This window comes from Sphingomonas sp. CCH9-E2 (assembly GCF_001557215.1).
Taxonomy (GTDB): Bacteria; Pseudomonadota; Alphaproteobacteria; order Sphingomonadales; family Sphingomonadaceae; genus Sphingomonas.
Genome location: NZ_LSJM01000132.1, coordinates 1 through 56,753, shown reverse-complemented (window position 1 = coordinate 56,753; position 56,753 = coordinate 1). Strand labels below are relative to the sequence as shown.

Here is a 56,753-nt window from a genome sequence, read left to right as displayed (position 1 = left end):
GATCCACCCGGCACCCCCGCCCGCCGCGCGGGGCTCCGCCTGCTCGATGCCGTGCTGCGTCGCGGCCTCGCAATCGAACAGGCGCTCGACGCCTCGACCCAGGGGCTCGCGCCCTCCGATCGCGGCCTCGCCCACGCCATCGCGGCAGAAGTGCTGCGCCGCCTCACCGATCTCGACGACCTGATCGACAGCGCCACGCGCAACCGCCTGCCCGATGACGCCAAGGCGCGCTTCGTGCTGCGCATCGCGCTGGTTCAGGCGTTGCGGCTCGACACCCCGCCGCACGCCGCGATCTCGACCGCGCTGCCCCTGGTCGATGGTGGCCCGCGCAAGCTGGTCCACGGCGTGTTCGGCACGCTGATGCGCCAGAATGCCGTGCTGACCGATCCGCCCGCGCTGCCGGGCGACGTCTATGCCCGGATTGCCGGTAATTGGGGCGAGCGTGTCGCCGACGCCGCCTGCGCCGCCATCGCCGCCCCGCCCCCGCTCGATCTCACGCTGCGCGGCGACGCACCTGTAGAGGGCGAGAGCCTGCTCCCCGGCCATATCCGCGTCCCCGCCGGCACCAGCATTCCCGAGCGAGAGGGCTTTGCCGAGGGTGAATGGTGGGTGCAGGACATCGCCGCCTCCCTCCCCGCCCGGCTGATCGGTGCCCGCAACGGCAGCGGATCGGGTCGCGCGCTCGACCTGTGCGCCGCTCCCGGCGGCAAGACGCTTCAGCTCGCCGCCGCCGGATGGGACGTCACCGCCGTCGACGCCTCGGAAAGTCGTCTGGCGCGACTTCACGAGAATCTGGAACGCACCGGCCTGTCCGCGACGGTGGTCACCGCCGATCTGCTCAACTGGGAACCGGGGTTCGAGGCCGACGCCGTACTGCTCGACGCGCCGTGCAGCGCCACCGGCATCTTCCGCCGCCATCCCGACGTGCTCCACCGCGTCCGCCCGCGCCTGATCGCGGAGATGGCCGAGCTGCAAGCCCAGCTCCTGCCTCGGGCCGCGCGCTGGGTCCGCCCCGGCGGCCTCATGATCTATGCCACCTGCTCGCTCGAGCCCGAGGAGGGCGAGCAGCAGATCGAGCGGTTCCGGGTCGACCACCCGGATTTCGCGATCGACCCGATCTTGCCCGACGAGCTGCCCGAAGGCGTCACCGCCCACCCGCGCGGCTGGCTGCGCACGCTGCCAGGCATGCTCGCGGAGCATGGCGGCATGGACGGATTTTTCATGGTGCGGCTCATGCGCGTTGCCGCCTGATTCTGAGGTGATAAAGGAAAGGCCATGAACACGGTCCGCATCGCCCCGTCCATCCTGTCCGCCGACTTCGCCAAATTGGGCGAGGAAGTGCGCGCGATCGACGCGGCCGGGGCCGACTGGATCCATATCGACGTGATGGACGGGCATTTCGTCCCCAACATCACGATCGGCCCCGCCGTCATCAAGGCGCTACGCCCGCACAGCGCCAAGCCGTTCGACGTCCATCTGATGATCGCCCCGGTCGATCCGATGCTGGAGGCCTTTGCCGAGGCCGGCGCCGACTGCCTCTCGGTTCATCCCGAAAGCGGCCCGCATCTCCACCGCACGCTCCAGACGATCAAGGCGCTCGGCAAGCGCGCCGGCGTCGTGCTCAACCCGGCAACCCCGGTCGATGTCGTCGATCATGTCATGGACCTCATTGACCTGATCCTAGTGATGAGCGTCAACCCCGGATTCGGCGGTCAGAAATTCATCGAGAGCCAGTTGGCCAAGATTTCCGCCCTGCGCGCCCGGATCGACACCAGCGGCCGCGCGATCGACCTTGAGGTCGATGGCGGAGTCGATCGCACCAATGCCGCGCGGGTCATCGCCGCCGGCGCGGACGCGCTCGTCGCGGGCACGGCGGCGTTCAAGGGCGGCCCATCGGCCTATGCCGACAATATCGCAGCATTGCGGGCGGGGTGAGCATTGGCGGGGATGAGCCCGCCGACGGGGCGGCCGATGACGGGATCGAGCAGGGCAAGCGGCTCATCCGGATCGGGGGCGATCGTGGCCTCTCGCTGGCCGACCGCATTTCCGAAACGCTGTTCCGCTTGAGCTGGCGCACCCCGATCCATGCCCTGCGGCTGAAGGGGCGCCACCCGCTCAAGCTGATCGCGGTGACCGACGACCCGTTCATGGGCGATCCCGCACGCGGCAACGCGCTGCTCGACGGCAAATTGACGTTTCGCGGCGAAAGCCATGACGTCGCCACGCTCGATTTTGCCCGACCGGGCTGGTCCGCACCCTTTGGCGAGTATCTGCACAGCTTCGCCTGGCTGCGCGACCTGTCCACCGTCGCCACAAGACACCAGGCAGCGCCGATTGCCGAAGCGTTGATGCGCGACTGGCTGGCGGCGCATGCCGGAAAGGTCGCCGATCCCGCATGGCGCGCCGATCTCTGGGGCCGCCGCCTGCAGTTCTGGACCGCACACGCACCGCTGATCCTGTCGAGCACCGATCTCGTCTATCGCTCGAACGTCCTCCACGCGCTCGCCCGCGGCGCCCGCCATCTCGACCGCGCCGCCGATCGCGCGCCGACCGGAGCGCCGCGCATCGCTGCGTGGTGCGGGGTGCTCACCGCCGGGCTGATGATCCCGGGCGGCGATCCGCGCCGCTCCTTCGGCGAAACCGGCCTGTCGCGCGCCATAGCGGGCGCGATCACCAAGGATGGCGGCATCACCGGCCGCTCGCCCGCCGCCTTGCTCGACGCGATCCAGCTGCTCACGCTGCTGCGCGAAACCTATGCCGCGCGCCGGCTCGACGCCCCCGGCTTTGTGACCAGCGCGATCGACCGCATGGTCTCCGCCCTGCTCGGCGTCAGCCATGGCGATGGCGGCCTCGCGAGCTGGCAGGGCGGTATCCCGATTTCCGGGGACGTGATCGAACAGACGGTTGCGGCAACCGGTGCGCGCGTCCGCCCGCTGCGTCAGGCGCATGAATGGGGCTATCAGCGCCTTGCCCAGCAGGGGACGGTGCTGATCATGGACGCGGCTCCGCCGCCGATCGCGCGGGTGATGGCGGGCGGCTGCGCCTCGACCCTCGCCTTCGAGTTTTCCGACGGGGCCGAGCGGATCGTCGTCAGCTGCGGCGGCGCGCGCGGTGCCGATCTGCGCCTGCCCGCCGCCTTGACCGAGGGGCTGCGGACCACCGCCGCCCATTCCACTTTGGTCGTGCGCGACAGCAACTCCACCGCGATCCACCCCGACGGCACGCTCGGCCGCGGCGTGGTCGAGATGGAGCTGAGCCGCAACGAGAGCGATACCGCCAGCCGGATCGAGGCCAGCCATGACGGCTATGCCCGTCGCCACGGCGTGATCCACCGCCGCACCATCGCGCTCGGCACCGACGGCCGCGACGTGCGCGGCGAGGACAGCCTGCTCCCCGCCGCCAGGCGCGGGGGCAAAAGCGGCGCGGTCCCCTTCACCGTGCGATTCCACCTCCACCCGGCGGTCGAGGCGACCCCCACAGCCGATGGTGCGGGCGCACTGCTGCGCACCCGCTCCGGCTCGGTCTGGCAGTTCCGCGCACGCGGCGCGGCGCTGGCGATCGAGGAAAGCGTGTGGATGGACGCAAAGGGAATTCCACGTGAAACACAACAACTTGTGCTGACCGGCGAGGCACTGACCGGCGGGTCGAGCCTCTCGTGGCTGTTCCATCGCGCGCGCAAGGGCGGCTGAAGCGTCGCTACGGCATTGCGATAAACTGGCCCGCATCCTAGAGGCCCCGGCCATGACCAGCATCACCATCCGCCGCGCCCTCCTCTCGGTTTCCGACAAGACCGGGATCGTCGAACTCGGTCAGGCGCTCGCCGCCAAGGGGGTCGAACTCGTCTCGACCGGCGGCACGTCAAAGGTACTGCGCGACGCCGGGCTGGAGGTACGCGACATCTCCGACCTCACCGGTTTCCCCGAAATGATGGACGGCCGCGTCAAGACGCTGCACCCGGTGGTGCACGGCGGCCTGCTCGCGGTGCGCGACGATGAATACCATATGGCGTCGGCCAGCGAACACGCGATCGGCATGATCGACCTGGTCGTGGTCAACCTCTACCCCTTCGCCCAGACGGTGGCGAAGGGCGCGAGTCGCGACGAGATTATCGAGAATATCGATATCGGCGGCCCCTCGATGGTCCGCTCCGCCGCCAAGAACCACGCCTTTGTCGCGATCGTCACCGATCCCGCCGACTATGCCGTGGTCGCAGCTGGCGAAACCACGCTGGAAGACCGCAAGCGCTTCGCCGCCAAGGCCTATGCGCTCACCGCGCAATATGATTCGACCATCGCCAGCTGGTTCGCCTTCGCCGATCAGGGCGAGCGTTTCCCCGAAACGCTGCCCCTGGTGTTCAAGCGCGGCGAGGAACTGCGCTATGGCGAAAACCCGCACCAATCCGCCGCGCTCTACCTCCCCGCCGGCCCCGCCACGCCGGGCATCGCCCAGGCCGAGCAGCTGCAGGGCAAGGAGCTGAGCTACAATAATTACAACGACGCCGACGCCGCGCTCGAACTGGTCAGCGAATTCCGCGACGGCCCCCCGACCGTGGTCATCGTCAAGCACGCCAACCCCTGCGGCGTCGCGACCGCCGACACCCTCGTCGACGCATACAAGGCCGCGCTCGCCTGCGACTCGGTCTCCGCATTTGGCGGCATCATCGCACTGAACCGCCCGCTCGACGCGGAGACGGCACAGGCGATCACCGACATCTTCACCGAAGTCGTGGTTGCGCCGGGCGCAAGTGACGAGGCCAAGGCAATCTTTGCCGCCAAGAAGAACCTGCGCCTGCTGATCTGCGGCGATCTGCCGAACCCCGCCCGCCCCGGCCTGATGCTCAAGACGATCGCAGGCGGCGCGCTGCTCCAGTCGCGCGACAATGGCCAGGTGACGCAGGACGCGCTCAAGGTCGTGACCAAGCGCGCACCGACCGATCAGGAACTCACCGACTGCCTGTTCGCCTGGACCGTTGCCAAGCACGTCAAATCCAACGCGATCGTCTATGCCAAGGGCGGCAGCACCGCCGGCATCGGCGCGGGCCAGATGAACCGCCTCGAATCCGCGCGCATCGCCGCGTGGAAAGCCAAGGACGCCGCCGACAAGGCCGGCTGGGCCGAGCCGCGCACGATCGGCAGCGCGGTCGCCTCCGATGCCTTCTTCCCCTTCGCCGACGGTCTGCTCGCGGCGGTCGAAGCAGGCGCCACCGCGGTGATCCAGCCCGGCGGATCGATCCGCGACGATGAAGTGATCGCGGCGGCCGACGAAGCCGGCCTCGCCATGGTCTTCACCGGGATGCGCCACTTCCGGCACTGATCCAAGGGGCCGCAACACCCCGTTTGCGCTGAGCGTGTCGAAGCGCGATGCGCAGCCTTTGTGGTTCGCGACCGGCTCTTCGACGGGTTCAGGGCAAACGGAGGCCCCTCAAACCTTCTCATCCGGCAGCGTCGGTTCGCTCTTCGGCATCTTCTTGAACAGCGCGCGGTCCTCCGGGCCGAACGCCCATTTCCCGATCACCGCGAAATAGGCGATGAAGATCGCCGGCACGCCGACCGACAGCTCGAGCCATTCCAGCTCGGGCGGTAGCCGCGTGAACGCCCAGCCGACCGCCCCCGCGACCAGGATCGCCGCGACGAAACCCGGGCGCAGGCTGAACACCGCTGCGCCCGTCATCCGCGCCAGCATCCAGCATTTGATCGTCGACCCAAGCGCCAGCGTCAGCACCAGCGCCACCGCCGGCCCAACCGCCTGGACATGCACGCCGAGCCCCAATGCGCGCATCTGGAATACCAGCGCGAAGCTCAACGCGGCCTGGAAGCCGAGCAGCAGGATCGACACCATCAGATTGCGATGCCGCGCCATATAGACCAGCCCCGCCTCCGCCACCGCGCCGGGCGTCGCCGCCACCTCCGCCGCGAGCAGGAAGCACAACGCCATCGCCCCGACGACGAATTGCGGCCCGACCACGCCCATCACCCCTTCCGCCGGGATTCCGCCCATCAGCAGCAGCGCCGCCTGCAGCGTGATGATCCAGAAACCGACCTGCTTGACCTGATTGGCGATAGCGATGCGGTTCCCCGCCGCCAGATTGCGCGCGATCACCGGCCCCAGCACCGGATCGAAGCTGGTCTTGAGCTTTTGCGGGATCGAGGAGACCTGTTGCGCCATGTAATAGATGCCGACGATCGCCGGCGGAAACAGCAGGCCCAAGATGAAGCGGTCGATGTTGCGCGACCCCCATTCCAGCGCATCCGCCCCCGCCAGCGGCATGTTGCGCCGGGCCAGCTGGAGCAGCGGGGTGACGCGCGGCGACCAGCCATGCGGCAGGCCATAGCTGCGGATGAACGGGATCAGACTGGCAACCAAAGCTGCTGCCATCGACAGGACATAGGCGATGATCAGCCCGTCGCGCGCCGAGACATAATAGAGCACCCAGGCCGCAATGCTGATCGTCCATGGCTCGACGATCGCGCGCGCGGTCACCGCCGCCTTCACATTGTGGCGATAGGCCAGCGCAGCGAGGCTGACATCGGACCAGGCAATCGCAAACACGATCACCGCGAGATAGCGGTCGAGCCCCGTCGTCCCGCTATTGGGGAACATCAGGTCCGGGTAGATGAACAGCACCGCGCTCGCCAGCATCGAGACGACGAACGCCACCACCATCCCGTCCCACACGACATGCGCATGCGGCCGGTCGGTCGACGCCAGCGCCTGCGCTAGCCCGCGCTTGAGGCCGAGGGTGGCGAGCAACGCCGCCAGCTCGACCACCACGACCGCGAGCGCAAACCGCCCCACCGTCTCCGCGCCATACAGCCGTCCCGCGATGAACAGGAACGGCAGCCGCGCGAGCAGCCGCAGGAAAAAGCCGAAGATATTGGTCCGCCCGCCCTTGGCGAGCGCGTTCAGATCGTCGTTCGGCTTCACGCCGCGCGCGCCCGACCGCGCTCAAGCAGACGCATTGCCGGGGTCGCGGTCGTCCCGTGCAGCAGAATCGAAATCAGGATCACCACGCCCAGCGCCCCCCACAGGCGCACAGGCTCCTCGAACTGGCCATGGTTGATCCCGTAAGCGAAATAAAAGACCGATCCCAGCCCGCGAATGCCGAAGAAGGCGATCACCGGCCGTTCGAACGGCGCGAGGCGGCACCCGGCCAGCGCGATCCAGCCCGCCAGCGGCCGAACGATGAAGATCGCGACCAGCGCGAAGCCAAGCTCGGCCCAGCCGATCATCGCGAACAATCCGCCTGCGCTCAGCATGCCGCCGAACAGGACCAGCAGCGCCATCATCAGCAGCCGTTCGGTCTCATCGGCGAAATCATGCATCCGCGCATTGAAATCGCTTCCCCCGGCCGCGCGGCGCAGCATCAGCCCGGCGACGAACACCGCCAGAAAGCCATAGCCATGCGCCAGCTCGGTCACGGCATAGATTGCCAGCGTCGCGCCCAGCGCGACGAAACCATCACCCGTCCGCGACAACTTGGTGTCGGCAGGCAGGCGATAGATGATCTTGCCCAGCGCCCAGCCCCCGGCCCAGCCGAGCGCGAGGCCAACGGCGAGGCGGATGACCACCGCGTCCAGCGCCCAGGACGCCAGGTTGGAGACCGCCCAGCCGCCCGCCGCGACGGCGATGGCCAGGTGCACGAACGGAAAGGCGAGCGCGTCGTTCAGTCCCGCCTCCGACGTCAGCGCGAACCGCGCCTCGTCGTCGCTCGCCGATCCCGGCTCCTCGATCTGCACATCCGATGCGAGCACCGGATCGGTCGGGGCAAGCGACGCGGCGAGCAGCAGCGCGGTCGCCACGCCGACGCCGAGCAGCGCCTGTCCGGCAAAGGTCAGGGCCAGGATGGTCAGCGGCATCGCGATCGCGAGCAGGCGCACGCACAACCGCCAGTTGGCCCAGTTCAGCGCACGATCGATCTTCAGCCCCGCCCCCATCAGCGAGACGATGACGATCAGCTCCGCCGCCTTCTCGACCAGAAACGGGCTCTCGATCGGGTGCAGCGCGAAGGGCGCGAAGCGATCGAACGAAAACACCAGCGCGCCGACCCCGACGCACAGGATCGGCAGCGACAAGGGCGCCTTTTCCAGCAGCAGCGGGACCCATGCGACCATCAGGATCAGCACGCCCGCTCCCAGCAACAGCGGGACATACAGGTCGATCAGCGGCGCAAGGCTGGCCCCCGCTGCGGTCAATGCGCCGCGCCCCAGCTCGGACCCGTGCCGATCTCGACGCCCAGCGGCACGGTCAGCGTGATCGCCGGCTCGGCCGCGGTCTCCATCACGCGGCGGATCACCGCCGATGCCGCCGCGACATCACCTTCGGGCAGTTCGAACACCAGTTCGTCATGCACCTGCAGCAGCATCCGCACGTTCGGCAGTCCCGCCTCGATCAGCGCCGGTCCCATCCGCGCCATCGCGCGCTTGATGATATCGGCGCTCGTCCCCTGGATCGGCGCGTTGATCGCCGCGCGCTCGCTGCCCGCGCGCTCATTCTGATTGGGCGCGTTGATCCGGGTAAAGTGCGTCTTCCGACCGAACAGCGTCGTGGTGTAGCCGCGCGCCTTCGCCTCGTTCAGCGTGTCGGCGATGTAGCGGCTGATCCCGGGGAAGCTCTGGAAATAGCGGTCGATCATCCCCTGCGCCTCGTCCGGCGTGACGTCGAGCCGTCCGGCCAGCCCCCAGCGGCTGATGCCGTAGAGGATTGCGAAGTTGATCGTCTTGGCCCGCCCGCGCGTGTCGCGGTTGACCTCGCCGAACAGCTCCATCGCGGTGCGGTTGTGAATGTCCTCGCCCTGCTCGAACGCCTCGCGCAGCGCGGGCACGTCGGCGATATGCGCCGCCAGCCGCAATTCGATCTGCGAATAGTCGGCCGACAGGATGACATTGCCCGGCTCGGCGACGAATGCGTCGCGGATCTGGCGCCCGACTTCGGTGCGGATCGGGATATTCTGCAAATTCGGGTCGGTCGACGACAGCCGCCCCGTCTGCGCGCCGGTCAGCGAATAGCTGGTATGCACCCGCCCGGTCGCAGGGTTGATCTGCGCCTGCAACGCGTCGGTATAGGTTGATTTGAGCTTCGACAGCTGGCGCCAGTCGAGCACCTTGAGCACCATCTCGCGTCCCGGCGAATCCTTGTCCGCCGCGATCCGCTCCAATTCGTTGACGTCGGTCGAATAGACGCCCGACTTGCCCTTGCGCCCGCCCTTGATCCCCATCTTGTCGAACAGCACGTCGCCCAATTGCTTGGGGCTACCGATGGTGAACTTGAACCCGGCGATGGCGTGGATCTCTTCCTCCAGCCGGGCGATCTGCTTGGAGAAATCGTCCGACAGCCGCGCCAGCACCCCGGCATCGACCTTAATCCCGGCCAGCTCCATCTCGGCGATCACGCGCACCAGCGGCCGGTCGACCATCTCGTAAACGCGCGTCGCGCCCTCATAGGCGAGCCGCGGCTTGAGGCGCCGCCACAGCCGCAGCGTCACATCGGCATCCTCGGCGGCGTAGCGCGTCGCGGCCTTCAGATCGACTTCGGCGAACCCGATCTGCTTCTTTCCGCTGCCGGTCACGTCCTTATAGGCGATGCAGCTATGCGCGAGATGCGTCGCCGCGAGCTCGTCCATGCCATGCCCGTGCAGCCCGGCATCGAGGTCGAAGCTCATCACGATCGTATCGTCGAACGGCGCGACATCGATCCCCAGCCGCGCCAGGATGATCAGGTCGTATTTGAGATTGTGCCCGATCTTGAGCACCGCCGGATCCTCCAGCAGCGGCTTGAGCTTCGCCAGCACCGTCGCGCGGTCGAGCTGCACCGGCTTCTCGGCGAACATGTCGGTCCCGCCATGGCCAACCGGGATGTAGCAGGCGAGATTGGGGTGCAGCGCCATGCTGACCCCGACCAGCTCGGCCCGCGTCGCATCCGTGCCGGTCGTCTCGGTGTCGATCGCGACCCAGCCCTGATGCCGCGCGACGGTGATCCAGCGGTCCAGCGCCGCCTCGTCCACCACCGTTTCATAGCCATCATGATTGCACGGCGGATCGGGCTCCAGCCCCGGCACCTCATGCGTCTCGACCGGCGCATCGGCGACCGAACTCGCCTCGCTGCCCAACCGCGCGAGCAAGGTCTTGAACCCGTGATGCTCGAGGAACGCGCGCAGCGGCGCGTCGGGGATCCCGTCGAGGACGAAGGCATCGAGCGGTTCGGGCAGCGGCACATCCTCGGCCAGCGCGACCAGCTTGCGCGACAGCCGCGCCATATCGGCATGTTCGATCAGATTGTCGCGCAGCTTGCCCGGCTTCATCGTCGGTGCGGCGGCCAGCACCGCCTCGACATCGCCATGCTCCAGGATCAGCTTGGCCGCGGTCTTCGGCCCCACCCCCGGCACGCCCGGCACATTGTCGACGCTGTCGCCCATCAGCGCCAGCACCTCGCCCAATTTGTCTGGCCCCACCCCGAACTTCTCGACCACCGCCTCCGGCCCCATGCGCCGGTCCTTCATCGTGTCGAGCATGTCGATGCCCGGCTCGGTCAGCAACTGCATCAGATCCTTGTCGGAACTGACGATCGTCACCTGCCACCCCTGCGCCAGCGCCGCCTTGGAATAGCTCGCGATCAGATCGTCCGCCTCCCAGCCCAGCTCCTCGATGCACGGCAGGCTGAAGGCGCGCGTCGCGTCGCGGATCATCGGGAATTGCGGGCGCAGGTCTTCCGGGGCGGGCGGACGATGCGCCTTATACTGATCGTAGAGTTCGTTGCGGAACGTCTGCTCGCTCTTGTCGAGGATCACCGCCAGATGCGTCGGCCCCTCGGCCTTGTGCAGCTCGCTCGCCAGCTTCCACAGCATCGAGACATAGCCATAGACCGCGCCTGCCGGCTCACCATGTTTGTTGGTCAGCTTGGGCAGCACATGATAGGCGCGAAAGATAAAGCTCGAGCCGTCGACGAGATAGAGATGGGGCATGGCGCGGGGATAGCCCATGCCGCCGGACGGACAAACTCTTTTAGCTCGATCTCAGCGGTGGTTGGCGACGACCGAAGCCACAACCGCCTGCATCAGCGCCTGCCGCTCGCGCACCGGGCGCGGCGTATCGCCGATCATCACCGCAACCGAATAGGCCTTGCCATCCGGCGCGGTCAGGATGCCGATATCGTTGAAGCCCGCCGTGCGCCCACCCAGGTCCTGCCCGGTGCCGGTCTTATGCGCCAGCGTCCAGCCCATCGGCACCGCGGCGCGCAGTCGCGCCTTGCCCGTGCGTGTCCCCGACATCACGGTCGTCAGGAAATTGGTCGAGGACGCCGACAGCAGCTCGCCCGCCTTCAACCGCGCCAGCGCCAGCGCGATGGCCGAGGGTGCCGCGCCGTCGACCGGATCGGCGACATAGGAGTCGAACGCCGCGCGCCGCACCGTCGGCGGCAACGCCGCCCGCGCGCGCTGAAACTCGCCCGCCATCGAATAGCGCTGGTCCCAGCGCAGCCCGGCCGTGCCCGCCTGCAACAACCGCTCACCCGGCCCGAAGCGGATTTCGCCAAGACCGCGATCGGCGATGAACGCGCGCACCGCCTGCGGCCCCCCGACCAGATTGAGCAATCGGTCATTGGCAGTATTGTCGCTCTGCTGCATCGCGCGCAGCAGCAACTCGCGCACCGTGGTGCGATACACGCCGTCGCGCACGACCAGCGTCGCGATCGGCTGGTGGAACAGCGTCAGATGCTCGCGCGTCAGCTCGACCGGATCGTCCAGCGTCAGCCGCCCCTTGTCGCGCGCGTCGAGCACGGTCATCGCGACCCATAATTTGCTCACGCTCTGCTGCGGCATGCGGCGGTCGCCATTGGCATCGACTTGCCACCCCCATTCGAGGCTGCGGACCGAGATGCCGACCACTCCGCCGAAATCGCGCGCGAGCGCGTCGATCGTGGTGGTCAATGCGGCGGGGGCGGGAAAGACCGGGAGCGGCTTGGGCGCCGCCGGGATCGGCATGGATACGCGATAGCTGGCCGGCGTCAGATCCTTGGGCAGGTCGTCGCGATGCACGCCCGCGCCGATCAGCAATACGGGCGCGAGTCCCGTCAATGTCATTGCCCGCTGAAGAATCGTAAACTCCTGCATCCCCAACACGATGGTCCGCCCCTTGCCCAAAGCGATCATGCTGCGTCGCGGCACCATGGCCAAGGGCAAATGGTACCGTCTGCGACGAATGCGCGGATTATGACGGCAAAGCGTGAAGATTCAGCCAAAAAATCACGGGACCAATACGGTGTCCTGCGCATTCTTGTCCGTTTCCGGGAAATCCAGCGTGTAATGCAGCCCGCGGCTTTCGCGCCGGTGCAGCGCCGATCGCACGATCAGCTCCGCCGATTGGAGCAGGTTGCGCAACTCGATCAGGTCGGGCGTCACGCGGAAATGGCCGTAATAATCGGCAACTTCCTCGTTCAGCATCTTGATGCGGTGCGCCGCGCGTTCCAGCCGCTTGGTCGTGCGCACGATGCCGACATAGTTCCACATGAAGCGGCGGATTTCGGTCCAGTTCTGCTTGATCACCACCTCTTCGTCCGAATCGGTGACGCGGCTTTCGTCCCACTGCCGGATCGGCGGCGGTGGGGGGAGGTCGTCCCAATTCGCCGCGATATGCCGCGCCGCCGCCTCGCCGAACACGAAACATTCGAGCAGCGAGTTGCTCGCAAGCCGGTTCGCGCCATGCAATCCGCTCTCGCTGCACTCGCCCGCGGCATACAGCCCGGGCAGGTCGGTGCGCCCGTCCAGGTCGATGACGATCCCGCCGCAGGTATAATGCTGCGCCGGCACCACCGGGATCGGCCCCGTGGTCATGTCGATGCCCAGGCCGATCAGCTTGTCGTAAATGTTGGGGAAATGCCCCTTCACGAAGTCTTCCGGCATATGGCTGATGTCGAGATGGACGTAATCCAGGCCGTCGCGCTTGATCTCCGCGTCGATCGCGCGCGCCACCACGTCGCGCGGCGCCAGCTCCATCCGCTCGGCATCATAATCCGCCATGAAGCGCTTGCCGGTCTGCGGATTGATCAGCCGCCCGCCCTCACCCCGCACCGCTTCGGTGATCAGGAAATTCTTGACGTCGAGATGATAGAGGCAGGTCGGGTGGAACTGCATCATCTCCATGTTCGAGATGCGACACCCCGCGCGCCACGCCATCGCGATCCCGTCCCCCGTCGCCCCCTTGGGCGCGGTCGAGAACAGGTACGTGCGCCCCGCCCCGCCGGTCGCCAGCACCGTCGCGTTGGCGGTGAACAGCTCGACCCGCCCGGTCGCGCGGTTGACGGCATAGACGCCCCACACCTTGCCCGCGCCTGAGTAGCGCAGCTCATGGCGACTGGTCGCCAGGTCGATCGCGACCATGTCGGGGACGAGGGTGATGTTGGGATGCGCCTGCGCCGCGCGAATCAGCGCGACCTGCACCGCCCAGCCGGTGGCGTCATCGACATGCACGATGCGCCGCGCACTATGCCCGCCCTCGCGCGTCAGATGCAGCGCGTTTCCGTCCATGTTGAACGGCACGCCCAGCTCGACCAGCCGCTGGATCGCGGCCGGCGCATTCTCGACCACCATCTCCACCGTCGCGCGGTCGTTCAGCCCCGCACCGGCGATCATCGTATCCTCGATATGCGCTTCGAACGTGTCGCCCGGCTCCAGGACTGCGGCGATCCCGCCCTGCGCCCAGGCGGTGGATCCCTCGTCCAGCCCGCCCTTGGCCAGCACGGTCACCTTGAACCGCTCGGCCAGATTGAGCGCGGCGGTCAGCCCGGCGGCGCCCGATCCGATGACAAGCACGTCGCACTGATGGGGGTCGTGGGCCACTCTCGTTCCTTCGCGCACCGATGGCGGAGGAGCCGCTATGCGACAAAGCGCGAGGAAATCAAACCGCGCGGAACTTCGCGGTGCCCCCACCCCTTATTGTCACCCCGGCCTTGTGCCGGGGTCCACTGCGCGGCAAGCGTGGGGCAAGAGGCTCCAGCTCCGGACGCGCGGCACCGTGGACCCCGGCACAAGGCCGGGGTGACGAGCGTTTTGAACCGCTGGAGCACCCAGTCTGGAGACCAAGTTTGCGCCTGATCCTCGCCGCCGCCGCTGCCCTGTTCGCCGCGGCGATGCCCGCCCTCGCCGCCCCGGGCTGCCCGGTCGCCCCCGGCACGACGGCGCGGGTCACGGTCGGCGATACCGGGCGCTCGATGCTCCTCCACGTCCCGGCGAACGCGCCGGCGGGTCGCCTGCCGCTCGTCTTCGCCCTGCATGGCAGCGGTGGCGACGGCGCCGCGATCCTCGCGCAATCGAAGCTGGAGGGGAGCAGCGACCGCCACGGCTTCCTCGTCGCGGCACCCGATGCGGGCATCCCGGTCGAGCGCGGCTTTGTCTGGAACATTCCCGGCGTTCCGACCGTCACCGGCAAGGTGCCGGGGCCGGGCGACGCCGATGACGTCGCCTTCCTCAAGAGCGCAATCGACTGGCTGGCGGCCAGCGGCTGCGCGGACACCAGGCGCGTCTATGCCACCGGCCTGTCGGGCGGCGGACGGATGACGTCATGGCTGGGCTGCGTCGCCTCTGACCGCTTCGCCGCGATCGCCCCGGTCGTGGGCCTGCGCGCGGGCAACCCGCTGGCCAGCGACAAGACCCGCCCCGACCCCGCGACCTGCACGCCCAAGCACCCGATGCCGGTGATCGCCTTTGCCGGGGATGCCGATGGCACCAACCCGGTGCAGGGCGGCGGTGCGGGCTATTGGCAGTACACGATGGAGGCCGCCGAAGCACGCTGGGCCGCGCTCAACGGCTGCTCTGCCGGCCCGCTGCGCCGCGACCTCGCTGCCAATCTCTACGAACGGCTCCACACCCGATGCCGCGCGCGGGCCGAGGTGGCGGCCCAGATCCTGCGCGGCGGCGGCCATGTCTGGACCGCCGACAATGACGCGATGTGGCGCTTTTTCGCGCGCTATCGGCGTTAGGCCGCGTTCGCCGCCCGCGTCAGGCTCAAGAACACGTCCTCCAGGTCCGCCTCGCGCGTGCTGACGTCAACGATGCCGAAGCCCGCCGCCTGCACCGCGCCGAGGACCTCGCCGGCATTGGCACGGTCCTTGCGATAGGTGATCACCAGCGTCCGCTCGCCCTTCGCCTCGATCTTGTGGAAACAGCCATTGGCGGGCAGGTCGACGATGTCGCGATCGACCACCACCTCGACCGCCTTTTCCTGGGTCTTGCCGACCAGCTCGCGGGTCGGTTCGTTGGCGATCAGCTTGCCGTGATTGATGATCGCGATGCGATCGCACAGCTCCTCGGCCTCCTCCAGATAGTGCGTGGTCAGCACCACCGTCACGCCCTGATCGTTGAGCGTGCGGACATAGGCCCAGAGCTGCTGGCGCAGTTCGATGTCCACGCCTGCGGTCGGCTCGTCGAGCACCAGCACCGGCGGCGAATGCACCATCGCCTTCGCCACCATCAACCGCCGCTTCATGCCGCCCGACAAGGTGCGCGAATAGGCGCGCGCCTTGTCCTCCAGATGCACCGCGCGCAGCAGCTCCATCGACCGCCGCTTGGCTTTCGGCACGCCGTACAGCCCGGCCTGAATCTCCAGCGTCTCGACCGGGGTGAAGAAGGGGTCGAACATGATCTCCTGATTGACGATCCCGATCGCGCGCTTGGCGTTGCGCGGGCTGGCGTCGATGTCGAACCCCCAGATGCGCGCCGTGCCGCCGGTCTTGTTGACCAGCCCCGCCAGGATGTTGATCAGCGTCGACTTCCCCGCGCCGTTCGGCCCCAACAGCCCGAAAATCTGCCCGCGCGGGACGCTGAAGGTGACGTTGTCGAGGGCCTGTTTGCCCCCGGAATAGACCTTGGAAAGGCCCTCGATCTCGATCGCCGCGTCGCTCATGCCGGGGAAGTGGGACGGTGCGCGCCGATTGGCAAGCGAATCCGCACCCGAGCAGCCCTCAACAAGTCATTGCCGCCCCTCCGCCGCTTTGCTAACCGCACTCCCATGATCGCGCCGCCCGAAGTCACCCGCGTCACCACCGCCCGCGTCGCCTGTGACGGCGCGCATGCCGGTATCCCCGCCGCGCTCGGCCATCCGCGCGTGTTTCTGCAGATCGACGAGCATGGCTATGTCGATTGCGGCTATTGCGACCGCCGCTTCGTCCTGATCGGCGGCCCGGCCGATGGCGCCGACCAGAGCGATTTGCCCGACATCGCGTCTGGCGCGAGCCTTTAAGCGCTCTATATTCCGGGGATGTACAGCGATCCCCGAGGTTTCCTCTACCGCGACGGCTTCGATGCCGACGCCGCGCAGCGCCTGACCGCATCGATCCTCGCAAAGGCCGAGGATGGCGAGCTTTACCTGCAATATCGCAAGACGGAGGCGTTCGGCTTCGACGACGGACGGCTCAAGACCGCGTCCTACAACACCGACTCGGGCTTCGGCCTGCGCGCGGTGAGCGGCGAGACCACCGCCTTTGCCCATGCCAATGAGATCAGCGACGCCGCGATCCGCCGCGCGGGTGAGACGATGGCGCTGATCGACCCGGCGACCGGCCCCAAAGCGGCACCCCCCGCAAGAACCAACCGCCACCTCTATACCGATGCCGATCCGCTCGATCTGGTCCCCTTCGCCGACAAGGTGAACCTGTGCCAGACGATCGACGCCGCCGCCCGCGCCCGCGACCCGCGTGTGGTGCAGGTATCGGTCAGCCTGCTCGGATCATGGAGCGTGGTCGAGATCGTCCGCCCCGATGGCTTCATCGCCACCGACATCCGCCCGCTGGTCCGCCTCAACGTCAGCATAGTGGTCGAATCCAACGGACGCCGCGAGACAGGTAGCTTCGGCACCGGCGGCCGCGCGCTCTATGACCGGCTGATGCAGCCCGAGACGTGGAACCGCGCGATCGACGAGGCGCTGGCGCAGGCGCTGGTCAATCTTGACGCGGTCGATGCACCGGCGGGGGAGATGACGGTGCTGCTCGGGCCCGGCTGGCCCGGCATCCTGCTGCATGAAGCGATCGGCCATGGCCTCGAGGGCGACTTCAACCGCAAGGGCACCAGCGCCTTTTCCGGCCGCATCGGCGAGCGCGTGGCCGCGCCCGGCGTCACCGTGGTCGATGACGGGTCGATTACCGATCGGCGCGGATCGCTGTCGATCGACGACGAAGGCACGCCGACGCGCGAGACGGTGCTGATCGAGGACGGCATCCTGCGCGGCTATATGCAGGACCGGATGAACGCGCGGCTGATGGGCGTCGAACCGACCGGCAATGGCCGCCGCGAGAGCTTCCAGCACGCCCCGATGCCGCGCATGACCAACACCTTCATGCGCGGGGGTCAGGACGATCCCGCCGAACTGCTCAGCCGGGTGAAGAAGGGCATCTTCGCCAAGAGCTTTGGCGGCGGTCAGGTCGACATCGTTTCGGGCAAGTTCGTCTTCAGCTGCACCGAAGCGTACAAGATCGAGAACGGCAAGCTCGGTGCCCCGATCAAGGGCGCGACGCTGATCGGCGACGGCCCGACCAGCCTGACCCGGGTGATCGGGATCGGCAATGATTTCGCGCTCGACGAGGGTATCGGCATGTGCGGCAAGGGCGGCCAGTCGGTGCCAGCGGGCGTCGGTCAGCCGACGCTGTTGCTCGACGGACTGACCGTGGGCGGAACCGCTTAGGCCAGCAGCCGCGCGACTTCGACAAAGTCGTGCGCGATGGCGTGGACGCCCAGCGCGCGCAGGCGGGCGCCGTGGTCCGGTCCGCAATGATTACCCGCGCACAGGCCGATGACATGCGCGCCCGACGCCACCGCCCCGGTCGCGCCCACCGGTGAATCCTCAAGGATCGCGCAGCGTTCGATCGGCACCCCAAGCTGGGCGGCGGCGTGGAGATAGATGTCCGGCGCGGGCTTGCCGCGCGTCACATGCTCACGCCCACTGAAGATCCGGCCATGAAAGACATCGCGGATGCCAAGATGGTCGAGATGCGTGGCGATCCAGTGGCTGTTGCTGGACGAGGCGATGGCCCGCGGCAGATCGTGCGGTAGCGCGCGCACGAACGCGATCGCGCCCGCGACTTCGGCCACCCCCTCCGCCAACGCCCGGCGATTTTCCGCCTCGCGCGCGTCGTGGAAGTCTTCAGGCAGGGTGCGTCCGATCCAGCGTTCGATGGCCTCGATGAACTCAGCCCCGGCAAGGCCCATGAAGTTCGCCATCGATTCCTCAGGGCTGGTCGGGTGCCCGATGGCGGTCAGATACTCGGCGATGTGCCGATTCCCCTCGAACTCGCTCTCGAGCAGCACGCCGTCGAAATCGAAGATCAGCGCATCGAACCGGACCGACAGGCTCACGCGCGCGTTCCGAACAGCGCCGTGCCAACACGGACATGGGTCGCGCCGATCGTCACCGCGACCTCGAAATCATGCGACATGCCGATGCTGAGTCCCTCCAGCCCCGCCTCGCGCGCCAGCTTGGCGAGCAAGGCGAAATAGGGCGCCGAATCGACTCCGACCGGCGGCACCGCCATCAATCCGGCGATCGGCAGGCCCGCCGCCCGCGCCTGCGCCAGCAGCGCGGGCAGCCCGTCAACGGCCACCCCGCCCTTTTGCGGCTCGTCGCCGATATTGACCTGGATGAAGCAATCGGGGCGCTTGCCGCTCTCCGCCATCGCCTTGGCCAGCGCGGCGACCAGCGACGGGCGATCGACCGAATGGATCGCATCGAACAGCGCCACCGCGTCGGCCGCCTTGTTTGACTGAAGCTGGCCGACCAGATGCAGGCGGATATCGGGGGTCGCAGCCTTGAGCGCGGGCCATTTCGCCGCAGTTTCCTGAACGCGATTTTCGCCGAACACGCGGTGTCCGGCATCGATCAAAGGCTGGATGGCCGCGGCATCGTGGGTCTTGGATACCGCGATCAGCGTGACGGCGTCGGCGCGGCGGCCGGCGATCTTGGCGGCATGGGCAATCCGCGAATGGATATCGGCGAGGCGGGTGGAGGCGGTTTCGGCGGACATGATCGGCGCTATAGGTGGCACGATGCCGCGCCGCCACCCCCGCTCTGCCCGACTTCCGCGCCGCTGGCTGATGACCGACGAGCGGCTCGGCGATGCACTATGGGCGGCGATCGACGCGCTGCCACGCGGGTCTGGCATCGTCTTTCGCCACTATTCCACCGCTCCCACCAAACGGCAGGCGCTCTACGCACGCGTGCGCAGCTGCGCGCGCCGACGGGGGCTGGTGCTGGTGGTGGCCGGGCCGCCGGTCGGTCGCGGAGCGGTGCTCCGCCATGGACGCCAGCGCGATGCACTCACCGCCCCGGTGCATTCGCGGGTCGAAGCCGTCGCGGCAATCCGGGCTGGCGCGGCGCTGCTGTTCGTTTCGCCAGTCCATCCGACCCGTTCGCACCCCGGGGCGCCGGCGCTCGGCGCAGTCCGATTCGGGCTGATGATTCGCGGACTCAAGCTACCGGTGATCGCGCTGGGCGGAATGAACGAACGCCGCTGGCGCGCGCTTCGCCGCGTTGGTGCCTATGGATGGGCCGGGATCGACGCTTGGGCTTGAGCCAGTTCAACGATCAGAAGCGGATCGCCGTCCCGACATAGACCGCCTGACTGTCGCGGCGATCATCCTTGAGCTGCGGCAGACGGTCCTTCTCGCTGGTGTAGCGGACGCCCGCCGTCACATCGAGATTGCGCGTGATCGAATAGGCCCCGCCAACGTCCAGCGAATAATTCGGATCGACCGTCAGCAGACGCGGACCGCGTTCGCTCGGCTTCTCGCTGGTCGCCTTGATCCGCCCCGATGCGCGCTTCCCGGTATAGGAAACGCCGAGATCCATCTTCTCGCTGCTGCCCGGCTGTCCGGCCAGGTCCATCTTGGCAAGGTCGCCCGAGATGGCAAAGCGCTTCCAGCCCACCGACACGCCCAGATTATAGGCGATTGGCTGCAGCGTCACCGACGCCGGTGCCGCAACACCGCGATCGGCGATGGCGGCAGACGGACGCGCAGTGCGCGCACGGACCGCGACGGTCACGCTGCGATTGCTGGTCCCGCGCGTGTCGGCGGGGGTGAAGCGGAAGCCGCTGCCCGACAGACCGCTGCGCGCCAATACCGCCGCGAGTCGGGGGTCGGCCGATGCCGGGGTGAAGGTGCCGATGCCTGCGATCTGGCTCGACCGCACCGGCGCAACACTTTGCGGTGCCCCGGTTTGTGCGAGCAGCGCCGGCGCGGCAACGAGCCCGGCGACGCCCAGCGCCCCCAGTCCCATACCCGCAATCATCCGACGAATACGCATCGCAACCCCTTATTCGTGCTAGCCACTACCATGATTCGACCGCGATGTTCCACAGGGGGAATCCGATTTTGGTGCAGGTGTTGCCCAAGACGCACAGCATGGCCCTGCAGCGGCTTGCGCTTGCGGCGCGCGCGCCAGCATCTATAGATGCACACCGACCCGATGAGATTTCCCATAGGATGATGCCGATGAACCGCCAGTTGCGCACCGCGATCCTGGGCAGCGTTGCCCTCACCCTCGCCGCATGCGGTGGCGGTGGCGATCGCCCGCGCGCCGACCTTGCCGCGTCGAAGGTGACGACGATCGGCGTCAACGCCTATCTGTGGCGCGCCGCGCTCGACACCGTGTCGTTCGCGCCGATCGCGCAGACCGATTCGAATGGCGGCGTGATCGTCACCGACTGGTATGTGAACCCCAGCCTTTCGACCGAGCGGATCAAGATCACGGTGGCGATCCTGGATCAGGATCTACGCGCCGATGCGCTGCGCGTCAGCGTCCAGCGCCAGCAGAATCGCGGTGGCCAGTGGGTCGACGCCCCGGTCGAAGCCGCAACGGTGCAGAAGCTGGAAGACATCATCCTGACCAAGGCCCGCGACCTGCGGCGCGCCGCAATCGTCGAGAAGTGATCCGGGCGGGCCGTGCGCCCGTCCGGTTGAAGACAAGGAAAGACATGTGTCGCGGTTCAACGCGCTGAACGCCGATTCCGCGTGGCAGAAGGTCTGGGAAGAACGCCGCACCTTCGCCGCGGACGATCACTCGCCCAAGCCCAAATCCTATGTGCTTGAGATGTTTCCCTATCCGTCGGGACGCATCCATATGGGGCATGTCCGTAACTACACGATGGGCGACGTACTGACGCGCTATCGGCGGATGAAGGGCATGGAAGTGCTCCACCCGATGGGGTGGGACGCATTCGGCATGCCGGCCGAAAATGCCGCGATGGAAAAGAAGGTCCATCCCGGCGGCTGGACGCGCGACAATATCGCGACGATGCGCGCGCAGCTGAAGCGCCTCGGCCTCGCGATCGACTGGGGTCGCGAGCTGGCGACGTGCGAGCCGGACTATTACGGGCACGAGCAGGCGCTGTTCCTCGATCTGTTCGCTAACGGATTGGTTTACCGCAAGGAATCGACGGTCAACTGGGACCCGGTCGACATGACCGTGCTCGCCAACGAGCAGGTGATCGACGGGCGCGGCTGGCGGTCAGGTGCGCCCGTCGAGAAGAAGAAGCTCAACCAGTGGTTCCTCAAGATCACCGACTTTGCCGACGAGCTGCTCGAGGGTCTCGAAACTCTCGACAAATGGCCCGACAAGGTCCGGCTGATGCAGGAAAACTGGATCGGCAAGTCGCAGGGCCTGCAGTTCCGCTTCAAGCTTTCGTCCAGCGATTTCAAAGAAGTAGAGGTGTTCACCACCCGCCCCGACACGATTTTCGGGTCGAGCTTCGTGGCGATCGCGGCGGATCACCCGATCGCGCAGGCGCTGGCGGCCAAGGATTCGGCGGCGGCGGAGTTCATCGCGCAGTGCAAGCTGGGCGGGACCACCGCGGCGGAGATCGAAACGCAGGAGAAGCTCGGCTTCGACACCGGCATCCGCGCGGCGCATCCCTTTGATTCCGCATGGGAATTGCCGGTCTATATCGCCAATTTCGTGCTGATGGATTACGGCACCGGCGCGGTGTTCGGGGTGCCGGCGCACGACCAGCGCGATTTCGAATTCGCGACCAAATATGGCCTGCCGATCCGTCGAGTCGTCTCGGATGGCGAAAAAACCCAAAGCGAATATGTCGAGGAAGAAAGCTTCACCGGCCCGGGTACGCTCGTCAATTCTCACTTCCTGAATGGCATGGATGTCGCCGACGCGAAGCGTGAGGTGATCCGGCGTGCCGAATCCGAAGGATGGGGCAAAGGAACGACTGTCTGGCGGCTGCGCGACTGGGGCGTTTCGCGCCAGCGTTACTGGGGGACGCCGATCCCGATCGTGCATTGCGAGATTTGCGGCGCGGTGCCGGTGCCCAAGAAGCAGCTGCCGGTGGTGCTGCCCGAAGATGTCAGCTTCGACATCCCCGGCAACCCGCTCGACCGCCATCCGACCTGGAAGCATGTCGATTGCCCGCAATGCGGCAAGCCGGCGCGGCGCGAGACCGATACGCTCGATACCTTCGTCGATTCGAGCTGGTATTTCATCCGCTTTGCCAGCCAGCCCGGCGACAAGCCGTTCGACCGTGCGGTGGCCGAGCAATGGCTGCCGGTGAATCAGTATATCGGCGGGGTCGAGCATGCGATCCTGCATTTGCTCTATGCCCGTTTCTGGACGCGCGCGCTCAAGCGGATCGGGATGATCGATATCGCCGAGCCGTTCGAGGGGCTGTTCACCCAGGGCATGGTGACGCACGAGACCTACAAGTCCGCCGATGGCCGCTGGTTGTCGCCGGGCGAGGTGGTGCGCAGCAACGACGCACTGGTCGAGGTCGAGGGCGGTGGCCCGGTCACCGTCGGCCGCATCGAGAAGATGTCCAAGTCCAAGAAGAACACGGTCGATCCCGAACCGATCGTGGACCAGTACGGCGCGGACGCGGTGCGGTGGTTCGTGCTGTCGGATTCGCCGCCCGAGCGCGATCTGGAGTGGACCGAGAACGGCATTGAGGGTGCGTGGCGCTTCGTCCAGCGGCTGTGGCGGCTGTTCGATGGCCTCAGCGACTGGACCGGCGAGGACAAGGGCCTCGACCGCGTGCTGCACCAGACCATCGCCGGAGTCGCCGCGGATATCGAGGGGCTGCAGTTCAACAAGGCGGTGGCCAAGCTTTATGGCCTGGTCAATGCGATCGAAAAGGCCGCGCCGAGCGCGTCGCGCGCGACCGCGATTCGCACCGCGATCCTGATCGCAGCACCGATGGTGCCGCATCTGGCCGAGGAAGCCTGGGCAGCGATGGGCAACAGCGGCCTGATCGCCGATGCTGAATGGCCGGCGGTCGACCCTGCCCTGCTGGTCGATGACGAGGTGACGATCGCGATCCAGGTTAATGGCAAGCTGCGCGATACCGTCACGGCGGCCAAGGGCGCGGACAAGGCCGATCTGGAAGCCATGGCCTTGGCAAATACCAATGTGCAGCGCATTCTGGACGGCGCTACACCGCGAAAGGTGATCGTCGTGCCCGACCGTCTGGTAAATATCGTCGCATGAAGCGCGCAGCACTCCTGATCGCGCTGGTCGCGGCGAGCACCACGCTGTCGGGCTGCGGGCTGCGGCCGCTCTATGGCGGCGGTGTGGGTGGCCCGGTGCAGACGATGCTGTCGGGCGTCGAGGTCGCGCCGATTCCGGGCGAGAATGGCTGGCTGGTCGCCAATGCCGTGCGCGACCGGATCGAGGCGACGCGCAGCGGCACGCCCACCTATCGGCTCGAGATCAAGCTGGACGACCGGATCGAGGGTCTGGGCGTGCGTAGCGATGACGTGGTGACGCGCGAACGGCGGACGCTGCGCGCACGCTACCAGCTGATCGACCTGGCCACAGGACAGACCGTGCTCGACGCCACCGCAGGTTCGGATGCCGGCATCGACGTTGCCGGTTCGGAATATGCGACGATCGCGGCCGAGCGGAGCGCGCTGGAGCGGCTGTCGGGCATCGTTGCGGACCAGATCGTCGCGCGGCTGGCCCGCTACGCGCGCAGCTCCAAAACGAAGTGAAGGCGAGCGAGGCGCAGATCCGGGCGCGGCTGGACAAGCCGGGCCCCGATATCCGCCTGTTTCTGCTCTACGGCCCCGATGAGGCGGGCGCCAACGACCTGGCCGCGCGGCTGGGCCGGGCGATGGGGCCGGATGCCGAGCGCATCGATATCGAGGGCAATGCGCTGAAGGACGATGCCGGGCTGCTCGCCGGCGAGGCAGCCTCGCTCTCGCTGTTCGGTGGCGCGCGCTACATCCGTGTGTCGGGCATCGACGATGGCGGCACCGACGCCGTGCGGATGCTGATCGAGGCGGAGACGGCGGGGAATCCGGTGGTTGCGGTCGGCGGCGGCCTCAAAGGCACCGGACGGCTGCTCAAGCTCGCGCTCGCCGCGCCCAATGTGATGGTCCATGCCTGTTATGTCCCCGATGCGCGCACCGCCGGGCAGCTGGCGACCGGAATCGCGCGCGAACATGGGTTGCGGCTGGTCGGCGGAGCGGCGGATCGACTGGCTGCGATGTCGGGCGGCGATCGCGCGGTGCTGGCGCGTGAGATCGAGAAATTGTCGCTGTTCCTCGACGCCGCGCCCGATCGGCCGCGTGAGGCCGGAATCGAGGCGCTGGATGCGATCGGCGCGGATCTGGGCGAGGCCGAGATGTCAGGCGCGATCGAGGCGGTGGTGGGCGGTCGCCCCGCGGAAATCGGCGTGGAGCTGGCGCGGCTCGATGCGGCGGGGGTGTCGACGATTCCGCTGCTGCGCGGTCTGGTCCGCCGCCTGATGGCGCTGGCCGAGATGCGCGCCGATATCGATCACGGGATGAGCCCCGCCGAGGTGGTCAAGAAGCACCGCGTGTTCTTCAAGGAGGAAGCCGCGACGATCCGCGCGCTGCAACGCTGGAACAGCCCGATGCTGGCGCGCGCCGTGGAACGCGCGCGTGAGGCGGAACGGGCGATGACGCGCGGCGGGGGCAATGCCGGGCAGGTGCTGGCGGATCATGAGCTGGCGGTGTTGGCGCGAGGTGCGGCGCGGGGGTGAGGCGGGCAGATTAGGGATGTTGGATCGGCTCCAGACGACTCAAGACCCGACCGTGCCTTTCGCTGTGCGTTTCCGCAAACCCGCGTTCACACAAGAACTTCTGGAGGCGTGGGTTCGGGTTGGCACAGGTGAGTGCGTGGACGTTCCACAAGACGCAATGATAGCCACGGTCCTTCGCGAACGCAGTGACGAGCTTCCATAGCGATACAAGCACGCCCTCCCCGCCACCGTCGATGTGCGCGAGATTGACGGTGAGGCAATCATCATCCTTGTTGAACTCGGCAAGCACGGTTGCCGATCCGATGCGGAACGTGATTGGTCGCCCGAATGCGAGCAGTGCATCGAGCTCATCGCTCGGTAGAGCCCGCAAGGCTGCGGGAGTAAGGCCTTCTATTTCCACGCTGACTATCTGGCGGCGGATTCCGCAGGCGACAAGTCGACTCTATCTGTTCGTCACCCCGGACTTGTTCCGGGGTCCAAGCATCCTCGCGTCCGGCGGCTTGAAGTTCAAGCTCCGCGCTTGCCTCCCGGTGGACCCCGGCACAGGGCCGGGGTGACGATTGGGGGTTAAGGCGACGCTGCGGAATCGAAGAAGAAGACCCTCCCCAACCCCTCCCGCAAGCGGGAGGGGCTAAGAAGATCAGAATGCGCGTCGGCCCGACCGCAATTCACTGATTTAACTAGATTTTCTCTCCGGTCAGCCGCTGGCAGATCATGTCGAGCTGGTCGAGCGTCGAATAGGCGAGCGTCAGCGCCCCGCCCTTTTCGCCGAAGCTGATCTTGACGTTGAGGCCCAGCACGTCGCCCAGCTGGCGCTCCAGCGCGGCGATGTCGGCGTTGCTGCCGCCGCTGGTCTTGTCGCCCCCGCCCTTCCCGGGCGCGCGCGGCTTGGCGTCGCGGGCGAGTTTTTCGGTGTCGCGGACGGAGAGGTCGCGTTCGACGACGATCTTCGCCAGCTTTTCGGGGTCGGGCGCGCCGATCAGCGCGCGGGCGTGGCCCATGGTCAGGGCACCCTCGACCACGCGTTGACGCACGCTTTGCGGCAGATCGAGCAGGCGGATCAGATTCGCGATATGGCTGCGCGATTTATGGACGATCTTGGCCAGCGCTTCCTGGCTGTGGCCGAACTCATTGATCAGCTTGGCATAGGCCTCAGCCTCTTCGATCGCGTTGAGATCCTCACGCTGGATATTCTCGACAATCGCGATTTCGACGGTCTGCGCCTCGTCCAGGTCGCGGACGATGACCGGGACTTCGTGCAGGCGGGCGCGCTGGGCGGCGCGCCAGCGGCGTTCGCCGGCGACGATCTGGTAATCCTTGCCATGCGGGCGCACGACGATCGGCTGAATGAGGCCACGCATCGCGATCGACTTGGCCAGCTCTTCCAGCGCATCCTCATCGAAATGGCGGCGCGGCTGATCCGGGTGCGGCGACAGCGAGCTGACCGGGAGCAGCCGGACGCCCATCGAGGGTTCGGTGCCGGGACGCACCGGCTCTTCGCGTTCGGCATCGCCCAACAGCGCGCTGAGGCCGCGGCCAAGACCGGGGCGTGGTTTGCGCGGTGCAGCGGCAGGAGCGGTAGTCGGGGTCGCTGGAGTCTCTTCGGTCATGCGGCCTTCTTCAGCTTGGGCAGGCGATCGATCACTTCGCGGGCAAGGGCGATATAGGCTTCGGAGCCGGCGCAGCGATAATCGTAGATCAGCGCGGGCAGGCCGTGGCTCGGCGCTTCGGACAGACGCACGTTGCGCGGGATGACGGTGTCGAACACGACTTTGCCCAGCACGGCGCGGACGTCATCGGCGACCTGATCGGTCAGGCGGTTGCGGCGGTCGTACATGGTCAGGGCCACGCCGAGGATCGACAGGCCGGGGTTGAAACGGCCGCGAATACGCTCGACCGTGTTGAGCAGCTGGCTGAGCCCTTCGAGCGCGAAGAACTCGCATTGCAGCGGGACGAGCAGCGCGTCGGAGGCGACCATCGCGTTGATGGTGAGCAGGCCGAGCGAGGGCGGGCAGTCCATCAACACCACGTCCCAGCGCTCTGCGCTGCGTTCGATCGCGGTGGCGAGGCGATGGGTGCGGGCTTCGAACTCGATCAGCTCGATCTCTGCACCCGACAGATCAACCGTCGCGGGGACGATATCGAGTCCCGGCACGCGGGTCGGCACCGCGACATCCTCCAGGCTCGTCTCGCCAATCAGCAGGTCATAGGTCGAGCGCTCGCGATCGGCGCGTCCGATGCCGAGGCCGGTCGAACAATTTCCCTGGGGATCGAGGTCGAGCAGCAACACGCGCATACCGGTCGCCGCGAGCGCGGTGCCGACATTGATCGCGGTCGTGGTCTTGCCCACGCCGCCCTTCTGATTTGCAATCGCGATGCAGATCATTTGGGGCGCACCTCGTTTGCGACGATGATGAGCGAGTCCGGTGCGGTCACGCTCGGTTCCACGTGGAACGAACCTTGCCACCATAGCTGCGCATCTTCCACCTCCGATTGCGCATTGCGCCCCTTTGGCAACACCCACAGGGTCGAGCGGTCGCTGCGATGGCGCGCGATGCGGAAGAGCGTGTCGAGCGACCCGACGGCACGCGCGGTGACGACGGCGGCGCGGCCCTTGGTCCGCTCCACCTTGGCGGTGTGGATCGTCACATTGGTGAGACCGAGCGTGTCGACGATATGCTGGAGAAACGCGGTGCGGAGTTTGCGCGGTTCAACCAGCTCGACCGGGCCGTCGCGGAGGATGGCCAGGACGATGCCGGGCAGCCCTGCCCCGCTGCCGATATCGAGCCATAGGCCACCGGGGTCGCCATGGTCGAGCAACTGGGCGGAGTCGACGATATGACGCGCCCAGATCGCGTCGAGGGTCGAGGGTGCAATCAGATTCTGCCGCGTTGCTTCATCGCGCAGCAGATCGACGAACTGGGCAAGCCGTGTTTCACGTGAAACATCGTAACGGCTACGTATCCATGCGCGGGCTTCGTCTTCGGTCATGCCGCGCGCTTCACATGGAGGAGGATCGCGGTCAACGCCGCAGGGGTCACGCCGCGCACGCGGGCTGCATCGCCAATTGTTGCGGGCCGGGCTGCGCCGAGACGTTCGACCATCTCGTTGGAGAGGCCCGGTATCGTCGCATAATCGAGCGCGGTTGGAATGCGGGTGCCGTCGGCACGGGTCATCGCTGCCGTCTCCGCAGCCTGGCGTTCGAGATAAGGGGCGTAGCGGGCGTCCTCGATCAGTTCGCCCAACACGGCGGGGTCGATATCGTCGGTGGGGATGGCGAGATGGTCCAGGCTCACCGCCGGGAAGCGCAGCCAGTCGAAGGCCGTGCGCCGGGCGCCATCCTGCGCGACGGCGGCGCCCTTCTGACCGAGGCTGTGCGCGGTGAGTGTGCGGCTAAAGCGGGTATCGAGTTCCTGCCGGGCGCGGCGGCGCTCGGCGATGAAGGCCGTACGGTCGGGACCGAGACAGCCTGCCGCGGCTCCCAAGGGCGCGAGCCGGGTCTGGGCGTTGTCGGCGCGGAGCGACAGGCGGTGCTCGGCGCGGGCGGTGAGCATGCGATAGGGTTCGGTGACGCCCTGCAGCGTCAGGTCGTCGATCATCACCCCGATATAGCTGAGCTCGCGCGGAAACAGCGTCGGCGCGCGGCCAAGTGCTGCCGCAGCGGCGTTGATGCCGGCGACGAGGCCCTGTGCAGCGGCCTCTTCATAGCCGGTCGTGCCGTTGATCTGGCCAGCGCAGAATAGGCCCGGGACGTCCCGGCTTTCGAGCTGATGCGACAGCGAGCGCGGGTCGACATGGTCATATTCGACCGCATAGCCGGGCGTGACGATGCGCGCGCGCTCCAGGCCGGGGATCGACGCGATCATCGCCGCCTGCACATCGGTGGGCAGCGAGGTCGATAGGCCGTTGGGGTAGACGAGATGGGTGGCTAGGCCCTCCGGCTCTAGGAAGATCTGATGCCCATCGCGGTCGCCGAAACGGAAGATCTTGTCCTCCATCGATGGGCAATAGCGTGGCCCCCCCGCCTCGATCGCACCGCTGAACAGGGGCGAGCGGTCGAGGCCACCCCGGATGATATCGTGGGTCGCGAGGGTGGTGCGGGTGATGGCGCAGGCGAGCTGGGGCAGGCGTTGGCCGCGCGTCATCGGCGACATGCGCCAGTCGTCAATGTCGCTGGGCTGCTCGTCCAGCGCCGCCCAATCGATAGTGCGACCGTCGATCCGGGGTGGAGTGCCGGTCTTGAGCCGGGTGATCGGCAGGCCGCAATCGCGCAGCTGCACGCCAAGCTCGGTCGCGGCGCGCTCCCCTACCCGGCCCCCGGTCTCACGCTCCTCGCCGCGAAAGATGCGGCCGCCGAGGAAGGTGCCGCTGGCGATGACGACCGTTGGCGCGCGGAGTTCGGTTCCGCCGCCCAGCCGGATGCCGGCGACGCGACCACCCTCGAGCAACAGCGCGACCGCCTCTCCCGCGACGATCTCAAGCCCGTCCTGCCCGGCGAGGATCGACTGGACCGCAGCGGCATAGCGCACGCGGTCGGCCTGAACCCGTGGCCCCTGCACCGCCGGTCCTTTCGAGCGGTTCAGCAGGCGATAATGGATCGCGGCGGCGTCGGCAGCGCGCGCGATCAGGCCATCCATTGCGTCGACTTCGCGCACCAGATGGCCCTTGCCCAGCCCGCCGATCGCGGGATTGCAGGACATCGCCCCGATCAGCGCAGGGTCAAAGGTAATCAGCGCGGTGCGCGCACCGCAGCGCGCAGCCGCAGCCGCCGCCTCGGTACCGGCATGGCCGCCCCCGATCACGATCACATCGCAATATTGCATAGCCGCGCCTTAGCGGGCGTGGGCGGTCAGGTCAAAAGCGTTCCACGTGGAACACTCACTTGCCAATGCAGAAACGCCCGAACAATGCGTCGAGCATCGCCTCGACATCCGCTGCACCGGTCACGCGGTGGAAGGCGCGCAATGCGGCTCGCAGCTCTTCCGCCAGCAACAGCATGTCGGTCTGCTCGGCGGCGCTCCGCAAACCCGACAGTGCCTGCCCCGCCAGTGCGCGCTGTCGCGCGTTGAGCGCGATCGTATCGGCGGGGGGGAGAAGCGTCGCGGCGATCCGCGCCACCTGGTCCCAAAGCTGGCCCAGCCCCTCCCCCGTATGCGCCGACACTGCCAGGCGCGCATCGCTGGCACCACGTCCGGCCGCATCGGCGCGCGGATGCAGCAACAAATGCGGGAGCGCTGCAAGCGCGTCGGGCAAGGGTGCATCGTCAAGCCAGAGGATGATGTCCGCCGCCGCGATCGCGTCCCGCGCACGTTCGATCCCGATCTTCTCGACCATATCGGTTGGCGCGGCGTGAAGCCCCGCAGTGTCGGTCAACAGATAGGCAATGCCGTCGCGCATTACCGGGACTTCGATCCGGTCGCGTGTCGTCCCGGCGAGCGGCGACACAATCGCCGCTTCCCGGCCGACCAACGCGTTGAGCAGGGTCGACTTGCCGGCATTGGGCGATCCGGCGAGGACCACGCGGATTCCGTCCCGGATCCGCTCCACCGGCGGCTGTGCGACAAGCGCCGCAATCTCATCGGCCAGTGACGCCGCATCGTGCTGCACGCTCGCGATCACATCGCCTTCGCGCGCGACATCCTCCTCATCGCCGTGATCCAGCATCGCTTCGACCAATGCCGACAGCTGCAGCGTCCGTGCCGCCCAGCTTTCGATCCGCGCGCGGACCCCGCCCTCCGCGGCGCGCAGGGCGGTGCGGCGCTGCATCTCGGTTTCGGCGGACAGCAGGTCGCCCAGCCCCTCGGCTTCGGTCAGGTCGATACGGCCATGCTCCAAAGCGCGGCGGGTGAACTCCCCCGGTTCGGCACCGCGCAGCCCGGGCATGGCGGCCAGCGCCGCTTCCACCGCCCGGATTACGGCCCGCCCGCCATGGAGATGCAGTTCGGCGAGATCTTCTCCAGTTGCCGTTGCCGGACCAGGGAAGACGAGGACGAGCGCACGATCGAGCGCCTCGCCGCCACGTCGCAGGGTCCGCAGCGATGCACGCCGCGGCGGCGGGAGGCTGCCCGCCAGCTGCGCCGCGGCGGCAAACGCGTCCGGCCCGGAAATGCGGATCACCGCGATCCCGGCCGGCGGTGCCCCGCTCGACAGGGCAAAGATCGTGTCAGTCACTCGCCCCCGCTGCGCTTGCCCATATCGAACATGCCGCGCCAGAAATTCATCCCGGCCTCTCCCATCGGAGTCCAGTTCTTCATCATATTCTCGATCAGCTCAGGGTTCACCCCGCCCTTTTCGATCGAATCGAGCATCAGCTGGATGTAGCGGTCGTGAACCGGGGTAAAGTCGGGGAGGCCCATCGCGCGGCGTGCCTCTTCAGGGGTGCAGTCGATCTCGACATTGATCTTCATTCGCTCTTCTCCGCTTGAGCCGACGGCATCCCCTGCCCTACGCTCATCCCATGTATGCGCGCGACCATGCCTTGATCGCAACGCCCATCGGCCCGGTGCGGATCGACGGGGATGAAAACAGCGTGCTGCGCGTGACCATGGGGGCGCAGGGGCAGCGCTATGCGGGTCGAAGCGCGCCGGTTCGCGCCGCGGCGGAGCAGCTGTTGGCGTATTTCGCGGGCGATCTCAAAGAGTTCGACCTCCCGCTCCCCCCGATGGCATCGCCGCGCGGGGGAGAGTTGCGCGACGGGCTGATCGCGCTGCGCTATGGCGAGACCGCGAGCTATGGCGAACTGGCCCGGCGGCTCCGGTCGGGGCCGCGCGCGATCGGGCAACTGTGTGCGCGCAACCCACTGCCCGTCATCATTCCATGTCACAGGGTGACCGCGGCCGGCGGCGCGCTGGGAAGCTATTCGGCGGGAGACGGCCCCGCGACCAAATCATGGCTGCTCGACCACGAGCAGCGTTACCGCTGAACAAGGAGCGTATCATGGCGAGTATCGAGATTGCGGCAATCGACGGCAGCGGCAGCTTTGCCGCCTATCGCGCCGACCCGGCGGGCACGCCGCGCGGTGCCATCGTGGTCATCCAGGAAATCTTCGGCGTGAATGAGGGCATCCGGCGCAAATGCGATCATTTCGCTTCGCTCGGCTATGTCGCGTTCGCGCCGGACCTGTTCTGGCGCCTGCAGCCCGGAATCGAGCTGGATCCCGATGTCGAGGCAGAGTTCAAGCAGGCGCTCGACTGGATGGGCAAGTTCGATCAGGACAAGGGCGTTGCCGATATCGAGGCGACGATCCGCGCGGCGCGGGACGCGAGTGGCGGCAAGGTCGGGGTCACCGGTTATTGCTTGGGCGGGCGCCTCGCTTTCATGACCGCGGCGCGGACCGACAGCGACGCCAGTGTCGGCTATTATGCGGTGGGCGTCGACGGCCTGTTGGGTGAGAAGCACGCCATCGCCAATCCGCTGATGCTGCACATTGCCGGAGAGGACGGGTTCGTGCCGGCTCCGGTTCAGGCGGCAATGCACGAAGGATTGGACGATCACCCCAAGGTAACGCTCCACGACTATCCCGGCGAGGATCACGGCTTTGCCACCGAGATGGGCAAGCGCCGGTCGGAGGCCGCGGCGCAGCTGGCCGACAGCCGGACCGAGGCCTTTTTCGCCGAACATATCGGCTGACAAAAAAAGGGGCGGCATTCCGGTGAATGCCGCCCCTTTTCTTTTTAGATCAGTTGCTTAGCGGAAGAGCTGAAGCAGACCGATTTCCTGGTCGGTGATCCCGGTGTAGATCATCGACCCCGCGACATAGACGATCACCAGCAGACCGATCCACGCGATCCAGCGGTAGCGCTCGATATATTTGGCGATGATGTTCGCCGCGACGCCCATCAGTGCGACCGCAATGACCAGGCCGACCATCAGGATGCCCGGATGATCGCGCGCCGCGCCGGCGACGGCGAGAACGTTGTCGAGGCTCATCGACACGTCGGCGACCGCAACGGCCCAGGCGGCGCTGGCGAAGCTCTTGGCGGGCTTCACGCCCGAATGCTCGTCGCCCTCGATCTCGGGCGAACCGGCGCTTTCGCCGCCATGGCCGATTTCGCGCCACATCTTCCATGCGACCCACAGCAGCAGGACACCGCCGGCAAAGACCAGACCGATCACCTGCAGCAGTTGGGTCACGACCAGCGCAAAGCCGATGCGCAGGATCAGCGCGGCGACGATGCCGATCAGGATGACCTTCTTGCGCTGATCCGCGGGCAGACCTGCGGCGAGTGCGCCGATGACGATCGCATTGTCGCCTGCCAGGACGATGTCGATCAGAATGACCTGGCCGAACGCCAGCCACGCCGATCCGCTGCCTGAGAACAGGCCGGCAAAGTCGGCGACGATATGGCCCCAAATTTCCTGCATATGCGGCTAAACCCCCTGGCCGATTATTGGTTCATCGAATCGAAGAAGTCTTCGTTGGTCTTCGAATCCTTCATCTTGTCGAGCAGGAACTCCATCGCATCGGTCGTGCCCATCTGCATGAGGATGCGGCGGAGCACCCACATTTTCGACAGCGTCGCCTTGTCGAGCAGCAGCTCTTCCTTGCGGGTACCGCTCTTGCCGACGTCGAGCGCCGGGAAGATGCGCTTGTCCGCCACCTTGCGGTCGAGCACGATTTCGGAGTTGCCGGTGCCCTTGAACTCTTCGAAGATGACTTCGTCCATGCGGCTGCCGGTGTCGATCAGCGCGGTGGCGATGATCGAGAGCGAGCCGCCCTCCTCGATATTACGCGCGGCGCCGAAGAAGCGCTTCGGACGCTGTAGCGCGTTGGCGTCGACACCACCGGTCAGCACCTTGCCCGAGCTGGGCACGACGGTGTTGTAGGCGCGGCCGAGGCGGGTGATCGAGTCGAGCAGGATGACGACATCCTTCTTGTGCTCGACCAGGCGCTTGGCCTTTTCGATCACCATTTCGGCGACCTGGACGTGGCGCGTGGCGGGTTCGTCGAAGGTCGAGCTGACCACTTCGCCCTTCACGCTGCGCTGCATGTCGGTGACTTCCTCGGGCCGTTCGTCGATCAGCAGGACGAGCAGGAACACCTCGGGATGGTTGTCGGTAATCGCCTTGGCGATGTTCTGAAGCATCACCGTCTTGCCGACGCGCGGCGGGGCGACGATCAGCGTGCGCTGGCCCTTGCCCTGCGGCGAGACGATGTCGATGACGCGTGCGCTCTTGTCCTTCTGCGTCGGATCGGCGGGATCGAGCTTGAGCTTCTGATCCGGGTAGAGCGGCGTCAAATTGTCGAAATTGACGCGGTGACGGACCGCTTCGGGATCGTCGAAATTGACGCTGACCAGCTTGGTCAGAGCGAAATAGCGCTCGCCATCCTTGGGGGCGCGGATCTCGCCTTCGACCGTGTCGCCGGTGCGCAGGCCGAATTTGCGGACCTGGTTGGGCGAGACATAGATGTCGTCGGGACCGGCGAGGTAGTTGGCTTGCGGGCTGCGCAGGAAGCCGAAGCCGTCCTGAAGCACTTCGATCGTGCCCTCACCCATGATCAGCTCGCCATTTTCGGCCTGAGCCTTGAGGATGGCGAACATCAGGTCCTGTTTGCGCAGCGTCGACGCGCTTTCGACACCGAGTTCCTCGGCCATCGACACCAGTTCGGCGGGCGCAGTTTTCTTCAAATCTTTCAAGTGCATGGGAGAAGTCCGTCTGGCGATCGCGGGGGGATTTCGGGCGTTGGGACGCGCGGGAGGCGATGGCTTGAGGAAAAAAGGAGGGATGCCGGGCCGCCGCCGGAACGTCGACGCGACCCGAGCGGATTAGGATTCGCCCTGTGGCAAGTCAAGCGGTCAGACTGCCGCGAAGCTGACAGACTGACAGAAATACGCGGGTTTGCGGCGAACTGGGCGGGTTCGCGCCCGGTTCCGGGCGGGGACGCAACTGCGACGCGACACCAGCGCGACACATGGGCGACATCGAGTCACCGCCTGCGCGACACTGACACGACCGCATCAGGCACTTTACGACGCGGAAGCGACGGTGAGGCGCCAATGTGACACCATCGACGCGTCATCGAATGACAGGGTTCAAACGGTCAAAGAGCGGCATCCAAGGATGCCGTCCGAGGACAACAAATAAAATCCAACATTACAAGTATGTTGGAAGCGTCAGAAGGGTTTCACGATCACCAGGATGACGATTAGTGCGACGAAGATCGCGGGGATTTCATTGGCCATGCGCAGCTGTTTCGAGGTCAGCGACCCCTGCCCTACCGCCAGCTTCTTCGCATAGCCCACGGCCCAGCCATGATAGCCGGAGAGCAGCACGACCAGCAGCAGCTTGGCATGGAGCCAGCCCAGACCCGCGCCGCCCTCCAACAGGCCGAGATTGATCGCCAGGGCAATGCCGAGCAGCCACACGATCACCAGCGAGGGGGTGAGGATCACGCGGCGCAGCTTGGTCTCGCGATCGGTCCATGCCTTGGCCTGCACCGGATCGGCCAGTGCTTCCTGATGGTGGACGAGATAGCGCGGCAGGATGAACAGGCCCGCCATCCAGAAGATCACGAAAATGACGTGCGCAGCCTTGGTCCACAGATACAGGCCGGCCAGAAATCCGCTCATGCTGCTGTCCCCCGGACGATGCCGATCAGCTGTTCGACATGGGCGATCGGCGTGTCCTGCTGAATGCCGTGGCCCAGGTTGAAGATATGGGGACGGTCGCGCAGGGCATCAACCACGCGCGTGGCCGCGGCTTGAAGCTCGGCACCGCCCGCGATCAGCGCGAGCGGATCGAGATTGCCCTGAACCGGCATGCCGGCGGGGAGTTCGCGATGGGCCCAGGCCGGATCGACCGTTTCATCGAGACCGATCGCGTCGACCCCGGTCTCGCGGGCATAGGCGGCGAGCTTGCCGCCCGCGCCCTTGGGGAAGCCGATGATCTTCGCCTGCGGACAGCGTTCGCGCAGCCCCGTGACGATCGCGGCATTGGGGGCGATCACCCAGCGTTCGAACTGTGCCGGCGAAAGCGATCCGGCCCAGCTGTCGAACAGCTGCACCGCCTCGACCCCCGCTGCGATCTGTTCGGCAAGATAGTCGATGGTCATGGCGACGATCGCGTCGATGATCGCCTGAAACGCCTGCGGGTCGCGATAGGCCATGCGGCGCGTCTCGCTCTGGTCGCGGCTGCCCTGCCCTGCCACCATGTAGGTGGCGTTGGTCCACGGACTTCCTGCAAAGCCCAGAAACGTCACCTCAGGCGGCAAGGCGGCGGCGACGCGGGTCACGGTGCCATAGACGGGGTCGAGCCGCTGTGGCGTCGCTGTGAGAGCTTCCAGCGCAGTATCGACGAGCTTGGGTGCCAGACGCGGCCCCTCCCCCGCTTCGAACCAGAGATCCTGGCCGAGCGCGTGGGGGACGACGAGAATGTCGGAGAAGAGGATCGCGCCGTCGAAGCCAAAGCGGCGGATCGGCTGGAGCGTCACCTCGGCCGCGGCGTCGCTGTCGTTGACCAGCTCGAGAAAGCCGCCCTTCTCCGCCCGGAGCGCACGATATTCCGGCAGATAGCGTCCCGCCTGACGCATGAGCCACATCGGCGGGGCATCGACCCGTTCCCCTGACAGCACTCGGAGCAGTTTTTTCGCAGTCACAGGGTCGCCCGTCTCTCAACAAAAATAAGAAGAAGAATCTTAGAAAGATGTAGTTGTGTGTTGGTGCGTGGATGCTGGGGCTTAAGCGTTCGTCCCCATTCTGCCAACAGATTGACGGCGCGGAGTCGCAGGATTCCGCCGCGATTCGATCCAGCTGTCCCCATTATCCACAGGCTGTGGAGCGGATCGCGCCGCTGTGGGCGCGGTTGTGGACGAATGACCCGGAGCGTGGACAGAGTCCCCCGCTTGGCGGGTCCGGCGCGTTGCGCTAGCGATTTCCCCCATGTTTTCCACAGAACTGTCCAGAAATCGGCCTCTTCTCCCCTCCCGCTTGCGGGAGGGGAATCGGTGAAACTGCACCTTCATCTCCTGTCGGATTCCACCGGCGAGACGCTGGAGAATATCGCCAAGGCGGCGCTCGCGCAGTTCGACGATGTCGAGGTGCTGCGGCACTTCTGGCCGATGGTGCGCAGCGAAACGCATCTCGAGCGGATTCTGGCGGAGATCGCGCAGAATCCCGGCCTCGTCATCTTCACGCTGGTGAACCCGGAGATCCGTCGCCAGCTCGAGACGCGGTGCCGCGCGATCGGCCTGCCTGCCGTGGCGCCGCTCGACCCGGTCAACCATGCGCTGTCCAATTTGTTGGGACAGGAGATGAAGGCGCGGCCGGGGCGGCAGCATATGCTCGACGCCGCCTATTTCGCGCGCGTCGATGCGATCCAGTTCACCATTGCGCATGACGATGGCGTCAATTGGGAGAATTGGGAGGAGGCGGACATCGTGCTCGCCGGGGTGTCGCGCACGTCGAAGACGCCGACATCGATCTACCTCGCCAATCGCGGGTTCAAGGTCGCCAACATCCCGATCGTGCCGCAATCGCCCCCGCCCGACCTGCTGTTCTCGCTCAAGAACCCGATGGTGGTCGGGCTGACCACCAGCCCCGAGCGGCTGATCCAGGTGCGGCGCAACCGGCTGCTCGCGCTCAACCAGCAGGACGAGACCAGCTATGTCGAGCAGGAAGCGGTGCAGAAGGAGGTCGCCTATGCCCGGCGCATGTTCGCCGATAATGGCTGGCCGGTGATCGACGTGACCCGGCGATCGATCGAGGAGACGGCGGCGGCGATCATCACCATGGCCAATGAGCGGGTGACGGCGGGAGGCCGCGCATGATCGTGCTCGCTTCGACCAGCGCGTCGCGGCGCGCGATGCTGACCGCCGCGGGCGTGGCGCACGAAGCGCTGCCGGCTTTGGTCGACGAAGAGGCGGTCAAGGCGAGCCTTGGCGAAGTTGCGCCGCGCGACTTGGCCGATGCGCTGGCCGAGATGAAGGCATTGAAGGTCAGCCAGCGGGTGCCCGGCACCTTGGTGCTGGGTGGAGATTCGGTGGTGGCGATCGAGGATGGAACCTTGCTCGACAAGCCGGTCGACCGCGCGGACGCCGAGCGCCATCTGAAGCTGTTGTCGGGCAAGCGCCACGATCTCTACAGCGCCGCGGTGATTGCGGAGAATGGCCAAGCGCTGTGGCGGCATGTCGATCGCGCGCGGCTGTGGGTGCGGCCGCTGTCGGACGCGTTCATCGCCGAATATCTCGACGCCGAATGGCCGGCGATTTCGGGCTGTGTCGGCTGCTATCGGGTCGAGGGGCCGGGGGTGCAGCTGTTCAGCCGGATCGAGGGCAGCCACTACACCATCCTGGGGATGCCGTTGCTCAACATCCTCGATTATCTGCGGACCAGAGGCCAGTTGACGTCATGACCATTCCCCATGCCCCCCCTCATGCAGAAGTGATCGGCGACCCGATTGCACAGTCCAAATCGCCGCTGATCCATGGCTTCTGGATCGACAAGCTCGGGATCGAGGCGCGCTATGAAAAGACGCTGGTGACGCCCGAGGGGCTGGGCGACTTTTTCGCCGCGCGGCGTGACGATCCCGACTGGCGCGGGTGCAACATCACCGCGCCGCACAAGGTGGCGGCGCTCGATCACGTGCCCGATCCGGGCGGCGTGCGGGATTCGATCGGCGCGATCAACACCGTGTTTCGCGGGGCGGACGGTGCGCTGATCGGGACCAACACCGATGCCGCAGGATTCTATGCGCCAATTTCGGACTTCGACCTGGAGGGCGCGCCGGTCGCGGTGGTCGGTGCAGGCGGCGCGGCGCGGGCGATCCTGTTCGCGCTGGCACGGGCGGGGGTCGGCCCTGTGACGATCCTCAACCGGTCGCCGTTGAAGGCGATGGGGTTGCTCGCGACCTTCGGCTTGAAGGGCGATGTGGTGGCGCTCGATGCGCCGATCCCGCCGGTCGCACTGCTGGTCAATGCCAGTTCGCTGGGGATGGTCGGGCATCCGCCGCTCGACCTCGACCTGTCCAACCTGCCTGAGGATGCGCTGGTCTATGACGCGGTCTATGCGCCGCTCGAGACCGGGCTGCTGGCGGCGGCGCGGGCGCGCGGGCTGGAGACGGTCGACGGGTTGGAGATGCTCATCGGCCAGGCGGCGCTGGCGTTTGAGCTGTTCTTTGGCAAAGCGGCGCCGCGCGAGCATGATGCCGAATTGCGGGCGCTGCTGCTGAAATGAGCCTTGTCCTCGGCCTCACCGGTTCGATCGGCATGGGCAAGTCCACGGTCGCGGCGATGTTTGCCGAGGCGGGGGTGCCGGTGTTCGATGCCGATGCCGAGGTGCACCGGCTGCAGGGGCCGGGCGGCGCGCTGGTCGGGAGAATCGAGGCCGAGTTTCCCGACACGACGACCGACTTGGGGGTCGACCGCACGCTGCTGGGCGAGGCGGTGTTCGGGAACCCGGAGGCGTTCAAGCGGCTGGAGGGGATCGTCCACCCCGCTGTCGCCCATGCGCGCAATGAATTTCTCAAGGCCAATGCCGACAAACCGCTGGTGCTGCTGGACGTGCCCCTGCTGTTCGAAGCCGGCGGGTGGCGACAGGTCGACAAGATCGTCGTCGTGTCCGCTCCGGCCGAGGTGCAGCGGGCGCGCGTGCTCGCGCGGCCGGGGATGACGTTCGAGCGGTTCGAGTCGATCCTGGCGCGGCAGATGCCCGATGCGGAGAAGCGCGCGCGGGCGGATTTCGTGATCGATACCGGCACGACGAAAGAGGCGACGCGCGCCGAAGTTGCGGCGGTGATCGCTTGCCTCACGCGCCAAACGGGCGGATAAGACGGGCATGCGCGAAATCGTGTTCGACACCGAAACAACCGGCCTGAGCTACAGCGCCGGGCACCGGCTGGTGGAGATTGGCTGTGTGGAGCTGATCAACCGCGTGCCGACCGGGCGGCATTTCCATCGCTATCTGAACCCCGACCGCGACATGCCGGTCGAGGCGTTTGCGGTGCATGGCTTGTCCGAGGCATTCCTGGCCGACAAGCCGCGCTTTCACGAAATTTGCGACGAGCTGATCGAGTTTCTGGGCGACTGTCCGCTGATCGCCCACAATGCGATGTTCGACCTGGGCTTCATGAACGGTGAGCTGGGCGCGTGCGGGCGCGCGCAGCTACCGGTCGACCGCATCGTCGACACGCTGCAGATCGCGCGGGCCAAGCATCCGGGCGCCAAGCATACGCTCGACGCTCTGTGCGTGCGCTATGGCGTCGACCTGTCGGCGCGCGAGCTGCACGGCGCATTGCTCGACGCGCAACTGCTCGCGCAGGTGTTCATCGAACTGACCGGCGGGCGGCAGATCGCGCTGGGGCTGGCGGTGGGTGAATCTACCGGGCCTGACCGGATCACGGTCGCTTCGGCTAAGGGCAATATTCGCCCGGCGCGCATTTTTGCGCCGAGCGCAGAGGAACTGGCGCGCCATTCGGCGTTTATGGCCGGGTTCGAGGACCCTGTCTGGGGAGCATCGGCGTCCGGTTGACGCTGTCGCCCCCCATTCCTAGGTGCTCCTCTTGTTAAGACGGAGGACGACATGGATATCCGCGTTTCTGGTCATCAGGTAGACACGGGCGAAGCACTGCGCCAGCACGTGGACGACCGGCTGCAGGGTATCGCCGAAAAGTATTTCGCTCGCGCCATTTCGGCGCAGGTGACGTTCGGCAAGGGTCCGCACGACCATGGCTTTACCTGCGACATCGTGGCGCATGTGATGCAGGGGCTGGTACTGAAAGGCGCGCATTCGGCGCATGAGGCGCATCTGTCGTTCGATGGTGCCGCCGACAAGATCGAGAAGCAGCTGCGCCGTTACATGCGCCGCCTCAAAGACCGCAACAATGGCCAGCAGCAGGCGATGATGGATGCTGCCTATGACGCGGGCTACACCGTGTTCCAGGTCGAGGAAGAAGAAGAGGTCGCCGACGCGCCCGCAATCATCGCGGAAACCCGCGTCGACGTGCCGGATGCCAGCGTGTCGGACGCGGTGATGATGCTCGACCTGCGCAACACCAATGCGCTGCTGTTCAAGAATACGGGAACCGGCACCTACAACATGGTCTATCGCCGCACCGACGGCACGATCGGCTGGGTCGAACCCAACCGGGCGGCCTGATCCAGCGCGATGCATGATCTGAATGATCTGGTGACGCCCGAGGCGGTGGTCTCGGGTGTGACGGCGGGCAGCACGAAGAAGCTCTTCGCGCTGCTCGCCGATGTCGCGGCGCGGGTCTATGGCCTCGACGCAACGCTCGTGGCGGCACAGCTCGCCGCGCGCGAAAAGCTCGGCACGACCGGCTTTGGCGGCGGGATCGCGATCCCGCATGGCCGGATCGAGGGCCTCGATGCAGTGCGCGGGGTCATGGTGCGGCTCGACAAGCCGGTGGATTTCGGGGCGGTCGACGATTCGCCGGTCGATCTGGTGTTCATGCTGCTTTCCCCGGTCACTGCCGGGGCGGATCATCTGAAGGCGCTGGCCCGCGTGTCGCGGCGGCTGCGCGATCGTGGCTTTACCGCCAAGTTGCGCGGGGCCGGATCGGCCGACGCGATCTATGCCCTGCTCGCCGGGACCGAAGCGCGTGACGCCGCTGCCTGACGCCACTCCGGCGGTCGGGGCGGAAGCGCATCACCGCGCGCTCGAATCGCTCTATGCCGCAGCCCCGATCAACCAGCTGTTCGACTCACGGCTGGAGATTGCGCAGGCGGGCGTCGCGCGGATTCACTTCACCATCGATGAGCGCCATTTCCATGCCGGCGGCGCGGCGCATGGGACGAGCTATTTCAAGATGCTCGACGATGCGGCGTTCTACGCGGCCAACAGCCTCGTGACCGACCGGTTCCTGCTGACCACGGCGTTCAACCTGTTGTTCACCCGGCCGCTCGGCCCGGGGCCCGTGATTGCCGAGGGGCGCTGGATCAGCGGGCAGCGGCGCGTGTTCGTTGCCGAGGCGCGGCTGATCGATGCGACCGGTGAAGAAGCCGCGCGCGGCACCGGCACCTTCATGAAATCGCGGATCGCACTGGCCGGGCTGCCCGGTTATCGCATCGCGCCGTGACGCCGCGGCTGACGAGCGGGCTGATCGTCAATGCGCTGGTCCGCCGCGTCAATGCCGCGGGCGGCAGCGCGATGGTGCTGGCCAAGGGCCATGCCGAGGCTGGCGCAATCCTGATCCTGGCGCTGGAGCGTGGCGAAGATCCGCACTTTTTCGAGCGCGGAATTGGGCCGGACGGTCTGTCCGCGCTGGTGCCGAGCGGGCCCTCCACGTTCGAGGATCCCGGCGCGGTCACCGATTACTGGGAGCGGCGGCGCAGTCGCGACCCGGACCTGTGGGTGGTCGAACTGGATATCGCAGCGGCAGAACGGTTCGCCGCTGAAACGATCATCGGTGGTTGACGGACCGAAACATCATCGGCAGAGGCGCGCGACGATTTAATAGCGTTGTGCCGTCGGGGTCAGAGGCCGGTGGTTACGCAGTCGGGGGGCAAGCCCGATCGGTCCGTGCATCCGCACCTTGAGCGATCCGATCGCGCACCAACCGCATAGTATCGAAGTTGAATGACCTTCGCGTTCCGGGCTGCGATCATCGCGGCCACGACCCTCACCTTTGCCGCCGGCATTGGTGCAACGGCCCCGGGCATTGCCGGAGAGGCCGACAAGACGCCGGCTCAGGCTATCAACGAAGCGGCGTCCGAACAGGTTCCGACCATGGCCGAATCGCTCGCCGCGCTGGAAGCGGATGAAGTCGAGGCCCCCCAGACCGACGAGTCCGCCTCCGCGCGCTTTGCGACGCTGGCCGCCGCTGTGGCCGCGCAGGACGCGACCGCCGACGATGCCGAGCATAATTGCCTCGCGATCGGCGTTTATTACGAATCCAAGGGTGAACCGCTCGAGGGCCAGCTCGCGGTTGCCGAAGTGATCCTCAACCGGACCAAGTCCGGTCGCTTTCCCACATCGGTGTGCGGCGTGCTGACCCAGCGCGGTCAGTTCTCGTTCGTGCGCAATGGTCGCCTGCCGCAGCCGCCGGCCAGCGTGCGCGCATGGAAGACCGCGCTTGCCGTGGCACAGGTCGCGCGCGACGATGCCTGGGACAGCCGCGTGTCGGACGCGCTGTTCTTCCACGCCCGCTATGTCCAGCCCGGCTGGCGCAAGGCGCGCGTGGGCAGCGTCGGCAACCATATCTTCTATCGCTGAACCGCAGCGGACGGGCTTTCGTTCGTTCGTCAAATGTTCTAAAGGCCGGGGATGGTTTCGACACCCTCCCCGGCCTTTGCGCTTGCCGAGTCCGATCCGCTGATTGCCGCCGATGTCACGCGCGGCGTGTGCCGCATGCTGCTGCGCCACGAAACGGTCGCGATGGCGGAGGTGCCGCTGGGCGATGGCCGCCGGGCCGATTTGATGGCACTCAATGTCCGGGGCGAGATCGTGATCGTCGAGGTCAAGGTGTCGCGCGCCGACCTGATCGGTGACGGCAAATGGACCGACTATCTGGCGCATTGCGACCGTTACTTCTGGGCGGTGCCGCAGGGGTTCGACCTGGCCCCGCTGGAGCGGCCCGACTTCCTGCCCGAACGCGCGGGGGTGATCGTCGCCGACCGTTATGACGCGGCGATCGTGCGCGAGGCGCGGACCGTGCCGTTGCCGAGCGCGACGCGGCGCAAATGCACGCTCGCCTTTGCCCGCCGCGCCGCGCGGCGGGTGATCACGCTTACCGATCCCGACGCAGACGGGCTGGCCTGGGGACGTGACGGGTAGGCGGCATCGTAAATGTTATCCCCTCCCTGAAAGGGAGGGGTTAGGGGTGGGTTTAGCGGCGAGCGAGGTTCGATGCCTCGCACGCCGCTTTTACGCGGTGCCGTCGAGACTCTTTGGAGCGCGCAGACGCGCACACCCACCCCCAGCCCCTCCCTTTGAGGGAAGGGAGTTGGTTAGAAGCTCGGCCCGGAAACGGCGCGCTTCTGAACCTTCGGCGCGTTCTTGAGCGCTTCGGCAATGGCGGGAGCCCGGCCGTCGCGGGCGGCATAGTCACGCGCGCTCAGTCCGGCGAGCCGGTCGACCATGTCGGGATCGGCGCCGCTGGTCAGCAACAGCTGGACCAGCTCACCATCGCGGCGCTGCACCGCGCGCATCAGCGGGGTTTCGCCGCCGCCATTGGCGAGATTGACGTTGCCCTTGCGCGTCAGGAGTTCCCGCACGCCGTCGATCCAGCCGGCTTCGACAGCCAGCATCAGCGCGGTGTTGCCGCCGCCATCCTGCAGATTCACATTGCCGCCGCGCGCGAGGATGAAGCGCAGATAGGTCATGTCGCGGCGCTTGGTGACGATATGGATCGCGGCTTCGCCCTTGTCGTCCTTGGCATTGACGATGGTCTGGCCGGGCGCGTTCAGATATTCGGTGACCTTGTTGCCATCCTGCTCGCGCACCGCCTTCAGGAAGTTGTAGCTTTCGGAAAAGCGCTGCGCGCCGGCCGGAAGCGCGACGCTCAGCAGGGTCGCGGCGAATACGAGCCGGGACAGAACGGTCAACATGGTCGGAACACACCCCTGAACAACTGCAAGCCTTGCCTAACATCCTCTATCAGATCATGGGTCACCTTGTCATGAACAGGATATCTTTCTTCGCCCTGCCGGTCCTGCTCGGCCTGGCCGCTTGTGGCGGGGGCGCGCCGCAGCCCAAGTCGCTGGCCGATGCGCCGCTCGCTGGAGCGTCGATCGGCGGGCCGTTCACGCTGGTGAATGGCGACGGCAAGACCGTCACCGAGAAGGATTTCGCCGGCAAATACCGCATCATGTATTTCGGCTATACCTTCTGCCCCGATGTCTGCCCGGTCGATGTGCAGAATATCGGCGGTGCGATGAAGCTGCTCGACAAGCAGGACCCGGAATTGGCGGCGAAGATCGTTCCCGTGTTCGTGTCGATCGATCCGGCGCGCGATACGCCCGCCGTGGTCAAGGAATTCACCGCCGCATTCCACCCGCGCATGGTGGGCCTGACCGGCAGCGCGGCGCAGGTCGATGCCGCGGCGAAGGTCTATCGCGTCCCCTATGCCAAGCGCGAGACGCCGACCGGTTATCTGATGGATCATGGGCGTCAGGCCTATCTGATGGGCCCCAATGGCGAACCGATCGCGCTGTTGCCGCAGGAGCAGAGCCCCGACGCGATCGTCGCGGAAATCACGCGGTGGATCGGCTGACCCGCTTCTGGGAACTCCCGCTCGCCCGGCTCGATCGCGCGCAGTGGGAGGCGCTGTGCGACGGGTGCGGCAAATGCTGTCTGCACAAGATCGAGGATGCCGATACCGGCGACCTCTATGCCACCAATGTCGCGTGCCGCTTGCTCGACCGCGACCAGGGGCGGTGCAGCGATTACCGCCACCGTCACGCCTATGTCGCCGAATGCGTGCGGCTGAACGCAGGCAATGTCGACGACATTCCGTGGCTGCCGGTGACCTGTGCCTATCGGCTGCGCGCGGCGGGCGAGCCGTTGCCCGACTGGCATTATCTGATCTCGGGCAGCCGCGAGAGCGTGCATGAGGCGGGTGAATCGACCCGTGGCTGGACGATTTCGGAGGATGTTGCCGGCGACCTCGAACACCATATGGTCGATCGCATCCTGTGAGCGTGCCGATCCAGGTCGTGCGCCATCCGCGCGCCCGGACGATGCGGCTGTCGATCGATCAGGCAACCGGGACGGTGCGGCTGACCATTCCGCCGCGCGCGCCCGCCGGTCCGGCGCTGCGCTGGGCCGAGGGGCAGCAGGACTGGATCGCGCGGGCGCTCGCCAACCGCGCTGCGCCGACGCCGTTCGAACCGGGCGCGACGATCCTGTATCTGGGCGAAGAGGTGGCGCTGGGCTGGGACAGCGGCTTTCCGCGCACGCCTTTGCTCGACGATGGCCAGATCATCGCGGGCGGACCGCGCGAAGGCTATGAGCGGCGGATCGAACTGTGGCTGCGCAAGCGGGCGCTGGAGACGCTGAGTGCGGAGACGGCCGAATATGCCGCACTGTCGGACGTGAAGGTCAGCAAGGTCGCGATCGGCGATCCCAAGGGGCGCTGGGGCAGCTGCGCGTCATCGGGCGTGATTCGCTACAATTGGCGGCTGATCCTGGCACCGCCGGCGGTGCGGCGCGCGACGGTGGCGCATGAAGTGGCGCATCGCACGCACATGAACCACAGCCCGGCGTTTCACGCGCTGGTGCGCGCGCTTTACGGGCGCGATCCCAAGCCGGAACGTACGTGGCTGCGCGCCAACGCGATGCGGCTTCACTCGTTCGGGCGGTCGTCCTGAGGCGCGCGTAGCGGCTCGCGCTGCTGTTGCTGCTGTGGCGGTCGGTCGGCGGGGTCGCGGCGCGGCGCGGGTTGCGGGTCGCGCGGGGCGTCGCGGCCGGTCATGCGGTCGAGCCAGTCCTGGCTGATGCCGCCTTCGTCGCCGGGCGCGGGCTCGCCGTCGATCGGTTCCTCGTCGCGCGCGACCGGGTTGCCGTCCTGATCGACGAACACGCCATTATCGGCTTCGCCCCACGCCTCGTTATCCGGCTCGATCTGCCATTCGGGCAGGGTCACTTCGGTCTCGAAATTCTCGACCGGGCGGTTGGCGACCGCGACGCGCATGAAGTTGGCAAAGGCGCGGGCGGGGGCGGTGCCGCCCTGCAGGCCGCCGACGCGCTTGGCATCGTCGCGGCCCATCCACACGCCGGTGGTAAGGCCGGACGAGAAGCCGAGGAACCAGCCATCCTTGTTCGAGGTGGTGGTGCCGGTCTTGCCCGCCACCGGGCGGCCGATTTGCGCAGCGCGCCCGGTGCCGGTGTTGACCGCCGTCTGCAACAGGTCGGTCATCTGCGCGGCGACATAGGGGGCGACCAGCACGCGCGAGGTATCGACCTCATGCTGGTAGATCACCGCGCCATTGGCGGTGACGCGAGTGATCGCATAGGGGGTCACCGCCACGCCCTTTTGCCCGACCGAGGCAAAGGCGCGGGTCATGTCGATCAGGCGGACATTGGAGGTGCCGAGCACCATCGCCGGCTGGGTATTGATCGGCGTGGTGATGCCAAAGCGGCGTGCCATATCGGCGACCGTGCCGAAGCCGGTTTCCTGCCCCAGCTTGGCCGCGACGGTGTTGATCGAATAGGCGAAGGCCGAGCGCAGCGTCATTTCGCCGCTGAACCGCCCGCTATTGTTGCGCGGGCTCCAGCCGTCGATCGTCACAGGTTCGTCGACCACGCGGTCCTCGACCTTGTGGCCGGCCTCCAGCGCGGCGAGATAGACGAACAGCTTGAACGCCGATCCGGGCTGGCGCGTCGCCTGAGTCGCGCGGTTGTAGATCGACGAGACATAATCGCGCCCGCCGACCATCGCGCGCACCGCGCCGTCGCGATCGAGGCTGACCAAAGCGCCCTGCGCACCCTTGGGCGTGTTCGCCTGAATCGCCTGGGTCGCGGCGTTCTGCATCTTGAGGTCGATCGTCGTCCACACGTCGAGCGGCGCGACGGTTTCGTCGATCAGGACTTCGAGCTGGGGCAGCGCCCAGTCGGTGAAATAGCGCACGCTGTTCTGCTTCGGCGCAGCGGCCAGCTTGACCTGGGCGGGGCTGGCAGCGGCGGCTTCGGCGGCGGTCAGTGCGCCGGTTTCGACCATCACGTCGAGCACGACGCTGGCGCGACCCACGGCGGCCTGGGCGTCGGCGGTCGGCGAATAGCGCGACGGAGCCTTGACCAGCCCGGCGATCACTGCGGCTTCGGAGAGCGTCAGGTTGGTCGCGGGGTGACCGAAAAAGGTGCGCGACGCAGCGTCGATACCGTAAGCGCCGCCGCCGAAATAGACCTTGTTCAGGTACAGCTCGAGGATCTGGTCCTTGGTGAATTTCCGCTCCAGCGCGAGCGCCAGGATCATCTCGCGGAATTTGCGCCCGACATCGTACTTGTTCGACAGGAAGATCGTGCGCGCGACCTGTTGCGTGATGGTCGATGCGCCCTGAAGACGACGGCCGGTGCCGCGATTGTCGATCGCGAATTTGGTGATGCGCATCAGCGCAACCGGATCGACACCCCAGTGCGACCGGAAGCGGCGATCCTCGATCGCGACCATCGCGTCGCGCATCGGCTCGGGAATCTTGTCATATTCGATCCACTCGCCATAGCTTGGCCCGAGCGAGACGATCACCGTGCCATCGGCGGCATGGACCCGGATCATCTGGCCATTGGGCGAGGATTTGAGCTCCTCGTAGCTCGGCAGCGACGCCTTGGCGGTGTAGACCGCGATCAGCAGCGCGATGAACGCCGCCAGCGCGACCAATGCGACGCCCCCACCCGTCCAGAGAAGGATGCGGCGCGCCTTGGGCGAGAGCATGGGTTTGCGGATCGGCATGGATGGCTGTGTGACGATTTACGGGTGAACCGTTGCTGTCACAAGCGTTTCGATCAGATGAATGTGGCGGGTTGAGGGGGCACCGGTCCCGCCCCCTCGCCGTCAGCGCGGCTGGAAGTCGAGCGCGACCGAATTGATGCAGTAACGCAGGCCGGTGGGCGGCGGGCCGTCGGGGAAGACATGGCCCTGATGGCCGTCGCAGCGGGCGCAGCGCACCTCGATCCGCGTCATGCCGTGGCTGGTGTCGCGATGTTCGCTGATATGATCGGGCGCGACCGGGCGGGTGAAGCTGGGCCAGCCCGATCCCGAATCATATTTGTCGTCGCTGTCGAACAGCTCGAGCCCGCAGCCGGCACAGTGATAGATGCCGTCAGCCTTGTTATCCGAAAGCCGCCCGGAAAAGGCGCGTTCGGTGCCGGCTTCGCGCAGGACATGATATTGTTCGGGGGTCAGGCGCTGACGCCATTCCGATTCAGGCAGGTTGAGCTGGTTCATGCACCGGATGTGGGAAGCGCCTTCCCGTGCGTCAATCCGCCGGGGCGTCCTTCCACGCCCACCACAGCTGCGCCGGGGGCACGTTCCACCATTCCATCGCATGGTCGATGCGCGGGAAATGCGGGGTCAGGAAATTGCGGACATTGGGGTTGAACTGATAGACGAGGAACTGGCCACCGGGGCGGAGCACCTGATGCGTCGCTGCTGCGATCTCTTCCCCGACGCCAGCAGGCAGGGTCGAGAAGGGGAGGCCCGACAGCACATAGTCGGCATGTGGTTCGCCATGATCGGCAACAATCTGATTCACAGCTGCCGCTGACCCGTGAATTGCGGAAAAGCGCGGATCGACGATGGTCGCGCGAAGATAGGCAACGAAATCGGGGTTGGTGTCGATCGCGATATACTTGGCATTCGGGCCCAGCCGGTCGAGGATGTGGCGGCAGAAAGTGCCGACGCCCGGTCCATATTCGACGAACACCCGGCAATTATCCCAGTCCACCGGGCCGAGCATCTTGCGGATCAGCTTGCCCGAGGACGGGATGATCGATCCGACCATCACCGGATGCTTGAAAAATCCCTGAAGAAACAAGGCCTGGGGCGATAGCGGGCGCGAAGCCTTGCGCTTCGCGCGGGCGATCGTGGTCGAACCGGTCATCAAAAATCCTCAAGTCGGTGTCGCGCTTCTGTAGGACAGTTGCAATGGTCCTGTCATCATCGACATGGCGCATTAACGTTGTTCGCGCCGCGCCGGTTGCGCAGGCGGTCGAAACGTTTCATCCTGAAACGCATGGAACACCCGCGCACAGGCCAGGTTGCTGTGATCTTTGTGTCCGAATCCACCGGCGCGGACGAGCCCGGCTATGCTGCTGCCGCAAAGGCGATGGCGGAGCTGGTCGCGCAGCAGCCGGGCTATCGCGGGGTCGACTGGGTCGGCAGTCCCGAGGGGGGCGAGATCACGATCAGCTATTGGGCGGACGATGCCAGCGCGGCTGCGTGGCGCGACCATCCCGACCACGCCCGCATCCAGCATGAGGGGCGCGGCACGTGGCTCAAACGCTATGACCTGATGGTGGTGGATATCCGGCGCGGGCATCAGTGGGAACGGTGAGTTCGCCCAAGGTCGACCGCACCTTCGCCATCCTGTTCGCAGTCATGTTCGTGATCGCGGCGGGCAACACCGCGCTGCAATCGGTGCTGCCCGCGCTCGGACGCTCGCTCGGGGTGCCCGACAGCGCGGTGGCGGCGGCGTTTTCGGTGTCGGCATTGCTGTGGACATTGGTCGCACCCTTCTGGGCCAACCGGTCGGACCGCTATGGGCGGCGCAAGATGGTGCTGCTGGGGCAGGTCGGGCTGACCGCGTCGCTGTTCTTCTGCGGACTGTTCCTTGCCGCCGGGATCAATGGCTGGATCGCCCCGGTCACCGCCTTTGCCTTCTTTGTCGCCGCGCGGATGCTGTATGGCGGCTTCGGCTCAGCAGCTCCGCCCGCGATCCAGGCCATCGTCGCGTCGCGCACCAGCCGCGAGGAGCGAACCAAGGCGCTGACCCTGCTCGGCTCGGCGTTCGGGCTTGGCACCATTCTGGGTCCGGCGATCGCGCCCTATTTGGTGGTGGGCGATTTATGGCGTGGCGGACCGACGATCGGGCTGGCGGGGCCGGCACTGATCTTCAGCATCGTCGCGCTGGCGATGCTGGTCGCGGTCGCCCGGTTGCTGCCGCGCAATGTCGATGAGAGCATCAGCCATGGCGCGGCGTCGAGCTATCCGTCGATCGGCGGGCAGGCGAGCGGCGCGAGCGTTACCGCGGCGACAGCGGCGAACATCGAACCGATCGGTTTCCTCGATCCGCGGGTGCGGGCGTGGATGATCTGTGGCCTGGTGTTGGGGCATGCACAGGCGATGGCGGGGCAGGTGATCGGGTTCCTGATCATCGACCGGCTGGGCGTCGCACCGCTGGAGGCGATCGAGGCGACGGGACTTGTGCTGATGATGGGCGCGGGGTCGGCGCTGCTGGTGCAATGGGGGATCATCCCGCTGCTGGGGCTCAACCCGCGCCAGCTGATGCTGATCGGGTTGAGTTTGAGCGCGATCGGGTGTCTCGCAACCGGTACTGCGACGTCGCTGTACGGAATTGCTACGGCCTATGCGCTGACGACGATGGGATTCGGCTTCTCGCGCCCCGGCTTCACCGCCGGATCGTCGCTGGCGGTACCGCAGGGCGCGCAGGGGTCGGTCGCGGGGAAGGTCACGTCGATCAACGGCGCCGCGTTCATCCTGGGGCCGTCGATCGGCGTCGCGCTCTATGGTGGATGGCGGCCGCTCCCCTATCTGGTCGCGGCCGCCGCCCTGGCAGTGCTGGTGGTCTATGGCTGGTTCAGTCTTCGGACGAGCGTGTCCGCCCCTGAAGCATCCCCGGAGCGATAAAGCCGATCGGGTTCAGCGATACCGCGTCCTGCTTCATCTTCGAGACGATCTGCTCGTACTCGCGCTCCATCTCCGGCGTGACGGTGGCGCGCGAATCGGCCAGCGCCGCTTCGAAATGCGCCATCGTCACTTGTGTCGCGGGCGGACGTTCGCGCAGCGCGGCAAGGCCGGCGCGCCGGGCGACATCCTCCAGATCCGCGCCGGTGAAGCGCTCGGCCCGCGCCGCGATCGACGCGAGGTCGACGTCGGCAGCCAGCGGCATCTTCTGCGTCTGGATCCTGAGGATGCGTTCGCGACCCGCCGCATCGGGCACGCCGACATAGATCAGCTCGTCGAGGCGCCCCGGACGCATCAGCGCCGGGTCGATCAGGTTAGGCCGGTTGGTCGCGCCGATCACGACGACCGACTGGAGTTCCTCCAGCCCGTCCATCTCGGCGAGGATGGTGTTGACCACGCGTTCGGTCACCTGCGGCTCGCCCATGCCCGACCCGCGTGCGGGGACGAGGCTGTCAAGTTCATCGATAAAGATGACGCAGGGCGCGACCTGGCGGGCGCGGGCGAACAGCCGGGCGATCTGCTGCTCGCTCTCGCCATACCATTTGGACAGGAGGTCGCTCGACTTGGTGGCGATGAAATTCGCCTCCGCCTCGCGCGCCACAGCCTTGGCGAGCAACGTCTTGCCGGTACCGGGCGGGCCATAGAGCAGAAAGCCCTTGGCCGGGCGGATGCCCAGGCGGCGGAACGCGTCGGGATCGCGCATCGGCAGCTCGACGCCTTCCTTCAGGCGCATCTGCGCATCGTCGAGGCCGCCGACATCCTCCCATGTGATGTTCGGCTTTTGCACCATCACCTCGCGCATCGCGCTCGGCTGGACGCGCTTCAGCGCCTCCACGAAATCCTCGCGCGTGACGGCGAGGGTTTCGAGGACGTCGGCGGGGACCGTCTTTTCGCTGAGGTTGAGGCGCGGCATGATCCGCCGCACCGCTTCGATCGCCGCTTCACGCGCCAGCGCCGCGATATCGGCGCCGACAAAGCCGAAGGTGGTGCGGGCAAGCTCGTCGAGATCGACGCGCTCCTCGATCGGCATGCCGCGGGTGTGGATGCCGAGGATCTCGCGCCGCCCGCGCTCGTCGGGGACGCCGACGATGATCTCGCGGTCGAAGCGGCCGGGGCGGCGCAGCGCTTCGTCGATCGCTTCGGGCCGGTTGGTCGCGGCGATGACGACGATGTTGGCGCGTGCCTCCAGCCCGTCCATGAGCGTCAGCAGCTGGGCGACGAGGCGCTTTTCGGCCTCGCCCGCCACCTGGCCGCGCTTGGGCGCGATCGAATCGATCTCGTCGATGAACACGATCGAGGGGGCGTTCTTGGACGCCTCCTCGAACACCTCACGCAGCCGCTTTTCCGATTCGCCATAGGCCGAACCCATGATCTCGGGACCGTTGATCAGGAAGAATTGCGCGTCGGATTCGTTGGCGACGGCGCGGGCAAGGCGGGTCTTGCCGGTGCCGGGCGGCCCATGGAGTAGCACGCCCTTGGGCGGATCGACGCCCAAGCGCTGGAAGAGTTCGGGATAGCGCAGCGGCAGCTCGACCATCTCGCGCAGCTGGTCGATCGTCGCGGCCATGCCGCCGATATCGTCATAGGTCACGTCGGCGCGGCGCAGTTCGCGCGCTTCCTCGAACTCGTTGCGCAGCTCGATCTCGGTCTCGGCGTCGATATGAACGATGCCGCGCGGGACGGCCGAGACGACGGTCAGGCGAATCTCTTGCAGCGCATAAGCGGGCGCGCGCAGATGCTGGAGCACGTTGGGCGGCATGTCCGACACGCGCTGCTGCCCCACGGTCGAGATGGTGTCGCCCTGGCAGAGCGGACGACCAAGGAAGGTGCGGCGGAGCGCATCGCCCGAACCTTCGAGCCGCAGGTCGCGGCGGGCGGGGGCAAAGACGACGCGAGTCGCGGGTCGCGACTCGGCCTTGCGCACCTCGACGAAATCGCCCGAGCCGACGCCGGCATTGGCGCGCTGAAGCCCGTCGATGCGCAGCAGCTCGAGCCCTTCATCCTCGGGATAGGGATAGACGGCGCGCGCGGGCGTGGTGCGCTTGCCGATAATCTCGACCACGTCGCCCTGTTGCACGCCGAGCGCGTCCATCATGGCGCGCGGCAGATGCGCAAGGCCGCGGCCGCTGTCCTCCGGCCGTGAATTGGCGACCTGCAGCTTGCGCGTGTCTGATTCGATATCGGCCATCGGCTCTCCTTTCGCCCGTCGAGGGGTGACGCGCAGATAGGCAGCCGGTTCCGTGTCGGCTAGAGTTGGGGTGAAACGGCACCGGGCCGACCCGTCACCAGGGCACCTAGCGCCAGCATGATATGGGTGGCCGGGTGGGGGAGCGGGTCGGTGCCGCACCCTTGCCGACGCAAAAAGCGCAAAAAAATGGGCCGGTCCGAAGACCAGCCCTTTGAAAGGTTTAGGAGAGGATGCCTGAAAGGCACGTCCTATGTGCAGTGCGGCGAGTTTTTGTGCAAGTGCGAAGAGCGTTCGTTACGATTGCAGATTCTGCAATCTGTAACATTCGCGGATTATAGCCGATGACAAAGGTGTCATGCTTTCGACACCTGCGGGAATGAGTTGCAATATGCTACGCTGCACCACAGAAATATAAGCGATGCGCAGGCTGCCGCCCCTCACCGCCATCGAGGCATTTGTCCAAGTCGCACGGCTGGGATCGGTGAAAGCTGCGTCGGAGGAACTGGCGCTGTCGTCGCCGGCACTGAGCCGCCGCGTCCAGGCGCTGGAGCGCTTTATCGGCAAGCAATTGTTCGAGCGGCGGCATCAGGCGATGAAGCTGAATGCCGAGGGCGAGCGCCTGCTGCATCTGATTGCGCCCGCGCTCGACACGATGAGCGATGCGATCGAGAGCATGAACAGCGGGGCCGAACTGCTGCGCCTGCGACTCGGCACGCCGTCGCTGTTCGCGAGCCAGAGGTTGTTGCCGCATCTGGCGGCGTTGCGTGCGGTGCATCCGCAGCTTCATCTCGACATCGACACCGGCGGGCATGGCATGTCGCGGCTGGGCGACGGGTTGGACGCGGCGATCGTGCTGGCGCGCGATATCGAGCCGACCCTGTACGGACGGCGACTCGACCGCAACCGCATCCGCCCGGTGGCGGCGCGGCGTCTAGCGGAAGGGCCGCAGGCGATCGGGCGGCCGGAGGAACTGGCCGGCTATTCGATTCTGGCGCATCGCGACATGGCGGACAGTTTCGAGATCTGGCGCGCTGCGCTGGGCCTGCCCGATCTGGAGCCGGTATCGATCGACCTGTTCGACTCGGGATCGCTGATGCTGGAGGCGGCGGCGCAGGGCGTGGGCGTCGCCTTCATGCTCGATACGCACCGCATTGATCCCGACGATCCGCGCATCGCGACACTGTTCGGCGAGCCGAGCGTGAAGAGCCCGTACAGCTACTGGTTCGTCTGCCGCCCCCGCGCGCTGGAGCAGCGGCCGGTGAAGCTGTTCCACGACTGGCTGATCGGGTTGTTCGATATCGAGGGATAGGACCTCCGCGAAATTAGGATGGGAACCCAGCGGCTATTAGCTGCTGTTTCAATGACCATCCTGCCGGTCGCTTCAGCTCGTCAAACCAAGGTGTCCCGTCAGATATCCATTCGTCACGATACTGCTGAAAGGTGACTGGCGCACATGTGCCGGGGTTGTCATCGTTGCCAAATTCGAAGCCGCAGCACGCGCAGACTTCGTATGAGGGGGCACCGAAATGCTGTTCATAAGGCGGAGCGACGATGTCTGTGGCCGTCACCCACTTGAATTCTGCGTAGGGGAGGCCGTTCAACCCGCGATACCCGCAAACGGGACAGATATGCCCACTCACAACGGCCGCCCGTCCTGATCCATCAGCACCTCGCGCCGGCCGACATGGTCGGGGCGGGAGACGAGGCCGTCCTTTTCCATCCGTTCGACGAGACGGGCGGCGCTGTTGTAACCGACCCGCAGCTGGCGCTGGAGCCATGACGTCGACGCCTTCTGGCTCTCCGCGACCAGCTGGACGGCACGACGGTAGAGCTGCTCCTCCGGCGAATCCTCGCCGGTCGGGGCGCCGTCGAGGGCGAACTCGCCGCCTTCCGGCTCCTCGGTGACGGCGGAGATGTAATCGGGTGCGCCTTGCGCGCGCCAGTGATCGGCGACCGCCATCACCTCTTCATCCGACACGAACGGGCCGTGGACGCGCGCGATCTGCTTGCCGCCGGGCATGTAGAGCATGTCGCCCTTGCCCAGCAGCTGTTCGGCGCCCTGTTCGCCCAGAATCGTGCGCGAATCGATCTTCGACGTGACGTGGAAGCTGATTCGCGTGGGCAGGTTCGCCTTGATCACGCCGGTGATGACGTCGACCGACGGCCGCTGGGTTGCCATGATCAGGTGGATGCCGGCCGCGCGCGCCTTCTGCGCCAGACGCTGGATCAGGAATTCGACTTCCTTGCCCGCGGTCATCATCAGATCGGCCAGCTCGTCGACGATGATCACGATCTGCGGCAGCGGAGTGAGGTCCAGCGTTTCTTCCTCGTACAGCGGCTTGCGCGTTTCGGGGTCGTAGCCGACCTGAACCTTGCGACCGAGCTTCTGCCCCTTGGCCAGCGCCTGGCGCACCTTGTCGTTGAAGCTTCCCAGCGAGCGGACATTGACCGACGCCATCATGCGATAGCGTTCCTCCATCTGCTCCACCGCCCATTTGAGCGCGCGCACCGCCTTGGGCGGGTCGGTGACGACGTCCGCGAGCAGGTGAGGGATATCCTTGTACATGCTGAGTTCCAGCATCTTGGGATCGATCATGATCATGCGGCACTGGTCCGGGGTCAGCCGGTAGAGCAGCGACAGGATCATGCAATTGAGCCCGACCGACTTGCCCGAGCCGGTGGTGCCCGCGACGAGCAGGTGCGGCATCGGCGCGAGGTCGGCGATCACCGGATCGCCCGCGATATTCTTGCCCAGCACGATCGGCAGCTGCGCGCCCAGATCCTCGAATGTCTCGCTGCCGATCAGTTCGTGGAGCGACACGGTTTCGCGCTTCACGTTCGGCAGTTCGATGCCGATGACGCTGCGACCGGGGATCGTCGCGACGCGAGCGGAGACGGCGGACATGTTGCGCGCGATATCGTCGGCGAGCTGGACGACGCGGCTCGCCTTGATGCCGCTGGCGGGCTCCAGCTCGTACATCGTTACCACCGGGCCGGGGCGGACTTCGACGATCTGGCCCTTCACATGGAAGTCGTCGAGCACCGATTCGAGCAGGCGGGCGTTGCGCTCCAGCGCGGCCTTGTCGATCGCGGCGGTTCCGCTCTTGGCCGGCTCCTTGAGCAGTTTGAGCGGGGGGAGCTGATAGGTCCCCTTGAAGTCGAGCGTTGCCTGCACCGGCTTGGCCTTGGGCGGCTGGGGTGCGGGGGTGCGGTCGGCGATCACCGGGCCGGGGCGCGCGTCGGGCAAGGCGAGCTTGCGCGGGCGCGGGGC

At 66.7% G+C, this 56,753-nt stretch carries 57 protein-coding genes; 31 read left to right on the top strand and 26 right to left on the bottom strand.

The annotated features are described in order from the left end of the window. The 4 genes from AX681_RS07350 to purH all read left to right on the top strand — a co-directional run. The coding region (locus tag AX681_RS07350; RefSeq protein WP_066681994.1) for an RsmB/NOP family class I SAM-dependent RNA methyltransferase at positions 1-1,251 on the top strand (1,251 nt) is incomplete at its 5' end. A 24-nt stretch (positions 1,252-1,275) separates the two neighbouring features. Beyond that, on the top strand, positions 1,276-1,935 hold the full coding sequence (rpe, locus tag AX681_RS07345) for a ribulose-phosphate 3-epimerase (protein WP_066655730.1): 660 nt from the start codon (positions 1,276-1,278) through the stop codon (positions 1,933-1,935). Next, complete coding sequence (locus AX681_RS07340) at positions 1,932-3,689, top strand: heparinase II/III family protein (protein WP_066655729.1); 1,758 nt, start codon at positions 1,932-1,934, stop codon at positions 3,687-3,689. The genes rpe and AX681_RS07340 overlap by 4 nt, the downstream gene beginning before the upstream one ends. Positions 3,690-3,741: 52 nt before the next feature. Then, entirely contained in the window at positions 3,742-5,313 is a 1,572-nt protein-coding gene (gene purH / locus AX681_RS07335; RefSeq protein WP_066655728.1) for a bifunctional phosphoribosylaminoimidazolecarboxamide formyltransferase/IMP cyclohydrolase, read from the top strand. 108 nt (positions 5,314-5,421) lie between these two features. Here the strand turns inward: purH and AX681_RS07330 are convergent, their stop codons facing one another. The 5 genes from AX681_RS07330 to nadB form a co-directional block, all read right to left on the bottom strand. Beyond that, positions 5,422-6,924, bottom strand: coding sequence for a lipopolysaccharide biosynthesis protein (locus AX681_RS07330; protein WP_066655726.1), 1,503 nt, complete (start codon positions 6,922-6,924; stop codon positions 5,422-5,424). Further along, on the bottom strand, positions 6,921-8,192 hold the full coding sequence (locus tag AX681_RS07325) for a cation:proton antiporter (protein WP_231733624.1): 1,272 nt from the start codon (positions 8,190-8,192) through the stop codon (positions 6,921-6,923). Before AX681_RS07325 ends, AX681_RS07330 begins: the two co-directional genes overlap by 4 nt. Beyond that, positions 8,189-10,957, bottom strand: a complete 2,769-nt coding sequence (polA, locus tag AX681_RS07320) for a DNA polymerase I (RefSeq protein ID WP_066655761.1) — start codon at positions 10,955-10,957, stop codon at positions 8,189-8,191. The genes AX681_RS07325 and polA overlap by 4 nt, the downstream gene beginning before the upstream one ends. Positions 10,958-11,008: 51 nt before the next feature. Further along, entirely contained in the window at positions 11,009-12,073 is a 1,065-nt protein-coding gene (bla, locus tag AX681_RS07315; protein ID WP_082737773.1) for a class A beta-lactamase, read from the bottom strand. Positions 12,074-12,235: 162 nt separating this feature from the next. After that, the gene (gene nadB, locus AX681_RS07310) at positions 12,236-13,828 is read right to left on the bottom strand and encodes an L-aspartate oxidase (protein WP_066655722.1); all 1,593 of its coding nucleotides are present in this window, start codon (positions 13,826-13,828) and stop codon (positions 12,236-12,238) included. A 245-nt stretch (positions 13,829-14,073) separates the two neighbouring features. Here nadB and AX681_RS07305 point away from each other — a divergent pair, with 245 nt between their 5' ends. Further along, entirely contained in the window at positions 14,074-14,967 is an 894-nt protein-coding gene (locus AX681_RS07305) for an alpha/beta hydrolase family esterase (RefSeq protein WP_231733623.1), read from the top strand. Here AX681_RS07305 and AX681_RS07300 read toward each other — a convergent pair. Further along, positions 14,964-15,890, bottom strand: coding sequence for an ABC transporter ATP-binding protein (locus tag AX681_RS07300; RefSeq protein ID WP_066655721.1), 927 nt, complete (start codon positions 15,888-15,890; stop codon positions 14,964-14,966). The genes AX681_RS07305 and AX681_RS07300 overlap by 4 nt on opposite strands. Positions 15,891-15,995: 105 nt before the next feature. Here AX681_RS07300 and AX681_RS21875 point away from each other — a divergent pair, with 105 nt between their 5' ends. Together AX681_RS21875 and tldD are read left to right on the top strand one after the other, a co-directional pair. Next, positions 15,996-16,226, top strand: coding sequence for a zinc-finger domain-containing protein (locus AX681_RS21875; protein WP_066655720.1), 231 nt, complete (start codon positions 15,996-15,998; stop codon positions 16,224-16,226). An 18-nt stretch (positions 16,227-16,244) separates the two neighbouring features. Next, positions 16,245-17,663: a metalloprotease TldD gene (tldD, locus tag AX681_RS07290; protein ID WP_066655719.1), complete on the top strand. Its 1,419-nt coding sequence runs from the start codon at positions 16,245-16,247 to the stop codon at positions 17,661-17,663. On the opposite strand, the gene AX681_RS07285 is transcribed toward tldD, so the two are convergent. Next, positions 17,660-18,334, bottom strand: a complete 675-nt coding sequence (locus AX681_RS07285; RefSeq protein WP_197421776.1) for an HAD family hydrolase — start codon at positions 18,332-18,334, stop codon at positions 17,660-17,662. The genes tldD and AX681_RS07285 overlap by 4 nt on opposite strands. Next, entirely contained in the window at positions 18,331-18,999 is a 669-nt protein-coding gene (locus AX681_RS07280; protein WP_066655716.1) for a YggS family pyridoxal phosphate-dependent enzyme, read from the bottom strand. Before AX681_RS07280 ends, AX681_RS07285 begins: the two co-directional genes overlap by 4 nt. Between AX681_RS07280 and AX681_RS07275 the strand changes: the two genes are divergently transcribed. After that, positions 18,998-19,546: a thiamine phosphate synthase gene (locus tag AX681_RS07275; RefSeq protein WP_082737772.1), complete on the top strand. Its 549-nt coding sequence runs from the start codon at positions 18,998-19,000 to the stop codon at positions 19,544-19,546. The genes AX681_RS07280 and AX681_RS07275 overlap by 2 nt on opposite strands. Positions 19,547-19,559: 13 nt before the next feature. Here the strand turns inward: AX681_RS07275 and AX681_RS07270 are convergent, their stop codons facing one another. Continuing rightward, the gene (locus tag AX681_RS07270; RefSeq protein ID WP_197421775.1) at positions 19,560-20,279 is read right to left on the bottom strand and encodes a hypothetical protein; all 720 of its coding nucleotides are present in this window, start codon (positions 20,277-20,279) and stop codon (positions 19,560-19,562) included. 188 nt (positions 20,280-20,467) lie between these two features. On the opposite strand from AX681_RS07270, the gene AX681_RS07265 reads away from it, so the two are divergent. From AX681_RS07265 to holA, 4 genes are read left to right on the top strand one after another with little or no spacing between them, the layout of a single operon-like run. Continuing rightward, positions 20,468-20,905, top strand: coding sequence for a DUF3576 domain-containing protein (locus AX681_RS07265; protein ID WP_066655749.1), 438 nt, complete (start codon positions 20,468-20,470; stop codon positions 20,903-20,905). Between the two features lie 46 nt (positions 20,906-20,951). Beyond that, complete coding sequence (gene leuS / locus AX681_RS07260; RefSeq protein WP_066655714.1) at positions 20,952-23,462, top strand: leucine--tRNA ligase; 2,511 nt, start codon at positions 20,952-20,954, stop codon at positions 23,460-23,462. Beyond that, a complete protein-coding gene (gene lptE / locus AX681_RS07255) occupies positions 23,459-23,965 on the top strand; it encodes an LPS assembly lipoprotein LptE (protein ID WP_066655712.1) in 507 nt (168 codons plus the stop codon). Before leuS ends, lptE begins: the two co-directional genes overlap by 4 nt. Next, positions 23,962-24,981, top strand: coding sequence for a DNA polymerase III subunit delta (gene holA / locus AX681_RS07250; RefSeq protein WP_066655711.1), 1,020 nt, complete (start codon positions 23,962-23,964; stop codon positions 24,979-24,981). Before lptE ends, holA begins: the two co-directional genes overlap by 4 nt. A gap of 10 nt (positions 24,982-24,991) precedes the next feature. Here the strand turns inward: holA and AX681_RS07245 are convergent, their stop codons facing one another. The 7 genes from AX681_RS07245 to AX681_RS07215 all read right to left on the bottom strand — a co-directional run bounded on the left by AX681_RS07245 (position 24,992) and on the right by AX681_RS07215 (position 31,388). Further along, entirely contained in the window at positions 24,992-25,381 is a 390-nt protein-coding gene (locus AX681_RS07245; protein WP_156442511.1) for a hypothetical protein, read from the bottom strand. A gap of 280 nt (positions 25,382-25,661) precedes the next feature. Continuing rightward, positions 25,662-26,591, bottom strand: a complete 930-nt coding sequence (locus AX681_RS07240) for a ParB/RepB/Spo0J family partition protein (protein WP_066655707.1) — start codon at positions 26,589-26,591, stop codon at positions 25,662-25,664. Further along, entirely contained in the window at positions 26,588-27,367 is a 780-nt protein-coding gene (locus tag AX681_RS07235) for a ParA family protein (protein WP_066655705.1), read from the bottom strand. Before AX681_RS07235 ends, AX681_RS07240 begins: the two co-directional genes overlap by 4 nt. Next, a complete protein-coding gene (gene rsmG / locus AX681_RS07230) occupies positions 27,364-27,972 on the bottom strand; it encodes a 16S rRNA (guanine(527)-N(7))-methyltransferase RsmG (RefSeq protein WP_066655703.1) in 609 nt (202 codons plus the stop codon). Before rsmG ends, AX681_RS07235 begins: the two co-directional genes overlap by 4 nt. Further along, positions 27,969-29,804, bottom strand: a complete 1,836-nt coding sequence (gene mnmG, locus AX681_RS07225; protein WP_066655701.1) for a tRNA uridine-5-carboxymethylaminomethyl(34) synthesis enzyme MnmG — start codon at positions 29,802-29,804, stop codon at positions 27,969-27,971. Before mnmG ends, rsmG begins: the two co-directional genes overlap by 4 nt. Positions 29,805-29,859: 55 nt before the next feature. Then, the gene (gene mnmE, locus AX681_RS07220) at positions 29,860-31,152 is read right to left on the bottom strand and encodes a tRNA uridine-5-carboxymethylaminomethyl(34) synthesis GTPase MnmE (RefSeq protein WP_066655699.1); all 1,293 of its coding nucleotides are present in this window, start codon (positions 31,150-31,152) and stop codon (positions 29,860-29,862) included. Beyond that, entirely contained in the window at positions 31,149-31,388 is a 240-nt protein-coding gene (locus tag AX681_RS07215) for a DUF6489 family protein (RefSeq protein WP_066655695.1), read from the bottom strand. The genes mnmE and AX681_RS07215 overlap by 4 nt, the downstream gene beginning before the upstream one ends. 71 nt (positions 31,389-31,459) lie before the next feature. Between AX681_RS07215 and AX681_RS07210 the strand changes: the two genes are divergently transcribed. Together AX681_RS07210 and AX681_RS07205 are read left to right on the top strand one after the other, a co-directional pair. Next, a complete protein-coding gene (locus AX681_RS07210; RefSeq protein ID WP_331709994.1) occupies positions 31,460-31,903 on the top strand; it encodes a methylated-DNA--[protein]-cysteine S-methyltransferase in 444 nt (147 codons plus the stop codon). Between the two features lie 14 nt (positions 31,904-31,917). Then, entirely contained in the window at positions 31,918-32,610 is a 693-nt protein-coding gene (locus AX681_RS07205; RefSeq protein ID WP_066655679.1) for a dienelactone hydrolase family protein, read from the top strand. A 57-nt stretch (positions 32,611-32,667) separates the two neighbouring features. Here the strand turns inward: AX681_RS07205 and AX681_RS07200 are convergent, their stop codons facing one another. The 4 genes from AX681_RS07200 to hemE form a co-directional block, all read right to left on the bottom strand. Beyond that, positions 32,668-33,345 carry a YjbE family putative metal transport protein gene (locus tag AX681_RS07200; protein WP_066655676.1) on the bottom strand — a complete coding sequence of 226 codons (678 nt, stop codon included), beginning with the start codon at positions 33,343-33,345 and terminating at the stop codon, positions 32,668-32,670. A gap of 23 nt (positions 33,346-33,368) precedes the next feature. Then, positions 33,369-34,625: a transcription termination factor Rho gene (gene rho, locus AX681_RS07195; protein WP_066655674.1), complete on the bottom strand. Its 1,257-nt coding sequence runs from the start codon at positions 34,623-34,625 to the stop codon at positions 33,369-33,371. 471 nt (positions 34,626-35,096) lie between these two features. Further along, positions 35,097-35,552 (bottom strand): CopD family protein, encoded by a 456-nt coding sequence (locus tag AX681_RS07190; RefSeq protein WP_066655670.1) that lies wholly within the window; start codon positions 35,550-35,552, stop codon positions 35,097-35,099. Next, positions 35,549-36,577, bottom strand: a complete 1,029-nt coding sequence (hemE, locus tag AX681_RS07185) for a uroporphyrinogen decarboxylase (RefSeq protein WP_082737771.1) — start codon at positions 36,575-36,577, stop codon at positions 35,549-35,551. Before hemE ends, AX681_RS07190 begins: the two co-directional genes overlap by 4 nt. Before the next feature lie 348 nt (positions 36,578-36,925). Here hemE and AX681_RS07180 point away from each other — a divergent pair, with 348 nt between their 5' ends. The 11 genes from AX681_RS07180 to AX681_RS07130 all read left to right on the top strand — a co-directional run bounded on the left by AX681_RS07180 (position 36,926) and on the right by AX681_RS07130 (position 43,709). Then, complete coding sequence (locus tag AX681_RS07180) at positions 36,926-37,747, top strand: pyruvate, water dikinase regulatory protein (protein WP_066655665.1); 822 nt, start codon at positions 36,926-36,928, stop codon at positions 37,745-37,747. Further along, positions 37,744-38,331: a Maf family protein gene (locus tag AX681_RS07175; protein WP_082737769.1), complete on the top strand. Its 588-nt coding sequence runs from the start codon at positions 37,744-37,746 to the stop codon at positions 38,329-38,331. Before AX681_RS07180 ends, AX681_RS07175 begins: the two co-directional genes overlap by 4 nt. Next, positions 38,328-39,152 carry a shikimate dehydrogenase family protein gene (locus AX681_RS07170; protein WP_066655662.1) on the top strand — a complete coding sequence of 275 codons (825 nt, stop codon included), beginning with the start codon at positions 38,328-38,330 and terminating at the stop codon, positions 39,150-39,152. Before AX681_RS07175 ends, AX681_RS07170 begins: the two co-directional genes overlap by 4 nt. Further along, complete coding sequence (gene coaE / locus AX681_RS07165) at positions 39,149-39,745, top strand: dephospho-CoA kinase (RefSeq protein ID WP_066655656.1); 597 nt, start codon at positions 39,149-39,151, stop codon at positions 39,743-39,745. Before AX681_RS07170 ends, coaE begins: the two co-directional genes overlap by 4 nt. A gap of 7 nt (positions 39,746-39,752) precedes the next feature. Further along, positions 39,753-40,445: a DNA polymerase III subunit epsilon gene (gene dnaQ / locus AX681_RS07160; RefSeq protein WP_066655654.1), complete on the top strand. Its 693-nt coding sequence runs from the start codon at positions 39,753-39,755 to the stop codon at positions 40,443-40,445. 51 nt (positions 40,446-40,496) lie between these two features. Next, positions 40,497-41,072, top strand: coding sequence for a ribosome hibernation-promoting factor, HPF/YfiA family (gene hpf, locus AX681_RS07155; protein WP_066655653.1), 576 nt, complete (start codon positions 40,497-40,499; stop codon positions 41,070-41,072). A gap of 9 nt (positions 41,073-41,081) precedes the next feature. Then, a complete protein-coding gene (locus AX681_RS07150; protein WP_066655647.1) occupies positions 41,082-41,552 on the top strand; it encodes a PTS sugar transporter subunit IIA in 471 nt (156 codons plus the stop codon). After that, positions 41,509-42,012 carry a PaaI family thioesterase gene (locus tag AX681_RS07145; RefSeq protein WP_066655645.1) on the top strand — a complete coding sequence of 168 codons (504 nt, stop codon included), beginning with the start codon at positions 41,509-41,511 and terminating at the stop codon, positions 42,010-42,012. The genes AX681_RS07150 and AX681_RS07145 overlap by 44 nt, the downstream gene beginning before the upstream one ends. Further along, a complete protein-coding gene (locus tag AX681_RS07140) occupies positions 42,009-42,350 on the top strand; it encodes a DUF1491 family protein (protein WP_066655641.1) in 342 nt (113 codons plus the stop codon). The genes AX681_RS07145 and AX681_RS07140 overlap by 4 nt, the downstream gene beginning before the upstream one ends. A gap of 162 nt (positions 42,351-42,512) precedes the next feature. Next, a complete protein-coding gene (locus AX681_RS07135; RefSeq protein ID WP_066655638.1) occupies positions 42,513-43,148 on the top strand; it encodes a cell wall hydrolase in 636 nt (211 codons plus the stop codon). 51 nt (positions 43,149-43,199) lie between these two features. Next, positions 43,200-43,709 carry an MmcB family DNA repair protein gene (locus AX681_RS07130; protein ID WP_066655632.1) on the top strand — a complete coding sequence of 170 codons (510 nt, stop codon included), beginning with the start codon at positions 43,200-43,202 and terminating at the stop codon, positions 43,707-43,709. Between the two features lie 173 nt (positions 43,710-43,882). Here the strand turns inward: AX681_RS07130 and AX681_RS07125 are convergent, their stop codons facing one another. Next, positions 43,883-44,482 (bottom strand): ankyrin repeat domain-containing protein, encoded by a 600-nt coding sequence (locus AX681_RS07125; RefSeq protein ID WP_066681993.1) that lies wholly within the window; start codon positions 44,480-44,482, stop codon positions 43,883-43,885. Between the two features lie 71 nt (positions 44,483-44,553). On the opposite strand from AX681_RS07125, the gene AX681_RS07120 reads away from it, so the two are divergent. From AX681_RS07120 to AX681_RS07110, 3 genes are read left to right on the top strand one after another with little or no spacing between them, the layout of a single operon-like run. Beyond that, the gene (locus tag AX681_RS07120; RefSeq protein WP_066664056.1) at positions 44,554-45,147 is read left to right on the top strand and encodes an SCO family protein; all 594 of its coding nucleotides are present in this window, start codon (positions 44,554-44,556) and stop codon (positions 45,145-45,147) included. Continuing rightward, positions 45,144-45,572 (top strand): YcgN family cysteine cluster protein, encoded by a 429-nt coding sequence (locus AX681_RS07115; RefSeq protein WP_066664062.1) that lies wholly within the window; start codon positions 45,144-45,146, stop codon positions 45,570-45,572. The genes AX681_RS07120 and AX681_RS07115 overlap by 4 nt, the downstream gene beginning before the upstream one ends. Next, the gene (locus AX681_RS07110) at positions 45,569-46,243 is read left to right on the top strand and encodes a M48 family metallopeptidase (protein ID WP_066664055.1); all 675 of its coding nucleotides are present in this window, start codon (positions 45,569-45,571) and stop codon (positions 46,241-46,243) included. Before AX681_RS07115 ends, AX681_RS07110 begins: the two co-directional genes overlap by 4 nt. Here the strand turns inward: AX681_RS07110 and AX681_RS07105 are convergent. The 3 genes from AX681_RS07105 to AX681_RS07095 all read right to left on the bottom strand — a co-directional run bounded on the left by AX681_RS07105 (position 46,219) and on the right by AX681_RS07095 (position 49,471). Continuing rightward, positions 46,219-48,321 (bottom strand): PBP1A family penicillin-binding protein, encoded by a 2,103-nt coding sequence (locus tag AX681_RS07105; RefSeq protein ID WP_082738113.1) that lies wholly within the window; start codon positions 48,319-48,321, stop codon positions 46,219-46,221. The genes AX681_RS07110 and AX681_RS07105 overlap by 25 nt on opposite strands. A 102-nt stretch (positions 48,322-48,423) precedes the next feature. Further along, complete coding sequence (msrB, locus tag AX681_RS07100; RefSeq protein WP_066664053.1) at positions 48,424-48,816, bottom strand: peptide-methionine (R)-S-oxide reductase MsrB; 393 nt, start codon at positions 48,814-48,816, stop codon at positions 48,424-48,426. Positions 48,817-48,847: 31 nt separating this feature from the next. Next, a complete protein-coding gene (locus AX681_RS07095; protein WP_066664050.1) occupies positions 48,848-49,471 on the bottom strand; it encodes a class I SAM-dependent methyltransferase in 624 nt (207 codons plus the stop codon). 162 nt (positions 49,472-49,633) lie between these two features. Between AX681_RS07095 and AX681_RS07090 the strand changes: the two genes are divergently transcribed. Beyond that, complete coding sequence (locus AX681_RS07090) at positions 49,634-49,924, top strand: antibiotic biosynthesis monooxygenase (RefSeq protein WP_331709992.1); 291 nt, start codon at positions 49,634-49,636, stop codon at positions 49,922-49,924. 44 nt (positions 49,925-49,968) lie between these two features. Continuing rightward, the gene (locus AX681_RS07085; RefSeq protein WP_066664060.1) at positions 49,969-51,237 is read left to right on the top strand and encodes an MFS transporter; all 1,269 of its coding nucleotides are present in this window, start codon (positions 49,969-49,971) and stop codon (positions 51,235-51,237) included. Here the strand turns inward: AX681_RS07085 and AX681_RS07080 are convergent. Next, entirely contained in the window at positions 51,188-53,482 is a 2,295-nt protein-coding gene (locus AX681_RS07080; protein ID WP_066664043.1) for a CDC48 family AAA ATPase, read from the bottom strand. The two genes, AX681_RS07085 and AX681_RS07080, sit on opposite strands and share 50 nt — an antisense overlap. Positions 53,483-53,900: 418 nt before the next feature. On the opposite strand from AX681_RS07080, the gene AX681_RS07075 reads away from it, so the two are divergent. Then, positions 53,901-54,791 (top strand): LysR substrate-binding domain-containing protein, encoded by an 891-nt coding sequence (locus AX681_RS07075; RefSeq protein WP_066664036.1) that lies wholly within the window; start codon positions 53,901-53,903, stop codon positions 54,789-54,791. Between the two features lie 327 nt (positions 54,792-55,118). On the opposite strand, the gene AX681_RS07070 is transcribed toward AX681_RS07075, so the two are convergent. After that, positions 55,119-56,753 (bottom strand): DNA translocase FtsK (locus AX681_RS07070; protein WP_066681992.1); only part of this gene is annotated, 1,635 nt, incomplete at its 5' end.

Coding starts and splice junctions, on each gene's coding strand:
- AX681_RS07130 (WP_066655632.1), top strand. CDS start 43,200: ATGGTTTCGACACCCTCCCCGGCCTTTGCGCTTGCCGAGTCCGATCCG.
- polA (WP_066655761.1), bottom strand. CDS start 10,957: ATGCCCCATCTCTATCTCGTCGACGGCTCGAGCTTTATCTTTCGCGCC.
- tldD (WP_066655719.1), top strand. CDS start 16,245: ATGTACAGCGATCCCCGAGGTTTCCTCTACCGCGACGGCTTCGATGCC.
- AX681_RS07095 (WP_066664050.1), bottom strand. CDS start 49,471: ATGACCGGTTCGACCACGATCGCCCGCGCGAAGCGCAAGGCTTCGCGC.
- AX681_RS07235 (WP_066655705.1), bottom strand. CDS start 27,367: ATGATCTGCATCGCGATTGCAAATCAGAAGGGCGGCGTGGGCAAGACC.
- AX681_RS07075 (WP_066664036.1), top strand. CDS start 53,901: ATGCGCAGGCTGCCGCCCCTCACCGCCATCGAGGCATTTGTCCAAGTC.
- AX681_RS07240 (WP_066655707.1), bottom strand. CDS start 26,591: ATGACCGAAGAGACTCCAGCGACCCCGACTACCGCTCCTGCCGCTGCA.
- AX681_RS07215 (WP_066655695.1), bottom strand. CDS start 31,388: ATGAAGATCAATGTCGAGATCGACTGCACCCCTGAAGAGGCACGCCGC.
- mnmG (WP_066655701.1), bottom strand. CDS start 29,804: ATGCAATATTGCGATGTGATCGTGATCGGGGGCGGCCATGCCGGTACC.
- dnaQ (WP_066655654.1), top strand. CDS start 39,753: ATGCGCGAAATCGTGTTCGACACCGAAACAACCGGCCTGAGCTACAGC.
- purH (WP_066655728.1), top strand. CDS start 3,742: ATGACCAGCATCACCATCCGCCGCGCCCTCCTCTCGGTTTCCGACAAG.
- AX681_RS07105 (WP_082738113.1), bottom strand. CDS start 48,321: ATGCCGATCCGCAAACCCATGCTCTCGCCCAAGGCGCGCCGCATCCTT.
- AX681_RS07135 (WP_066655638.1), top strand. CDS start 42,513: ATGACCTTCGCGTTCCGGGCTGCGATCATCGCGGCCACGACCCTCACC.
- AX681_RS07150 (WP_066655647.1), top strand. CDS start 41,082: ATGCATGATCTGAATGATCTGGTGACGCCCGAGGCGGTGGTCTCGGGT.
- msrB (WP_066664053.1), bottom strand. CDS start 48,816: ATGAACCAGCTCAACCTGCCTGAATCGGAATGGCGTCAGCGCCTGACC.
- AX681_RS07190 (WP_066655670.1), bottom strand. CDS start 35,552: ATGAGCGGATTTCTGGCCGGCCTGTATCTGTGGACCAAGGCTGCGCAC.
- AX681_RS21875 (WP_066655720.1), top strand. CDS start 15,996: ATGATCGCGCCGCCCGAAGTCACCCGCGTCACCACCGCCCGCGTCGCC.
- AX681_RS07265 (WP_066655749.1), top strand. CDS start 20,468: ATGAACCGCCAGTTGCGCACCGCGATCCTGGGCAGCGTTGCCCTCACC.
- AX681_RS07270 (WP_197421775.1), bottom strand. CDS start 20,279: ATGCGTATTCGTCGGATGATTGCGGGTATGGGACTGGGGGCGCTGGGC.
- AX681_RS07280 (WP_066655716.1), bottom strand. CDS start 18,999: ATGTCCGCCGAAACCGCCTCCACCCGCCTCGCCGATATCCATTCGCGG.
- AX681_RS07085 (WP_066664060.1), top strand. CDS start 49,969: ATGTTCGTGATCGCGGCGGGCAACACCGCGCTGCAATCGGTGCTGCCC.
- AX681_RS07200 (WP_066655676.1), bottom strand. CDS start 33,345: ATGCAGGAAATTTGGGGCCATATCGTCGCCGACTTTGCCGGCCTGTTC.
- AX681_RS07275 (WP_082737772.1), top strand. CDS start 18,998: ATGATCGGCGCTATAGGTGGCACGATGCCGCGCCGCCACCCCCGCTCT.
- bla (WP_082737773.1), bottom strand. CDS start 12,073: ATGACATTGACGGGACTCGCGCCCGTATTGCTGATCGGCGCGGGCGTG.
- hpf (WP_066655653.1), top strand. CDS start 40,497: ATGGATATCCGCGTTTCTGGTCATCAGGTAGACACGGGCGAAGCACTG.
- coaE (WP_066655656.1), top strand. CDS start 39,149: ATGAGCCTTGTCCTCGGCCTCACCGGTTCGATCGGCATGGGCAAGTCC.
- AX681_RS07080 (WP_066664043.1), bottom strand. CDS start 53,482: ATGGCCGATATCGAATCAGACACGCGCAAGCTGCAGGTCGCCAATTCA.
- rsmG (WP_066655703.1), bottom strand. CDS start 27,972: ATGACCGAAGACGAAGCCCGCGCATGGATACGTAGCCGTTACGATGTT.
- AX681_RS07175 (WP_082737769.1), top strand. CDS start 37,744: ATGATCGTGCTCGCTTCGACCAGCGCGTCGCGGCGCGCGATGCTGACC.
- AX681_RS07120 (WP_066664056.1), top strand. CDS start 44,554: ATGAACAGGATATCTTTCTTCGCCCTGCCGGTCCTGCTCGGCCTGGCC.
- AX681_RS07170 (WP_066655662.1), top strand. CDS start 38,328: ATGACCATTCCCCATGCCCCCCCTCATGCAGAAGTGATCGGCGACCCG.
- rpe (WP_066655730.1), top strand. CDS start 1,276: ATGAACACGGTCCGCATCGCCCCGTCCATCCTGTCCGCCGACTTCGCC.
- rho (WP_066655674.1), bottom strand. CDS start 34,625: ATGCACTTGAAAGATTTGAAGAAAACTGCGCCCGCCGAACTGGTGTCG.
- AX681_RS07300 (WP_066655721.1), bottom strand. CDS start 15,890: ATGAGCGACGCGGCGATCGAGATCGAGGGCCTTTCCAAGGTCTATTCC.
- AX681_RS07125 (WP_066681993.1), bottom strand. CDS start 44,482: ATGTTGACCGTTCTGTCCCGGCTCGTATTCGCCGCGACCCTGCTGAGC.
- AX681_RS07145 (WP_066655645.1), top strand. CDS start 41,509: ATGCCCTGCTCGCCGGGACCGAAGCGCGTGACGCCGCTGCCTGACGCC.
- AX681_RS07205 (WP_066655679.1), top strand. CDS start 31,918: ATGGCGAGTATCGAGATTGCGGCAATCGACGGCAGCGGCAGCTTTGCC.
- lptE (WP_066655712.1), top strand. CDS start 23,459: ATGAAGCGCGCAGCACTCCTGATCGCGCTGGTCGCGGCGAGCACCACG.